The sequence below is a fragment of the Burkholderia sp. COPS genome, from assembly GCF_019425585.1.
GTDB classification, from domain to species: domain Bacteria; phylum Pseudomonadota; class Gammaproteobacteria; order Burkholderiales; family Burkholderiaceae; genus Burkholderia; species Burkholderia cepacia.
On sequence record NZ_WIXR01000031.1, the window covers coordinates 1 to 49,370 of the forward strand.

At 68.4% G+C, this 49,370-nt stretch carries 47 protein-coding genes and 1 other RNA gene; 19 read left to right on the plus strand and 29 right to left on the minus strand.

Translation table 11 applies throughout. The features are described 5' to 3' along the window. Positions 1-339: ATP-binding cassette domain-containing protein (locus FOZ70_RS24830; protein ID WP_219707049.1), on the plus strand; the 339-nt coding region annotated here is incomplete at its 5' end. A gap of 100 nt (positions 340-439) precedes the next feature. On the opposite strand, the gene FOZ70_RS24835 is transcribed toward FOZ70_RS24830, so the two are convergent. Both FOZ70_RS24835 and FOZ70_RS24840 read right to left on the minus strand, forming a co-directional pair. After that, a complete protein-coding gene (locus FOZ70_RS24835) occupies positions 440-5,707 on the minus strand; it encodes an autotransporter outer membrane beta-barrel domain-containing protein (RefSeq protein ID WP_219707051.1) in 5,268 nt (1,755 codons plus the stop codon). Positions 5,708-6,288: 581 nt separating this feature from the next. Further along, entirely contained in the window at positions 6,289-7,200 is a 912-nt protein-coding gene (locus tag FOZ70_RS24840) for a class II glutamine amidotransferase (RefSeq protein WP_219707053.1), read from the minus strand. 205 nt (positions 7,201-7,405) lie between these two features. Here FOZ70_RS24840 and pyrC point away from each other — a divergent pair, with 205 nt between their 5' ends. The 3 genes from pyrC to rnpB all read left to right on the plus strand — a co-directional run bounded on the left by pyrC (position 7,406) and on the right by rnpB (position 9,781). Next, positions 7,406-8,470, plus strand: a complete 1,065-nt coding sequence (pyrC, locus tag FOZ70_RS24845) for a dihydroorotase (protein ID WP_104767626.1) — start codon at positions 7,406-7,408, stop codon at positions 8,468-8,470. Then, complete coding sequence (locus tag FOZ70_RS24850) at positions 8,467-9,357, plus strand: DUF3025 domain-containing protein (protein ID WP_219707055.1); 891 nt, start codon at positions 8,467-8,469, stop codon at positions 9,355-9,357. The genes pyrC and FOZ70_RS24850 overlap by 4 nt, the downstream gene beginning before the upstream one ends. Positions 9,358-9,369: 12 nt before the next feature. Beyond that, positions 9,370-9,781, plus strand: an RNA gene (gene rnpB / locus FOZ70_RS24855) — RNase P RNA component class A. 70 nt (positions 9,782-9,851) lie between these two features. On the opposite strand, the gene FOZ70_RS24860 is transcribed toward rnpB, so the two are convergent. Beyond that, positions 9,852-10,316, minus strand: a complete 465-nt coding sequence (locus FOZ70_RS24860; RefSeq protein WP_027788367.1) for an OsmC family protein — start codon at positions 10,314-10,316, stop codon at positions 9,852-9,854. A 410-nt stretch (positions 10,317-10,726) separates the two neighbouring features. After that, positions 10,727-11,032 carry a DUF1090 family protein gene (locus tag FOZ70_RS24865; RefSeq protein WP_059620917.1) on the minus strand — a complete coding sequence of 102 codons (306 nt, stop codon included), beginning with the start codon at positions 11,030-11,032 and terminating at the stop codon, positions 10,727-10,729. Between the two features lie 311 nt (positions 11,033-11,343). On the opposite strand from FOZ70_RS24865, the gene rplM reads away from it, so the two are divergent. The 3 genes from rplM (at position 11,344) to erpA (ending at position 12,765) form a co-directional block, all read left to right on the plus strand. After that, positions 11,344-11,772 (plus strand): 50S ribosomal protein L13, encoded by a 429-nt coding sequence (gene rplM, locus FOZ70_RS24870; RefSeq protein WP_009687896.1) that lies wholly within the window; start codon positions 11,344-11,346, stop codon positions 11,770-11,772. 10 nt (positions 11,773-11,782) lie between these two features. Continuing rightward, positions 11,783-12,175, plus strand: coding sequence for a 30S ribosomal protein S9 (rpsI, locus tag FOZ70_RS24875; protein WP_006476904.1), 393 nt, complete (start codon positions 11,783-11,785; stop codon positions 12,173-12,175). Positions 12,176-12,393: 218 nt separating this feature from the next. Next, positions 12,394-12,765 carry an iron-sulfur cluster insertion protein ErpA gene (erpA, locus tag FOZ70_RS24880; RefSeq protein WP_006751888.1) on the plus strand — a complete coding sequence of 124 codons (372 nt, stop codon included), beginning with the start codon at positions 12,394-12,396 and terminating at the stop codon, positions 12,763-12,765. A gap of 106 nt (positions 12,766-12,871) precedes the next feature. On the opposite strand, the gene FOZ70_RS24885 is transcribed toward erpA, so the two are convergent. After that, complete coding sequence (locus FOZ70_RS24885) at positions 12,872-14,020, minus strand: anhydro-N-acetylmuramic acid kinase (RefSeq protein WP_059620918.1); 1,149 nt, start codon at positions 14,018-14,020, stop codon at positions 12,872-12,874. A 142-nt stretch (positions 14,021-14,162) separates the two neighbouring features. Between FOZ70_RS24885 and tyrS the strand changes: the two genes are divergently transcribed. The 3 genes from tyrS to FOZ70_RS24900 are packed head-to-tail and all read left to right on the plus strand — an operon-like array spanning position 14,163 to position 16,545. After that, the gene (gene tyrS, locus FOZ70_RS24890) at positions 14,163-15,404 is read left to right on the plus strand and encodes a tyrosine--tRNA ligase (protein WP_021163702.1); all 1,242 of its coding nucleotides are present in this window, start codon (positions 14,163-14,165) and stop codon (positions 15,402-15,404) included. Then, on the plus strand, positions 15,401-15,859 hold the full coding sequence (dtd, locus tag FOZ70_RS24895; protein WP_048024143.1) for a D-aminoacyl-tRNA deacylase: 459 nt from the start codon (positions 15,401-15,403) through the stop codon (positions 15,857-15,859). Before tyrS ends, dtd begins: the two co-directional genes overlap by 4 nt. Before the next feature lie 23 nt (positions 15,860-15,882). Further along, positions 15,883-16,545: a histidine phosphatase family protein gene (locus FOZ70_RS24900; protein ID WP_059487104.1), complete on the plus strand. Its 663-nt coding sequence runs from the start codon at positions 15,883-15,885 to the stop codon at positions 16,543-16,545. A 60-nt stretch (positions 16,546-16,605) separates the two neighbouring features. Here the strand turns inward: FOZ70_RS24900 and FOZ70_RS24905 are convergent, their stop codons facing one another. The 10 genes from FOZ70_RS24905 to FOZ70_RS24950 all read right to left on the minus strand — a co-directional run bounded on the left by FOZ70_RS24905 (position 16,606) and on the right by FOZ70_RS24950 (position 27,131). Next, positions 16,606-17,733, minus strand: a complete 1,128-nt coding sequence (locus tag FOZ70_RS24905; protein ID WP_219707057.1) for a ParB/Srx family N-terminal domain-containing protein — start codon at positions 17,731-17,733, stop codon at positions 16,606-16,608. A gap of 152 nt (positions 17,734-17,885) precedes the next feature. Then, a complete protein-coding gene (locus tag FOZ70_RS24910) occupies positions 17,886-18,839 on the minus strand; it encodes an oxygenase MpaB family protein (protein ID WP_219707060.1) in 954 nt (317 codons plus the stop codon). A 24-nt stretch (positions 18,840-18,863) separates the two neighbouring features. Continuing rightward, positions 18,864-19,934, minus strand: a complete 1,071-nt coding sequence (ruvB, locus tag FOZ70_RS24915; RefSeq protein ID WP_021162489.1) for a Holliday junction branch migration DNA helicase RuvB — start codon at positions 19,932-19,934, stop codon at positions 18,864-18,866. 108 nt (positions 19,935-20,042) lie between these two features. Continuing rightward, positions 20,043-20,624 carry a Holliday junction branch migration protein RuvA gene (gene ruvA, locus FOZ70_RS24920; RefSeq protein WP_031402135.1) on the minus strand — a complete coding sequence of 194 codons (582 nt, stop codon included), beginning with the start codon at positions 20,622-20,624 and terminating at the stop codon, positions 20,043-20,045. Between the two features lie 164 nt (positions 20,625-20,788). Next, positions 20,789-21,331, minus strand: a complete 543-nt coding sequence (gene ruvC / locus FOZ70_RS24925) for a crossover junction endodeoxyribonuclease RuvC (RefSeq protein WP_021162491.1) — start codon at positions 21,329-21,331, stop codon at positions 20,789-20,791. Between the two features lie 154 nt (positions 21,332-21,485). Beyond that, on the minus strand, positions 21,486-23,051 hold the full coding sequence (gene purH, locus FOZ70_RS24930; RefSeq protein WP_021162493.1) for a bifunctional phosphoribosylaminoimidazolecarboxamide formyltransferase/IMP cyclohydrolase: 1,566 nt from the start codon (positions 23,049-23,051) through the stop codon (positions 21,486-21,488). A 44-nt stretch (positions 23,052-23,095) separates the two neighbouring features. After that, on the minus strand, positions 23,096-23,329 hold the full coding sequence (locus FOZ70_RS24935) for a Fis family transcriptional regulator (protein ID WP_006476892.1): 234 nt from the start codon (positions 23,327-23,329) through the stop codon (positions 23,096-23,098). Continuing rightward, positions 23,326-24,393 carry a tRNA dihydrouridine synthase DusB gene (gene dusB, locus FOZ70_RS24940; RefSeq protein WP_042977079.1) on the minus strand — a complete coding sequence of 356 codons (1,068 nt, stop codon included), beginning with the start codon at positions 24,391-24,393 and terminating at the stop codon, positions 23,326-23,328. Before dusB ends, FOZ70_RS24935 begins: the two co-directional genes overlap by 4 nt. A 124-nt stretch (positions 24,394-24,517) precedes the next feature. Next, complete coding sequence (locus tag FOZ70_RS24945; RefSeq protein WP_059497177.1) at positions 24,518-25,705, minus strand: UbiH/UbiF/VisC/COQ6 family ubiquinone biosynthesis hydroxylase; 1,188 nt, start codon at positions 25,703-25,705, stop codon at positions 24,518-24,520. 40 nt (positions 25,706-25,745) lie between these two features. Further along, the gene (locus FOZ70_RS24950) at positions 25,746-27,131 is read right to left on the minus strand and encodes an aminopeptidase P N-terminal domain-containing protein (protein ID WP_059620919.1); all 1,386 of its coding nucleotides are present in this window, start codon (positions 27,129-27,131) and stop codon (positions 25,746-25,748) included. 187 nt (positions 27,132-27,318) lie between these two features. Here FOZ70_RS24950 and FOZ70_RS24955 point away from each other — a divergent pair, with 187 nt between their 5' ends. Next, positions 27,319-27,930, plus strand: coding sequence for a glutathione S-transferase N-terminal domain-containing protein (locus FOZ70_RS24955; RefSeq protein ID WP_021162497.1), 612 nt, complete (start codon positions 27,319-27,321; stop codon positions 27,928-27,930). A 119-nt stretch (positions 27,931-28,049) separates the two neighbouring features. Here FOZ70_RS24955 and FOZ70_RS24960 read toward each other — a convergent pair whose 3' ends face one another. Further along, positions 28,050-29,669, minus strand: a complete 1,620-nt coding sequence (locus tag FOZ70_RS24960) for an FMN-binding glutamate synthase family protein (protein ID WP_219707061.1) — start codon at positions 29,667-29,669, stop codon at positions 28,050-28,052. Positions 29,670-29,866: 197 nt separating this feature from the next. After that, entirely contained in the window at positions 29,867-30,631 is a 765-nt protein-coding gene (locus tag FOZ70_RS24965) for an NAD(P)H-dependent oxidoreductase (protein ID WP_219707064.1), read from the minus strand. A gap of 74 nt (positions 30,632-30,705) precedes the next feature. On the opposite strand from FOZ70_RS24965, the gene FOZ70_RS24970 reads away from it, so the two are divergent. Further along, positions 30,706-31,080 (plus strand): helix-turn-helix domain-containing protein, encoded by a 375-nt coding sequence (locus FOZ70_RS24970; protein ID WP_219707066.1) that lies wholly within the window; start codon positions 30,706-30,708, stop codon positions 31,078-31,080. Positions 31,081-31,145: 65 nt separating this feature from the next. Here FOZ70_RS24970 and mnmA read toward each other — a convergent pair whose 3' ends face one another. Together mnmA and FOZ70_RS24980 are read right to left on the minus strand one after the other, a co-directional pair. Further along, complete coding sequence (gene mnmA, locus FOZ70_RS24975) at positions 31,146-32,294, minus strand: tRNA 2-thiouridine(34) synthase MnmA (RefSeq protein ID WP_059487115.1); 1,149 nt, start codon at positions 32,292-32,294, stop codon at positions 31,146-31,148. After that, positions 32,291-32,800: an NUDIX hydrolase gene (locus FOZ70_RS24980; RefSeq protein ID WP_021164203.1), complete on the minus strand. Its 510-nt coding sequence runs from the start codon at positions 32,798-32,800 to the stop codon at positions 32,291-32,293. The genes mnmA and FOZ70_RS24980 overlap by 4 nt, the downstream gene beginning before the upstream one ends. Positions 32,801-32,878: 78 nt before the next feature. Here FOZ70_RS24980 and FOZ70_RS24985 point away from each other — a divergent pair, with 78 nt between their 5' ends. Further along, entirely contained in the window at positions 32,879-33,016 is a 138-nt protein-coding gene (locus FOZ70_RS24985; RefSeq protein ID WP_219707071.1) for a hypothetical protein, read from the plus strand. 88 nt (positions 33,017-33,104) lie between these two features. Here the strand turns inward: FOZ70_RS24985 and FOZ70_RS24990 are convergent, their stop codons facing one another. Beyond that, complete coding sequence (locus FOZ70_RS24990; protein WP_059497184.1) at positions 33,105-34,025, minus strand: LysR family transcriptional regulator; 921 nt, start codon at positions 34,023-34,025, stop codon at positions 33,105-33,107. An 80-nt stretch (positions 34,026-34,105) separates the two neighbouring features. Between FOZ70_RS24990 and FOZ70_RS24995 the strand changes: the two genes are divergently transcribed. Continuing rightward, positions 34,106-35,029 carry a carbon-nitrogen hydrolase family protein gene (locus FOZ70_RS24995; RefSeq protein WP_021164200.1) on the plus strand — a complete coding sequence of 308 codons (924 nt, stop codon included), beginning with the start codon at positions 34,106-34,108 and terminating at the stop codon, positions 35,027-35,029. An 81-nt stretch (positions 35,030-35,110) separates the two neighbouring features. On the opposite strand, the gene FOZ70_RS25000 is transcribed toward FOZ70_RS24995, so the two are convergent. Further along, on the minus strand, positions 35,111-35,797 hold the full coding sequence (locus FOZ70_RS25000; RefSeq protein WP_021164199.1) for a YafY family protein: 687 nt from the start codon (positions 35,795-35,797) through the stop codon (positions 35,111-35,113). Positions 35,798-35,870: 73 nt separating this feature from the next. Continuing rightward, positions 35,871-36,281 (minus strand): VOC family protein, encoded by a 411-nt coding sequence (locus tag FOZ70_RS25005; protein WP_021164198.1) that lies wholly within the window; start codon positions 36,279-36,281, stop codon positions 35,871-35,873. Between the two features lie 182 nt (positions 36,282-36,463). Here FOZ70_RS25005 and FOZ70_RS25010 point away from each other — a divergent pair, with 182 nt between their 5' ends. Continuing rightward, positions 36,464-36,658 (plus strand): toxin-antitoxin system, toxin component, encoded by a 195-nt coding sequence (locus FOZ70_RS25010; RefSeq protein ID WP_346656412.1) that lies wholly within the window; start codon positions 36,464-36,466, stop codon positions 36,656-36,658. A gap of 96 nt (positions 36,659-36,754) precedes the next feature. Here the strand turns inward: FOZ70_RS25010 and FOZ70_RS25015 are convergent, their stop codons facing one another. From FOZ70_RS25015 to FOZ70_RS25040, 6 genes are all read right to left on the minus strand, one after another. Further along, positions 36,755-38,056 carry a class I SAM-dependent RNA methyltransferase gene (locus FOZ70_RS25015; RefSeq protein WP_021164196.1) on the minus strand — a complete coding sequence of 434 codons (1,302 nt, stop codon included), beginning with the start codon at positions 38,054-38,056 and terminating at the stop codon, positions 36,755-36,757. A gap of 162 nt (positions 38,057-38,218) precedes the next feature. Next, complete coding sequence (locus FOZ70_RS25020; protein ID WP_048024165.1) at positions 38,219-40,333, minus strand: site-specific recombinase; 2,115 nt, start codon at positions 40,331-40,333, stop codon at positions 38,219-38,221. Positions 40,334-40,801: 468 nt separating this feature from the next. Next, positions 40,802-41,527, minus strand: a complete 726-nt coding sequence (locus FOZ70_RS25025) for a PqiC family protein (protein ID WP_059860553.1) — start codon at positions 41,525-41,527, stop codon at positions 40,802-40,804. Next, the gene (locus tag FOZ70_RS25030) at positions 41,524-43,143 is read right to left on the minus strand and encodes an MlaD family protein (protein ID WP_027788344.1); all 1,620 of its coding nucleotides are present in this window, start codon (positions 43,141-43,143) and stop codon (positions 41,524-41,526) included. Before FOZ70_RS25030 ends, FOZ70_RS25025 begins: the two co-directional genes overlap by 4 nt. Further along, the gene (locus tag FOZ70_RS25035; protein WP_021156371.1) at positions 43,136-43,765 is read right to left on the minus strand and encodes a paraquat-inducible protein A; all 630 of its coding nucleotides are present in this window, start codon (positions 43,763-43,765) and stop codon (positions 43,136-43,138) included. Before FOZ70_RS25035 ends, FOZ70_RS25030 begins: the two co-directional genes overlap by 8 nt. Next, positions 43,762-44,424, minus strand: a complete 663-nt coding sequence (locus FOZ70_RS25040) for a paraquat-inducible protein A (RefSeq protein WP_021156370.1) — start codon at positions 44,422-44,424, stop codon at positions 43,762-43,764. The genes FOZ70_RS25035 and FOZ70_RS25040 overlap by 4 nt, the downstream gene beginning before the upstream one ends. A gap of 258 nt (positions 44,425-44,682) precedes the next feature. Between FOZ70_RS25040 and FOZ70_RS25045 the strand changes: the two genes are divergently transcribed. The 4 genes from FOZ70_RS25045 (at position 44,683) to FOZ70_RS25060 (ending at position 47,929) form a co-directional block, all read left to right on the plus strand. Continuing rightward, a complete protein-coding gene (locus FOZ70_RS25045) occupies positions 44,683-45,243 on the plus strand; it encodes a cytochrome b (RefSeq protein ID WP_021156369.1) in 561 nt (186 codons plus the stop codon). 8 nt (positions 45,244-45,251) lie between these two features. After that, positions 45,252-45,812, plus strand: a complete 561-nt coding sequence (locus FOZ70_RS25050) for a YceI family protein (protein ID WP_042972699.1) — start codon at positions 45,252-45,254, stop codon at positions 45,810-45,812. A 64-nt stretch (positions 45,813-45,876) separates the two neighbouring features. Continuing rightward, positions 45,877-46,458: a YceI family protein gene (locus tag FOZ70_RS25055; RefSeq protein WP_021156367.1), complete on the plus strand. Its 582-nt coding sequence runs from the start codon at positions 45,877-45,879 to the stop codon at positions 46,456-46,458. A gap of 193 nt (positions 46,459-46,651) precedes the next feature. Then, complete coding sequence (locus FOZ70_RS25060; RefSeq protein WP_048024169.1) at positions 46,652-47,929, plus strand: MFS transporter; 1,278 nt, start codon at positions 46,652-46,654, stop codon at positions 47,927-47,929. Positions 47,930-47,948: 19 nt separating this feature from the next. Here FOZ70_RS25060 and FOZ70_RS25065 read toward each other — a convergent pair. After that, the coding region (locus FOZ70_RS25065) for a S41 family peptidase (protein WP_258025720.1) at positions 47,949-49,370 on the minus strand (1,422 nt) is incomplete at its 5' end.

Genomic DNA, 49,370 nt, shown 5'->3' on the forward strand with positions numbered 1-49,370 from the left:
GCGCACAAGTTCCCGGGCCAGCTGTCGGGCGGCCAGCAGCAGCGTGTCGCGATCGCGCGCGCGCTGTCGATGGATCCGATCGCGATGCTGTTCGACGAGCCGACGTCCGCGCTCGACCCCGAGATGATCAACGAAGTGCTCGACGTGATGGTCGAACTCGCGCAGGAAGGGATGACGATGATGGTCGTCACGCACGAGATGGGCTTCGCGAAGAAGGTCGCGCATCGCGTGATCTTCATGGACAAGGGCGCGATCGTCGAGGACGACCGCAAGGACGATTTCTTCTCGCATCCGAAATCGGAACGCGCGAAGGACTTCCTCGCGAAGATCCTGCACTGAGCGTTCACGCGGGTCACGCGCTTCACGCGCGTCGATGCGGACACCGCCCGGCCGAGCGCCGGGCGGTTTTTTTTCGTCCGCTGTCCGCCGCTCGCGGGCGTTACCAGCTGTAGCGGTAGCCGACCTGCCCGACGATGCCGCGCCGATAGTCGCCGCCGATGTTGCGCGCGATCTTCGCGTTCGCGTACAGCTCGCCCGACTTGCCGAAGCCCGCGGTCACGCCGACGCCGAGCTCGTACCACGTGCGGCCGAGATGCGTCGCGAACGGCGTGCCGCCGACGACGGTCTGGCCCGGCGACAGGAAGTCGTGCAGCACGTCGGCCGTGAAGTACGGCGTGGCAGCGCTGCCGCCCGAACCGGACTGCAGGTTCGGCCGGAAGATGCGCACCCCGACGCGGCCGCGCAGCGCGTTCGTCGTCGTACCCGATACCGCCGATACGTTGTCGTTGAACCCGTTCAGCTTCAGGTACTGGTACATCAGCTGCGCCTGCGGCTCGACCGCGACCGGCAGGCCGCCGATCGCGAAGGGTTTGCCGACTTCCTGCGACAGCGCGACGCCGAAGCCGTTTTGCGACGCCTCGTTGCCGTAGCTGTCGCGATAGCGGTTGCCATAGTGCGTGACCTGCCCGACGCTGTCGAAGTACGTGCCGTCGGACAGGTACTTCGTCCAGTAGCCGCCGACACTCTGCGCGTGCATCTCGACCGAGCCCGTCGACGTCGACAGGTTGGCCGTATCGGCGCGTGCCATGTCGCTGAAGCTCGCGTTCGACACGCCGATGCTGGCCGTCACGCCCGCATGCGTGCTGGCGCCGCCGTTCGGCGCCTGGTCGAGCGTCCAGTCCTTGCCGAACTGCGCGAAGAAGGTGCGCTCGTCGGCCGAGAAGCGGCCCGCGTTCGCGTCGAGGCTCTGGCCGCCGATGCGCCCCCACACGCCGTCGCGATTGCCGGGCTGCTGCTTGTCGAGGTTGGCGATGTCGCCGACGCGCTCGTGCAGCTTGCCGAGCGTCGAAAAGCCGTAGTCGGCGTTCAGCAGCGGCGTGAGCGCGTAGCCGGCGACACCGGGGCGATACGCGAGCGTGCCGCCGCTGCCGTTGCCGTTCCCGCCGCCATCGCCGCCACCGGACGGGTGGATCGGGTCGCCCGGGTCCGACGGATCGAGTTGCGAGCGCAGGTACCAGCCGTTCGCGTCGCCTTGCCCGCCGCGATAGAGCCGGTATTCGTACGCGCCCGCCTGCACGGGCCCGGCGAGCTGGAATGCCGATGCGGTGGTCGTGCCGCCGTTGGTCGTGACGACCACCGGAATCCCGTCGCCCTTCGTCTGCGCACCGGTGCCGGCCGTGTTGGCGATCTTCAGGCCCGTCGTGCCGCTCGCCGTGCCGCCGTTCACGATCACCCGGTCGGTCGGCGATGCGTCGGCGCCGAGGAACGTGTTGAGCGCGATCGTGCCGCCATTGCCGACGTAGCTGCCGGTCGTGAGCGTCTTGTAGCTGCCCGCGAGCGTCGGCGAACCGCTCGGCGCGGCGAATGCGACCAGGCCCGCGTTGTTCAGGCTGCTCAGCACGGAGCTCCCCGTCATGCGCCACGTGCTGGTGGGGTCGACGGTCAGTGCGACCGGGTCGATCTTGCCGGTCAGTGTCGTGCCGTTCGCGAGGAGCACGTTGCCGGTGCTCGAGGCGTCCGAGACGATGTCGCCGGCCAGGTTCACGGCCGAGGCGGTGAAGGTGGCGTTGCTGCCGTTCGACAGGTCGAGCAGCGTACCGTTGCCGGCCGTCACGACCGTGCCGTTGCGCACCGCGATGTCGGCCGTGCCGCCGCGCGCGGCGAAGGCCGGGCCGGTCGCGGACGTCACGCTGCCGCCGTCGACGAGCACCGAACTCGTCGCGCCGTTTGCGAGCGTATCGGACGTCAGCACGCCGGCCGTCGCGCCCTTGAGCGTCGTGCCGGTTAGTGCGAGCACACCGCCGCTGTCGGCGGTTGCGCCGTTGCCGGCGGCACTGGCGATCGTCGAGCCCGTATCGCCGATGCGGCCGCCGTTGCGTGCGACGATGCCGTCGGCCAGGCTGCCCGATGCGGCGATCTTCGCGGCCGACAGCAGGGCCGTCGCGCCGCCATCCATGACGATCGCGTGTGCGCCGGCACCCGTCGTCGCGACGGTGGTGCCGGTCGCCGCGAGCGTCGAATCCGCGCCCGTCACGTGGATGCCGAGCGCGTTGCTGCCGGCGGTGCGCACGACCGTCGCCGCATCGGCCGCGATGCGCGCGCCACCGCCCGTCGACACGATGCCGTTCGCGCCGCCGCCGGTCGTCGTGACCTGTGTGCCGGACAGCGCGATCGTCGTATTCGTGCCGAGGTTGTGAATCCCGCTGCCCGAACCGCCGGCCGCGATCGACGTCGCACCGGCCGCGATCCCGCCGCCCGATACGGTCGAGTCGATCCGCACGCCGTCGGCGCTGCCGTTCGCGATCACGGTGCCGGTGCCCGACAGCGCGACCGATGCGCCGGCACCCGTCAGACGCACGCCCGCGACGCCGTCGTCGGCTTCGATCGAACCCGCGTTGGCCAGCGTGGCCGACGCGCCCTGCACGAGCGCACCGGTGCCGTTCGAGACGCGGATCGTCGACGCGTTGTTCACCGTGCCGAGCGTGCCGACCACGACGCCCGTCGAGCCGGCGCCCGTCAGCAGCACCGTGTCGCGGTTCTCGAGCGTGCCGAGGTTCTGCGCGACGAAGCCCGTCACGCCCGCGGTCGACGACGTAACGGCCGCGTCGTTGGTCAGCGTCGTCGCGACCGGCGCGCCGGCATTGGCGCCGGCGAGGTCGTGCGCCTGGCCGTCGACGACGCCTGCGATCGCGCCTGCCGCATTCAGGTTGATCGTCGCGCCCGCGTCGATCGTGCCTTGCGCGCCGCCCTCGACTCCGATCGCGATCCCGTTCGCGCCGTTGACGTTGTAGATCGCGTTACCGGTCGACAGCACGGTGCCGGCGTCGGTCGCGAGCACGCCGTGCGCGCGCTGGCCGTTGACGTCGGTCGTCAGCGTTCCGGCTGCCGACGCGCCCGTGTAGGCAGCGCCGCCCGCGACTCGGAACAGCGTCGAATCGTCGGTGTCGACGCTCAGGTGCTGCGCGGCGACGTTGATCTTCGAGCCGGCGCCATACGCATAGAAGCCGATCTGGCTGGTGCCCGACATGAACGCCGGCACTGCGTTGGCACCGACGTCGATCGTCGCGCCCGAGCGCGCGTGCACGCCGATCGCGCCGGTGCCCGTCAGGTTGAGTGCGCCGTCGAGCGTGGCTTTCGCGTGCGGCCCCTCGGCCCACACGCCGTAGTTTCGTGTGCCCGATGCGGGATCGAGGCTGCCGGCCACGTTGATCGTGCCGGTCGAGGTCGCGGCCGTCGCATTCGTGCCGGTCCCGACGACCATGATGCCGATGCCGTTTACGCCGTTCAGCGTGATGGTGCCGGTGTTGGTCACGGTCGCCGCCGTGTTGGCCGCGAGCATGCCGACGTCGGCGAGCGGCGTGCCGGGCGCCGCACCGTTGACGACGATCGAGCCCGCGTTGGTCAGCGTGCCCGACGACGAGTTGATGCTCGCCATGGCGGCGCCGTTCTGCGTCAGCGAACCGATCACGATCGTGCCGAGGTTGTTCGCGGTGCCCGACGGGCCGAGCAGGATGCCGTATGCGTGCGCGGACAGCGCGACGTCGTTCGCGGCCTCCGGCGTGCCGGCATCGTACTGGGCCGCGCGGCCGAGATAGATCGTCCCGCCGGCTTCGTTCGTGAAGCTGCCGCCGGCGACGAGGCCGCCGATCACCTGGCTGTCGAGCGTCGTCGCGTTGACGCCGACGTTGATCGTGCCGGCGTTCGATGCGCTCGCACCGTCGGTCGCGGCGATCGCGTAGTTCTGCAGGTCGAGCCGGTTGTGGTCGAGATTCCACGCACCGACGTTCATCACGCCGTTGTTGACGAACGTGGTGCCCATGCCGTTGGCATACACGCCGCTGCCTTCGACGTACGTATTGAGGCCGAAATTGTCGGGCGATGCAGTGCCGCCCGTGCCGACATTGTCGCCCGCCGTGTAACCGGACGAAATCACGCCGTTGTTGACGCCGCTCGCGCCGCTCAACAGGCGCACCAGGTTGAAGTCGCCCGACAGGCGCCCGTCGTTGACGAAGTGCGCGCCGTTTTCCGCGACGACGGCCGCGCTCGCGTCGATCGTATTGGCGCCGCGGAAGTCGATCTGGCCGTCCTTGCCGATGTGCAGCGTCGCGTTCGCGCCCGTGCCGTGCATCACCGACGGATAGTTTCTGGGGAGCGCGTTCTTGTCGTCGGGCGACACGTTGTTCGCATACTCGAAGGTTTGCGTGGCGAACGTCACGGCCTGGCCGAACGCATTGTCGTAGGCTGCCTGCGAGCCGAGTGCGCCGCTCTGGACCGAACGCACGAGAAAGTTGTTGTACGCGGCGAGCGACGCGGCGTCGGTGACGGTCCACTTGCTGCCGTCGAACGCGGTGAAGGTGCCCGCGTAGGTCGGCACGTCGAGCTCGACGCGGCCGACGGGGCCGCCGCTTGCCAGATAGTCGCCGGTGATGAACCAGACCTGGTTCCGCGAATTCCAGTTGATGACGCTCGGTGTCGAGCCGGTGCCGTCCGCGTAGGTCAGGTCGGTCTGCTTGGCCGCGATCGTGATTGCGTTGCCGGTCGCCGCGGGCGCGTTCGCGGGATTGCCGATCGATACGTCGAGCGTGCCGCCCGAATTCGTGACCGTACCGATGCGCGTGTTCACGTACTGGTCGCCGTTCACGTCGTGATAGACCTGCACGACGGTCGAGCCCGCGGTCGACGCGACGAACGCGGCCGAGTCGTAAGTGGCGACGGACGTATGGCCGCCCGTGATCGAGTCGGGGGTGCCGACGCTCTGCGTCTTGCCGCCGAGCGACACCAGCGGCTGATCCGGATTGCCGGAAATGATGGGCGTGTTGGCGAACGGCATCGGCGTGTAGCCCATGTCGCCGGTTGCGCCGGTCCATGCGCCCGTCAGGCCGACGCGGTCGCCGCCCGACACGGTCGTGGCGCCGGCGAGGTCGTCATTGACGGTCGGGCTGAAGCTGCCGAGCGCGCAGGTACCGCCGCTCGCGACGGCCGCGCCGCTGCCGCACGTCGATGCGTACGCGGAGCTTGCCGACAGCATGGCCAGCACGGCACCGAGTGCCGCGGCGCGAAGCGGCGTCCGGCGCGCCGCCGTGTGGGCGGCGCGCAGGCCTGCGCCGGATGGGCTGCCCGACCGCTTGCCGCGCGCCCGCGCCGTTTCCGCAACCGCGACCCAGCAGCCGGTGGTCTCGCTCCATATCGATCGAAATGAGTGATTCACGACAAGCCCCTCTCTCTTCTTTTGATGTGGTTTTCACCGCGGTGCGGTGAAATCGCAATCCGCGGTGAGGAATGGCGTGAATGGATGCGCGGCGGCCGTGGCCGTATCTCCGCCATTCGCGATTCGTTACACCGAGGATGAGCGGACTCTACTGATCGGGAAGGAGGTGAATTGTCGGGAAGCTAACAAATGCGGCAATAGTGCTGTTTTTATTCTGTATTTCTTGATTGTGTGACGAATCGAACTGAAAGTCTTGTGGGGTAAGGATTCTGCCGATTATTTACGTGCGGGTTCGTGATCGCCGGATCAGTGGGGTGGCGCACGGTTTGCATCAGGTTGGTGCGTTAAAATGCGGTTTCCGGATTGTCTGCATTCCGATTGGGTGATTTATTATTTTCTCGCCTGGGTCGTTTTATATTGAAACGAATCGAATCGGGCGAACGTTGTGTTGTTTCGCTTCGATATACGGGAATTTGGCCCGGATGAACCGGAAACGGCAGCCGGCGAGTGATATACCCCGGCGACGAGCCGTCGACTCGCCGGACAGTGGCTGACAGGGGAGGGGCGCCAGCGCGCCGGGCTCAGAAGTCGATCGCGTCGTCGGAATCGACGTCGGCGGCGGTGGCGAGCGCCTCGCGCGTGTCACGCGGCGCCGACGCCGATGCGTCGAGCGCCGGATTGCGCAGCTTCTCGAGCACGCGTTCGGGCACCGGGATCCGCATCCGCGCGGCGACGTCGCCGCACTGGAACATGATCAGTTCGCCCGGCTCGAACGCGGTCCAGACTTCGTTGTCGGTGAGCGGCTGCGTCGCGATCACCGCGACGCGATCCTCGGGCGTCGTGTATTTCGCGAAGTCGATCGACAGGTCTTCGTCGACGAGATGCGCGGTCGAGAACGGCCAGCGCCGCACGAGGTAGTGCAGCCGCGTCGAGCAGTGCGCGAACAGCGCCTGGCCGTTCGACATCAGGAAATTGAACACGCCGTGATTGGTGATGCCGCGTGTCAGCTCGCCGACGCGCTCGAACAGTTCGGGCAGCGGCGGCTGCGCGCCGGGAAACGTTTCGCGCAGCCCCTGCATCAGCACGCAGAACGCCTGTTCGCTGTCGGTCGTGCCGACCGGATGATAGACGCTGCCGTCCATGTCCGGTGCGTAGTCCTGGAGGTCGCCGTTATGCGCGAAGATCCAGTGCCGGCCCCACAGCTCGCGCATGAACGGATGGCTGTTCTCGAGCAGGATGTGGCCCTGCGTCGCCTTGCGGATGTGCGCGATGGTGTTCTTGGACTTGATCGGGTAGCGCTTCACCATTTCGGCGATCGGCGACGTGGCCGATGCCTGGTGATCGATGAACAGGCGGCAGGCCTTGTCCTCGAAGAACGCGATGCCCCAGCCGTCGGCATGGTGATCGGTGAGCCCGCCCCGGGCCGCGAAACCTGTGAAGGAGAATGTGACGTCCGTCGGCGCGGCGCAGTTCATTCCTAAGAGTTGGCACATTTTACTTGGGGCAGCAGGCTGAGGCGGGGGGTAACGAACCGGGCGAACCCCGGTACAATGCGGCTTCTAGCATATCACCGAGCCCTGAGCGGTAAAAAGCGGATTCCGCTGGCCAAAGGCCCCGTGTTGCGGTTTGCCGTCAGTCGGCCCGCGCACGCGCGTTCCGGCCCCGCCGATGGCCCGGCCGTTCCTCACGACGCCTCCTATGACTGCCTCGAACGCTTCCTCCCCGGCGACGCTCTCGCTCGCCCGTCCCGACGACTGGCACCTGCACCTGCGAGACGGCGACATGCTGGCCGCCGTGCTGCCGCACACCGCGCGCCAGTTCGGCCGCGCGATCGTCATGCCGAACCTGAAGCCGCCGGTGACGACCACCGCGCAGGCACGGGCCTATCGCGAGCGCATCCTCGCCGCGCTGCCGGCCGGGATGACGTTCGAACCGCTGATGACGCTGTACCTGACCGACAACACGCCGCCCGACGAGATCCGCCGCGCGCGCGAAAGCGGCTTCGTGCACGGCGTGAAGTTGTATCCGGCCGGTGCGACGACGAACTCCGACCACGGTGTCACCGATCTCGCGAAATGCGCGAAGACGCTCGAGGCGATGCAGGAAACCGGCATGCCGCTGCTCGTGCACGGCGAGGTGACCGATGCATCGATCGACCTGTTCGACCGCGAGAAGGTCTTCATCGACCGCGTGATGACGCCGCTGCGCCGCGATTTTCCGGGCCTGAAGGTCGTGTTCGAGCACATCACGACGAAGGACGCGGCCGACTACGTGCGCGACGCCGATGCGGCGCCCGGCCTGCTCGGCGCGACGATCACCGCGCATCACCTGCTGTACAACCGCAATGCGCTGTTCGTCGGCGGGATTCGCCCGCATTACTACTGCCTGCCGGTGCTGAAGCGCGAGACGCATCGCGTCGCGCTGGTCGAGGCCGCGACGTCGGGCAACCCGCGCTTCTTCCTCGGTACCGACAGCGCGCCGCATGCGCGCGACGCGAAGGAAACCGCGTGCGGCTGCGCGGGCTGCTATACGGCGCTGCATGCGCTCGAACTGTATGCGGAAGCGTTCGACCACGCCGGTGCGCTCGACAAGCTGGAAGGCTTCGCGAGCTTCTTCGGCGCCGATTTCTACGGGCTGCCGCGCAGCGCCGAGACGGTCACGCTGCGTCGCGAGGCATGGGAGTTGCCGCGCGAGATCTTCGCGGGCGATACGCCCGTCGTGCCGCTGCGCGGCGGCGAGACGATCGGCTGGAAACTGGCGTGACCTTCGCGCCGCCGCGCGAACCTGGCCAGGCGGCCGGTAGCGGGGCGGCGGATTTTGCGCGGATCGACTGGTCCGTGCCGTGGCTCGCGCCTTACGCGGGCCCCGGCCGCGTCGTACAGGCGGCCGCAAGGGCGGGCGAGGCCGCGTTGCTCGACGCGCTGAATGGCGCCCCGAGCGATGCCGCGCCAGACGGCCCGCGCATCAGCGGCCGTGGCCGGCCGCTGCGGTTTGTGCCGCAGGCCGCATTGCCGCCCGGCGTCGCGTACGAGACCCATATCGCGGAGACGGGCGGTGTCCCGACCCGCCGCAATCTGCACGACTTCTTCAACGCGCTCGTCTGGTTCGCGTATCCGCGCATCAAGGCCGTACTGAACGCGCGCCAGGCCGCGGCGATCGACGCGGCGGGCGGGGTCGGCCCCGTGCGCGGCACGTTGCGCGACGCGCTCACGCTGTTCGACGAGAACGCCGCGTTGTTCGTGACGGCCGACCGTGCGCTCGCCGACGCGCTGCGCGGGTTCGACTGGCCGCGGCTGCTGGTCGCCGCGCGCGAGGCGTGGGGCACGCGCTGCGAGGCGCGGCTGGTCGGCCATGCGCTGCTCGAGAAACTCGTCGCGCCTTACAAATCCTGCACCGCGCACACGTGGATCGTCGAAGTGGGCGCCGACTATTTTTCGTGGCCCGACGCGCAACGCATCGCGCATGTCGACGCCCGTGTCGCCGCGGAACTCGCGACGCGCGCGCTGACGAGCCGCGATTTCGCGCCGCTCCCGGTGCTCGGCGTGCCGGGCTGGTGCGATGCGAATGCCGAGCCCGCGTTCTACGACGATCCGGCCGTGTTTCGCAGCGGCCGCCGCTCGCGCGCTGCCGACGGCGGCGCGCAGTGCTAGAATGCGCGTCGCAAAGCAGGCCAGGCAGTCGCGGCCTCGCCGCCTTCGGGCGCGCGGGGGCGAGGAAAGTCCGGACTCCACAGGGCAGGGTGATGGCTAACGGCCATCCGTGGCGACACGCGGAACAGGGCAACAGAAAGCAAACCGCCGATGGCCCGGCGCAAGCCGGGATCAGGTAAGGGTGAAACGGTGCGGTAAGAGCGCACCGCGGCGACGGCGACGTTCGCCGGCACGGTAACCTCCACCCGGAGCAATTCCAAGTAGGCAGGCGCGCATCTTCGGATGCAGGACGGGGCCCCCGTCTCGTCTGCGGGTAGGAAGCTTGAGCGCGTCAGCAATGGCGCGCCTAGAGGAATGGCTGCCACGCGTTGCGTGCTTCGGCGCGCAGCGTGCACAGAATCCGGCTTATCGGCCTGCTTTGCCGTTCGAATGTGAAAGGGCCGGCGTCTCCCAACGGAGCGCCGGCCCTTTTTTCATGTGCGCTCGCCGTGCGTTCAGCCGGCGACGATGTCGAACGAATGCGTGAGTTCGGCCGTCTTCGCGATCATGATCGACGCGGAGCAATACTTGTCGTGCGACAGGTTGATCGCGCGTTCGACCGTGGCCGGGTTCAGGTTGCGGCCGGTGACCGTGAAGTGGAAGTGCACTTTCGTGAACACCTTCGGGTCTTCGCTCGCGCGTTCGGCCTTCAGCGTGACCGAGCAGCCGCTGACTTCCTGGCGGCTCTTCTTCAGGATCAGCACGACGTCATAGGCCGTGCAGCCGCCGGTGCCGAGCAGCACCATCTCCATCGGGCGCGGCGCCAGGTTGTGACCGCCGCCTTCGGGCGCGCCGTCCATCGCGACGAGGTGGCCGCTGCCGGTCTCGGCGGAAAACGCCATGCCGTCCTGGCCCATCCAGCTTACTTTGCATTCCATGCTTGCACTCCAGCGTTGCCTGATTCGGATTCGATCCGGCATTGTAGCCCGCGGCGCAACGGTCGGCTGATGCGGTGCACGACGCGCAACGCGGGCGCCGCCGGAGCGGCGCCCCGGACATTCAATTCCCCACCGGACTTAGGGGTTTTGCTCTAGACGAGGGCGGCTCCTGATCGTGCCTTCCGGAATCAGGTCATTGATTTAAAAGAGAAAAGCGGTGATTCAAACGCGCCGCATTAAATTTCATATTGTGGCGCTTGATTTCGCAATGCAAATTTTCTTGTGGAGTCGACGACGCGTTCGTATAATGAGTGTCATTGGTTGTCGCGCTGCGGCAACCTCCGAATGTCTCCTCCACCCTCCTCCTATGGTGGATTAAGCCCGAACCAGCCGTTCGGGCTTTTTTTCGTCCCATGCAAACATCGGCGCGCGGTTTGCGCGCTCCGGCAAGGTTACGCGGGCTGCCTGGCGGCAGGCTGCGAGGTCGCGTCGGGCGGCGTGCCGCGCGGGCGCGCATCGGGCGCCGGCGCGTGGACGGCCGACGCATGGCCGTGAGCGCGTGCGCAGAAGTGGCGGACGCGTTCGCGCACCGCGCGCAGGCGGGCGACGCGATCCTCGGCATGCGCGGCACGGGCTTCGGCAAGGCGTGTATCGAGGGCTTCGAGCTTGGCTTCGCAGTCGGCGCGGGCGGCGACGGCAGGTGCCGCGGCGGCCAGCATCACGACCGCGAGGAAGGGTGTAAGTCGTTGATTCATCATGCTTGTTTGTTGTTTTCCGTGTTCGGCCGGTCTGGCGCGGCAAGGTCATGTGCTGCGCTTCGATGGGTGCCTCCCCGGGCGCTCGGTTCGCCTGGCTTGTCGGGGCACGACCGGATTTTGGCCCATTTCGGCCGCCGTGGACACGGGGAGCGGATTCCCTTTGACCGCGTTGCGGTATTTCCTTTATAATTCGGGGCTTTTCCGCATTCATGCCCACGGAAAAAGAACAGGGAGAGCCTGCACCGCGCCTCGAAGCGCACACAGACAAGCAGGAAGAACACATCGGGCAAAGCAATTTTTTTGGATCGATCATGAAGACGTTTTCCGCAAAAGCCCATGAGGTGACGCGCGAATGGTACGTGATTGACGCGACGGATAAGGTTCTCGGCCGTGTTGCCAGCGAAGTGGCACGCCGTCTGCGCGGCAAGCACAAGCCTGAGTTCACCCCGCACGTCGACACTGGTGATTTCATCATCATCATCAACGCGAGCAAGTTGAAGGTCACGGGCAACAAGACTCTGGACAAGAAGTACTACCGTCACTCGGGCTACCCAGGCGGTATCTATGAAACGACGTTCGGCAAGATGCAGGAACGCTTCCCGGGCCGCGCGCTCGAGAAGGCGGTCAAGGGCATGCTGCCGAAGGGCCCGCTCGGTTACGCGATGATCAAGAAGCTGAAGGTCTACGCAGAAGCGACGCATCCGCACTCGGCTCAACAGCCGAAGGCGCTCGAGATCTAAGGGGACCCACATGATCGGTAACTGGAACTACGGTACGGGCCGCCGCAAGAGCGCAGTCGCACGTGTCTTCATCAAGGCTGGCAAGGGCGACATCATCGTCAACGGCAAGCCCATCGCTGACTACTTCTCGCGCGAAACGTCGCTGATGATCGTGCGTCAACCGCTGGAACTCACGAACCACGGCCAGACGTTCGACATCAAGGTGAACGTGAACGGCGGCGGCGAAACGGGTCAGGCAGGTGCAGTGCGCCACGGCATCACCCGTGCACTGATCGACTACGATGCGACGCTGAAGCCGTCGCTGTCGAGCGCAGGCTTCGTCACGCGCGATGCACGTGAAGTCGAGCGTAAGAAGGTCGGTCTGCGCAAGGCACGCCGCGCCAAGCAGTTCTCGAAGCGTTAATTCCGCTTCATGGCCGCGCCGCTCCCGGGCGGCGTCCGCCGGAAAAACCGCCAGCTTTCGCGCTGGCGGTTTTTTTATGTCCGCTTCCAGGCGCGTGCTGCCGCGGCCTGCGCATGCGTGTTTGATGAAATCGACAAGAACCTATTGATTTCATGGACATCAGCACGATCTTCTGATCGGCCCTACAATAGCGGCTAAAGCTTTTTGGAGAGTTCGCAATGAACGCTGTTACCGAATCCGCAGCAACGACGGCCGAAATGCCGGTTCCGTTCGTCTTCACCGACGCCGCAGCCGACAAGGTCAAGCAACTGATCGACGAAGAGGGCAATCCCGACCTGAAGCTGCGCGTGTTCGTGCAGGGCGGCGGCTGCTCCGGCTTCCAGTATGGCTTCACGTTCGACGAGGAAGTCAACGAGGACGACACCGTGATGAACAAGAACGGCGTCCAGCTCCTGATCGACTCGATGAGCTACCAGTACCTGGTCGGCGCCGAGATCGACTACAAGGACGACCTCAACGGCGCCCAGTTCGTGATCAAGAACCCGAACGCGACCACCACCTGCGGGTGCGGCTCGTCGTTCTCGGTCTGAGCGCACGACAGGTCCACGCCGGTTCGCCGGAATGAAAACGGGGCATCATGCCCCGTTTTTTTGTGCCCGTTTTCCATGCGGCGCTCGCCGCGCGGGCGGCCTCGCGTCAGCGCGGATAGAGCGCGCCGAGCACGCGGTTGCCGGCCGCGCCGGTAACCGTCGCGAGATTGCCGGGCTGGCGCGCGGTGAAACGGTACGCGAGCCACGCGAACGCGAGTGCCTCGACCTGCTGAGGCGGCACGCCGAGTGCCGCTGTCGTATCGACCGTGGCCGGCACGCCGGCCTCGCGCAGCGCGTGCCGGAGCGCATCGAGCAGCACCGGATTGCGTGCGCCGCCGCCGCATACGAACACGGCCTTGCAGCCCGCTGCATGCTGTGCGATCTCGCGCGCGACCGAAACGGCCGTGAGCGCGGTGAGGGTGGCCTGCACGTCCTGTGGCGCGACGTGTGAGAACGCGGCGAGCTTCGCGTCGAGCCACGCGGGATTGAACAGGTCGCGCCCGGTGCTTTTCGGCGGCGGCGCGGCGAAATAGGGTTCGTCGAGCAGCGCGTCGAGCAGCGCTGCATGGACGGTGCCGCGCGCCGCGAACTTGCCGCCGTCATCGTACGGTTTGCCCAGATGGCGGGTCGCCCATTCGTCGAGCAGCGCATTCGCGGGGCCGCAGTCGAAACCGCGCACGTCGCCGCCTTCGCCGGGCAGGATCGTGATGTTGCTGATTCCGCCGAGATTGCAGACGACGCGCGTCTCGCCCGCTGCGCCGAACACCGTTGCATGGAAGCCCGGCGCGAGCGGCGCCCCGTGGCCGCCTGCCGCGACGTCGCGGCTGCGGAAATCGGCGATCACGTCGACCTGGGTCAGCTCGGCGAGCAGTGCCGGGTTGTTGATCTGCCGCGTATAACCGCGCTCGGGGCGATGGCGCACGGTCTGGCCGTGCACGCCGATCGCGCGGATCTCGTCGCGCGACAGCCCGGCCGTGCGCTGCAATTCGTGGCAGCACACCGCATAGCGCGCGACCAGCGCGTTCGCGGCGAGCGATTCGCGGTCGATCTCGTCGTCGCCGGGCTGCTGCAGCGCGAACAGCGCGTCGCGCAGCGATTGCGCGAAGCCGACGAACGCTTCCGCGAGCACGACCGGCGCCTTGCCGGCCTCGAAACGCACGGCGACGCCATCGACGCCGTCCATGCTGGTTCCCGACATCAGCCCGAAGTAGATGCCGTCGGCCGGATGAGCGTTTTGCGGCTGTCGTTGCGGCACGTTGGGTTCTCCTGGATCGTGCGGCGCGGGCCGGTGCCGCGCGCCTTGCGCCCGATTATCCGCGCAACGCGGCGCGCCGTTAAGCGATGGGCGCGCAAGTTATGGGAAAATCCCTGTTTTTGCGACATTCTTCCTGGCACCGATGAGCACCGAACCCAGTTCCAAGCCTGTTTTCCCGATCACCGACGAAGTCCGGCATGCGCTCGCCGTCACGAAGCGCGGCGTCGACGAGCTGCTGATCGAGGAAGAGTTCGCGCAGAAGCTCGCGCGCAGCGCGGCCACGGGCACGCCGCTTCGCATCAAGCTCGGCCTCGACCCGACCGCACCCGACATCCACATCGGCCACACCGTCGTGCTGAACAAGATGCGTCAGCTGCAGGACCTCGGCCACACGGTGATCTTCCTGATCGGCGATTTCACGTCGCTGATCGGCGATCCGTCAGGCCGCAACGCGACGCGTCCGCCGCTCACGCGCGAGCAGATCGAGTCGAACGCGAAGACCTATTTCGAGCAGGCCGCGCTCGTGCTCGATCGCGCGAAGACCGAGATCCGCTACAACAGCGAATGGTCGATGCCGCTCGGCGCGGACGGGATGATCAAGCTCGCGTCGCGCTACACGGTTGCGCGGATCCTCGAACGCGAGGATTTCACGAAGCGCTTCCAGGGCGGCGTGCCGATCTCGATCCACGAATTCCTGTATCCGCTGATGCAGGGCTACGATTCGGTCGCGCTGAACGCCGATCTCGAGCTGGGCGGCACCGACCAGAAGTTCAACCTGCTGGTCGGCCGCGAGCTGCAGAAGCAGTACGGCCAGGAACAGCAGTGCATTCTCACGATGCCGCTGCTCGAAGGCCTCGACGGCGTCGAGAAGATGTCGAAGTCGAAGGGCAACTACGTCGGCATCAGCGAGAAGCCGACCGACATGTTCGGCAAGCTGATGAGCATCTCGGACACGCTGATGTGGCGTTACTTCGAACTGCTGTCGTTCCGCGGCCTCGACGAGATCGCCGGCTTCAAGCGCGAGGCCGAAGGCGGCCGCAACCCGCGCGACTTCAAGGTGCTGCTTGCGCAGGAAATCGTCGCGCGGTTTCACTCGCAAGCCGACGCCGAACGTGCGCTCGAGGACTTCAACCACCGCGCGAAGGGCGGCGTGCCGGACGACATCCCGTCGGTCACGCTCGCGGGCGCACCGCTCGCGATCGGCCAGCTGCTGAAGCAGGCCGGCCTCGTGCCGTCGACGAGCGAAGCGCTGCGCAATATCGAGCAGGGCGGCGTGAAGATCGATGGCGCGACCGTGTCGGACAAGGGCCTGAAGGTCGAAGCCGGCGAGTTCGTCGTCCAGGTCGGCAAGCGCCGCTTCGCGCGCGTCACGTTGACCGCATGATCGCGCTGATCCAGCGCGTGAAGCGCGCCGACGTGCGCGTCGGCGACCGCACGACGGGCGAGATCGGCGCGGGCCTGCTCGCGCTCGTCTGCGCGGAGCGCGGCGATACCGAGGCGGCGGCCGACAAGCTGCTCGCGAAGCTGCTCGGTTACCGCGTGTTCAGCGACGCAGCCGGCAAGATGAACCTGCCGGTATCGAACATCGACGGCGAAGGCCGTGCCGGCGGCCTGCTGCTCGTGTCGCAGTTCACGCTCGCGGCCGATACCAACAGCGGGCTGCGTCCGAGCTTCACGCCGGCCGCGCCGCCCGACGAAGGCGCGCGGCTGTTCGACTATTTCGTCGCGGCCGCCCGGGCGCGCCATCCTGTCGTCGAGACGGGCGAGTTCGGCGCCGACATGCAGGTGTCGCTCGTCAACGACGGCCCCGTGACGTTCTGGCTGCAAGTGCGGCCCTGATTCTTCCCCGGAGGCGCGCCGCGATGGCCACCACGCAGATTCTTTTCATCCGCCATGGCGAGACGGCCTGGAATCGCATCAAGCGCATCCAGGGCCATATCGACATCCCGCTGGCCGACACGGGGCTCGCGCAGGCCCAAAAGCTGGCCGCGCGGCTCGCACGCGACGCGCGCGACGGTGCACGGATCGACGCGGTCTATTCGAGCGACCTGATGCGCGCGCAACAGACCGCGCAGCCCTTCGCCGATGCGCTCGGGTTGCCGCTGCTGCTGCGGGAAGGGCTGCGGGAACGCTCGTACGGCGCATTCCAGGGGCACGACAGCACCGAGATCGAGGCGTTGTTTCCGGACGCATACGCGGCGTGGCAGACGCGCGATCCGGGTTTCGCGCCGGAAGGCGGCGAGTCGCAGCGTGAGTTCTATCACCGCGTGCTGCACGCGCTCGAGCCGATCGTGGCCGCGCACCCGGGCGGCCGGATCGCGTGTGTCGCGCACGGCGGCGTGCTCGACAGCGTGTACCGGTTTGCGAACGGCATCGAACTGTCGGCGCCGCGCAGTTATCAGCTGCTCAACACGAGCATCAACGTCGTCGATTACGTGGACGGCCGTGCGCAGGTCGTGCAGTGGGCCGACGTGTCGCACCTCGACGCCGCAAGCGACGACGACGGGTACCGCAAGGTGCTCTGAACCGGCAGGCCCCGTCCGTCATGGCCGGCCGGGGCTTCCTTCCCGCGTGGCGCTCGCCGCTTACTGCGGCAGTGCGTGGCGGGTCTTGTAGTCGAGCGCGTACGCGACCTTGCCGGGCTTGTCCGCCGCGATCGGCTGGCGCAGCTTGTCGAATTCCCCCTTGTTGTATTTCTTCCCGCCGTTGATCGCGTCCGCGCGCCCGAGGTCGGCGCCCGTCTTGCCGTCGATCACGGGATCCGTGGCCGCGACCATGCGCGCCGACGCATTCCAGACCGCGTTCAGGTACCCCGTGTCGGCCTTTGCCGGATCGGGGTCGGTTGCGCCGGCGCGCGTCAGGTCGTAGCCGGAGAGCGAGAACGTGCCCGGTTGCGCGCGCAGCCAGTCGGCCCAGTAGAACTCGAGGTAGTCGGTGGCTTGTGCGGGCTTGCTGTAGGCGATGTCGCGCGTGAAATAGACGAGCGAGCGGTAGCGGTCGTTCGTCATCCCGAGTTTCAGGCCGAGCCCGGTCGGCAGTTGGGCGGTCGTGATCGGCTTGCCTTCCCCGTTCTTGAGGCGCAGATAACCGCGGCTCTGCATCTGCTGCCAGAACGCGTCGCCCGAGTAGTCGCTGAGGTTGTCCTTGACGACGACGTGCACGTGCAGCGCCGGGCCGCCGTCGGGCGTCTCGTAGTAGGTGGACAGGCCGTGGTGGCCGTCGGTCAGGTACAGCGCATCGCCGTTCGGGCCGATCACGACCGGGTTCAGCACCGACCGGTCGCGGGCGTTCGCGTCGGTCGTCGTGCATGCGTAGCTGGCGGGATCGCGCAGCACCGACCTGGCCGTGTAGCCCGCCGAAGCGACACCGCCGAGGCCTTCGTCCGCACAGAAGTCGTCGAATTTCTTGTCGGGCTGCAGTTCGTAGCGGCCGAGCTTGTAGTAGATCTGGTCGTAACCGATTGCACCCTGCGTCGGATGGAGGTCGCCGAGCGTCACGTCGATCAGGTCGCCCGCACGGGCGGCCTTCCACTTGCCCGGTTGCGGTGTGACGGTGGCGGGCGGCGCCGGGGCAGGCGCGGTCGGGGTGCCGCCGGACGGCGTTTGCGCGTCCGAACGCGCGACGGCGGCGACATCGTCGCCTCCACAGGCGCCGAGGGCGAGGACGGCGGACAGGCTGGCGGCGAGGGCGAAACGGATCGGCAGGTGTGGCATCGCGGGCATCGGGGGACGGTCGGATTGGCGGAGCACCGCGCGGGTCACGGACAGGCGGGACGGACGGCGCGTGCGACCGTGCGCGGGTGCAAGCCCGTCAGCTTGTCACAGGTATTTGACAGCAAATTGAAATGAAAGGAAGTGGCGGATCGTCAGGCGGGCGGGGTGCCGTCGGGCGGTGCTGCCGTCGCGCGGCGGCGCGCACGCTTTGACGCGCCGTTCACGAGCGCCCAGCGCAGCACGGGCGCGACGACCCGTATGCCGGGCCGGACCACCGCGCGCCGCAGCGGCGCGAACGTCGACACGCCGAGCATGCGCTGCGCCCACGGCGGCAGCAGGTCGATTCCGGCATGCATCACCAGTGATGCGGCCGGCCGCAGCGCAGGCTTCGCGACCGGCACGTTCAGCAGGATGGACATCACGTCGAACGTACGCGGCCCGGCCTCGAGTTCGGGCTGCATGCGCGCGAGATACGCGGCCACCTCGGTACGCGAACGGGGAACCTCGTGTGCGCCGAGCAGTTCGGCGACCCGTGCCGTCTCGGCGTAGTAGCGATCCTGCAATTCGCCCGGCAGGGCCGGATTCACGTAGCGCAGATGCGCGGCGAGGAAACTCGATACTTCCGCGACGTGCACCCAGGTCAGCAATGCCGGATCGTCGGCGCGATACGGCCGGCCGTCCGGCGCGGTGCCCGATATGTGCGTGTGGATCGATTTCACGCGCTCGATCAGTGCGAGTGCGTCCGCGCGACTGCCGAAGGTCGTACCGGTGATGAACGTGGCGGTGCGCCGCAAGCGACCCAGGATGTCGGTGCGAAACGACGAGTGATCCCAGACGCCCGCGAGGGCGAGCGGATGGAGCGCCTGCAGCAGCAGTGCAGCGATGCCGCCCGTCATCATCGACGTGAAGTCGGCATGCACGCGCCAGCAGACGGCGTCGGGGCCGAACAGCCCCGGATCTCCGGGCGGGGAGGAGAGGTCGAGCGACGGGCCGCCGCCGCCCGCCGTCAGGTGCGTGACGCCGGCCACGAGCCGCTTGCGGATCGGCTCGGCCCAGCGCGGGCCCGGTGCGGGTGCGGCGGGGTGGCGGCTGGGCGGCGTCGTCATGGCGGGTGCGGCTCGGGCGACGGGTTACTTCCCGTCGGGGGTATCCCACTCGCCGCGTTCGGTGCGGCCGGCGTCCGGCACGGAAAGCCCGAAGTGGCGATACGTGAGCAGCGTCGCGACGCGCCCGCGCGGCGTGCGTTGCAGGAAGCCCTGCTGGATCAGGTAGGGCTCGAGTACGTCCTCGATCGTGTCGCGCTCTTCGCCGATCGCCGCCGCGAGGTTGTCGATACCGACCGGGCCGCCGTCGAACTTGTACAGGATTGCCTCGAGCAGCTTGCGGTCCATCAGGTCGAAGCCGACCGGATCGACGTCGAGCATCGCGAGCGCGGCATCGGCGACGGCCGCGGTGATCTGGCCGTCGGCCTTCACTTCCGCGAAGTCGCGCACGCGGCGCAGCAGCCGGTTCGCAATCCGCGGCGTGCCGCGCGAGCGCTTCGCGATTTCCAGCGCACCGTTCGGATCGATCTGCGCGTTCAGCAGCGATGCGGAGCGCCGCACGATGCGCGACAGTTGATCGGCGTCGTAGAACTCGAGGCGCGCGACGATCCCGAAACGGTCGCGCAGCGGGTTGGTCAGCATCCCGGCGCGAGTGGTGGCGCCGACCAGCGTGAACGGCTGCAGGTCGAGCTTCACGCTGCGCGCGGCCGGGCCTTCGCCGATCATGATGTCGATCTGGTAATCCTCGAGTGCCGGATACAGGATTTCCTCGACGACCGGCGACAGCCGGTGGATTTCGTCGATGAACAGCACGTCGTTCGCCTCGAGGTTCGTCAGCAGCGCGGCGAGATCGCCCGCGCGCTCGAGCACGGGGCCCGACGTCTGGCGCAGGTTCACGCCCATCTCCCGCGCGATGATGTGCGCGAGCGTCGTCTTGCCGAGGCCCGGCGGCCCGAACAGCAGCACGTGGTCGAGCGGCTCGGAGCGGCGCTTGGCGGCTTCGATGAAGATCTCGAGCTGGCCGCGCACCTTTTCCTGGCCGACGTAGTCGTCGAGCTGGCGCGGCCGCAGCGCACGTTCGAACACCTCCTCGTGCGACGAGGCGGGCGTGGCGGCGATGATCCGCTGCTCGGTGGCGAGTTTGTCGGTTTCAATCATGCGGCCATTGTACCGCGCGCCGCACTCGGGCCAACCTGGCCGAACGGCCGACTGGCGCGCAATGCCGCGCCGCGCGACACTGGTTTCGACGGCCGGATTGAGCGCGCGTTACGCCTTCGACAGCGCCTTCAGTGCGAGCTTGATGCCTTCGGATACACCGGTGCCGGCCGGCACGTTCTTGATCGCGGCCAGGCCTTCCTTTTCGGAATAGCCGAGCGCAAGCAGCGCGTTGAGGATGTCGGTTGCGTGGTCGGACGGCGACGCGGCGCCGGCGAGCGCGCCGAGATCGGCGCCGAGCTTGCCCTTCAGTTCGAGCAGCAGGCGTTCGGCCGTCTTCTTGCCGATGCCGGGCAGGCGCGTGAGGCGTGCGGCGTCCTGCATCGTCACGGCCTGCGCGAGTTCCTGCACGCTCATGCCGGACAGCACGGCGAGCGCCATGCGCGCGCCGATGCCGGTGATCTTCAGCAGTTCGCGGAAGGTCGTGCGCTCTTGGGGCGTGAGGAAGCCGTACAGCAGGTGCGCGTCTTCGCGGACGATCTGCTGCGTGAGCAGCACAATGCGCTCACCCGTTTGCGGCAGGTTGTAGAAGGTGCTCATCGGCACGTCGATTTCGTAGCCGACGCCGTTGCAGTCGACGAGCAGGTGAGGCGGGTTCTTTTCGAGCAGGATGCCGGCGATGCGACCGATCATGGAGGGCGGGATGCGAGGGATAAAGCGCGAGTGTAGCGCACGTGCGGCGCAATGCCGACGGGATCGGCCGTCAGGCCGGGGCAACGGGTGTCGTGGGTGTGCCGCGTGCGGTCGAAACGGTTGAAACGGTCGATCCGGCAGGCCGCACGCTGGCAAGCGCGATGTCAGCCGACCAGCCGCCCGCGCCGTACGCGCAGCCCTTTTTTCGCGAGCGCCGGCGCGAGGCCGCCGAGCGTGCTGAGCGTGTCGCCGCCGTGCGCGTGGCAGATCGCCATGCCGAGCGCGTCGGCCGCGTCGGAGCCCGGCTGTCCGGAGAGATTGAGCAGCCGCGTGACCATCTCCTGCATCTGCGTCTTGGTCGCGCGGCCGTAGCCGACCACGGCCTGCTTGAGCTGCAGCGCCGTGTATTCGGCGACGGGCAGGCCGCCCGCGACGAGGCCGCAGATCGCGGCGCCGCGCGCCTGGCCGAGCAGCAGCGTCGACTGCGGGTTCACGTTGACGAACACCTTTTCGATCGCGGCCTGGTCGGGTGCGTGCTCGCGCACGATGGTCGAGACGCCCTGGAAGATCGTGCCGAGCCGGGTCGCCAGGTCGGCGGTCGGCGTGCGGATCACGCCGCTCGCGACATAGGCGAGCCGGTGGCCGCTGACGTCGATGATGCCGAAACCGGTGACGCGCAGGCCGGGGTCGATGCCGAGAATTCGCATGAGTGAGGAGAAAAACCTGATGCAGCGATACTACAACGAATGGTGCGCGGCGCCGGCCGCACGGTTGCGTGCGCCGGCGCAACGCAATAAAAAACCCGGCGGGTGCAATGCCGCCGGGTTGTCGTGCAGCGGCCGCGCGGGCCGCATGCCGCGATCAGTGACGGAAGTGACGCACGCCCGTCAGGATCATCGCGATGCCGTGCTCGTCGGCTGCCGCGATCACTTCGTCGTCGCGCATCGAGCCGCCCGGCTGGATCACGCAGGTCGCGCCGGCCGCCACGACGACGTCGAGGCCGTCGCGGAACGGGAAGAACGCATCCGACGCGACGGCCGAACCGGCCAGCGTCAGGCCCGCGTTCTGCGCCTTGATGCTCGCGATGCGCGCGGAATCGACGCGGCTCATCTGGCCGGCGCCGACGCCGAGCGTCATGCCGTTGCCGCAGAACACGATCGCGTTCGACTTCACGTACTTCGCGACGCGCCATGCGAACAGCAGGTCGTCCATTTCCTTCGCGGTCGGCTGACGCTTCGTGACGACGCGCAACTCGCTCGGCTGCACGTTCTTCGAATCGAGCGACTGCACGAGCAGGCCGCCGCCCACGCGCTTCAGGTCGAATGCGTTGTGGCCGTCGCCCAGCGCGATCTCGAGCAGGCGCACGTTCTGCTTCGCGGCGAACACCTGCTTCGCGGCGTCGGAGAACGACGGGGCGATCAGCACTTCGACGAACTGCTTCGCGACGGCCTGGGCGGCCGCTTCGTCGACTTCGCGGTTGAACGCGATGATGCCGCCGAATGCGGAAGTCGGATCCGTCTGGAACGCCTTCGCGTACGCGTCGGCCGAATCGTTGCCCACTGCCACGCCGCACGGGTTCGCGTGCTTGATGATCACGCAGGCCGGTGCGTCGAACGTCTTCACGCATTCCCAAGCCGCGTCCGAATCCGCGATGTTGTTGTACGACAGTTCCTTGCCTTGCAGCTGGCGGTAGTTCGCCAGCGCGCCGGCCGGCGTCGCGAGGTCGCGGTAGAACGCCGCGCTCTGGTGCGGGTTCTCGCCGTAGCGCAGGTCCTGCACCTTGTCGAACGCCAGGTTCAGCGTGGCCGGGTACGTGCTGCGCGACGCGTGCTTCAGCTCGTCGGTCAGGCTCGTCAGGTAGTTCGTGATCGCGCCGTCGTATTGCGCGGTGTGCGCGAACACCTTCGTCGCGAGGCGGAAGTTGGTCGCGTAGCCCACCGCGTTGCCGTTCGCCTTCATTTCATCGAGCACGACCGCGTAGTCGGCCGGATCGACGACGACCGTCACGTCGCGGTGGTTCTTCGCGGCCGAGCGCAGCATCGTCGGGCCGCCGATGTCGATGTTCTCGATCGCGTCGGCGAGCGTGCAGTCGTCCTTCGCGATCGTCGCGACGAACGGATACAGGTTCACGACGAGCAGGTCGATCGTCGGGATGCCGTGCTGTTCCAGCGCCTGCATGTGCTCGGGCAGGTCGCGGCGGGCCAGGATGCCGCCGTGCACCTTCGGGTGGAGCGTCTTCACGCGCCCATCGAGCATCTCCGGGAAGCCCGTGTAATCAGCCACTTCGGTCACGGGCAGGCCGGCGTCGGCGAGGAGTTTCGCGGTGCCGCCCGTCGACAGCAGCTTGACGCCGAGGTCGGACAGCGACTTCGCGAAGTCGACAATGCCGGTCTTGTCGGAAACGGAAATGAGCGCTTGCTTGATCATGATGGAACCACCAATAGCCAGGGAAACGGGGACGGGACGGCCGCCTACAGCAGGCCGTGCTGCTGCAGCTTCTTGCGCAGCGTATTGCGATTGATGCCGAGGTACTCCGCGGCGAGCGACTGGTTGCCGCCTGCCTGTACGAGCACGACCTCGAGCATCGGCTTTTCGACGCAGGACATCACCATTTCATAGACGTCGTGCGGATTGGAGCCGTCTAGATCCCGGAAATACACGTCCAGGCTCTCGCGGACACATTGTTCGATGTTGTGCTTGCTCATGCTGCTAACTGGTTATGGTCGTCCGACTCGCCCTGGCCGTTTTCCTCTTCGTCGTCGACGTAGACGAGGTGGTCCGACAGCGCCTTTTGCGCCTCGAAGAATGCATTGACGGCGGCGAGCTGCTCGCGGGTGGAATCGAGCGTGTTCATCCTGTGCCGGAACCCGTTGGCACCGGAAAGGCCGCGAGTGTACCAGCCGATGTGCTTGCGCGCAGTACGGACTCCCGTGAATTCACCATAGAACGCGTAGTGGTCTTCCAGGTGTTCGTTCATCACGTGCTGGATCTCGTCGATCCGCGGCGGGGGCAGCAGCTCGCCGGTTTGCAGGAAATGATCGATTTCGCGGAACAACCATGGCCGACCTTGCGCGGCGCGACCGATCATCAGGGCATCGGCGCCGGTCGCGTCGAGCACGGCCTTCGCCTTCGCGGGCGACGTGATGTCGCCGTTCGCGACCACCGGAATCCGCACCGCCGCCTTCACGGCCGCGATGGTGTCGTATTCGGCGTCGCCGCGGTACAGGTCGGCGCGCGTGCGGCCGTGCACGGTGAGCATCGAAATGCCGGCGGCTTCGGCCAGGCGCGCGACGGTGATCGCGTTCTTGTGCTCGCGATCCCAGCCGGTGCGGATCTTCAGCGTGACGGGCACCGCATCGGGCCCCGTGCCGACCGCCGCGACGACCGCCTCGACGATGCGCTGCACGAGCGGCTCGTTCTGCAGCAGCGCGGAGCCGGCCGCGACGTTGCAGACCTTTTTCGCCGGGCAGCCCATGTTGATGTCGATGATCTGCGCGCCGTTGTCGACGTTGTAGCGGGCCGCTTCGGCCATCATCGCCGGATCGGCGCCCGCGATCTGGACCGCGATCGGCTCCACCTCGCCTTCGTGGTTCGCGCGCCGCATCGTCTTCGCGCTTTTCCACAGCTGCGCGTTGGACGCGACCATCTCGGACACGGCGTAACCGGCCCCCATCCGCTTGCAGAGCTGGCGGAACGGACGATCCGTCACGCCGGCCATCGGGGCGACGAACAGGTTGTTACGCAATACGTGAGAGCCGATAACGGGCATCGCAATGGCACCGCCCGCGGCGGGCGCGGGCATGAAAAGGGCAGACGGAAACGCGCATTTTACCGTATTCCCATGCCCCGCCGATTTGACCCGGTTTGAGTGGCGCGACTGTGCGCGCCGGGTGTCAGTTGCGCTGGCCGAACATCATCTGGCGCGCGATCACCTTCTTGAGCGGCGGCACGAACTCGAGCGCGGTCAGCGCGGCACCGCGCAGCAGCGGGAGCGGGCCCGAGTCGATCGTGAACAGGCGTGCCAGCGTGTCGGTCGCGCCGATCGTGAAACGCCGGTCGAGTGCGCGGCGCGCGTTGAAGGTGGCGAGTGCGGTCGATTCGAAGCCTTGCGTGGACAGCGTGTCGACGAGCGTATGCGCATCGCGCAGCCCGAGGTTGAGCCCCTGGCCCGCGACGGGGTGCAGGGTTTGCGCGGCATTGCCGACGATCGCGACGCGGCCGTTGACGAGCGTCTGCGCGGCGTTCAGGCCGAGCGGGAAAGACGCGCGGCCCGCGATCGCGACGAAGTCGCCCATGCGCGCGCCGAACGCGCTGCCGAGCTCGCGCAGGAATGCGTCGTCGGGCAGCGCGGCACGGCGCGCCGCTTCGTCGGGCGTGCAGCACCACACGAGCGAATATTCGGCCTGGCGCGGGCCGCCGAGCGGCAGCAGCGCGAGCGGGCCTTCGTGCGTGAAGCGTTCCCATGCGACGTTCGGGCGCGGCGCCGATACCGTGACCGTGCCGACGATCGCGGTCTGGCCGTAGTCGCGGCGGTGCTTGCCGGTATCGGCCCGCTGTTCGTGGAACAGCCCGCCTTCGGCGTTGATGACGATGCGTGCACGCAGCGTGCGCTCGCCTTGCGGGCCATCGAGCGTCAGCGTGACGCCGTCGGCATCCTGCTGCGGCGCGCGCGCGGTGGTCGACGTGAGCCAGTCGACGCGGGTGCCGCGCACGGCGCCCGCGAGCGCCTGCACGAGCGAGCCGAAGCGCACGACATAACCGAGCGCGGCGACGTCGTGTTCGTCGCGGTCGATCAGCGTGCGGCCGAAATGGCCGCGCTGCGATACGTGGATGTGTTCGATCGGCGTCGCGTCGGCGGGCCACGCGAGCGTGTCGAGCAGCACGCGGCTGCCGTGCGACACGGCGATCGCGCGCGGATCGTTTGCGCTCGCGGCCGGTTCACGCGCATCGATCAGCGCGATCGATGCGTGCTGCGTGGCGCTGCGGCGCGCGAGCCAGCCGGCGAGCGCGAGCCCGACAGGGCCCGCGCCGACGATGGCGAGGTCGTAGTCCGGCGTGGCCGGGGAGGAGGCGGTCGTCATCTTGATTCGTGAAACGGAGGTAACGGTCGGCGGCAGCCGGTCATGCGAGTGCGCGCATCAGCGCTTCGATCTCGTCCGCCGCGACGGGCACGCCGCGCGTGATCAGCTCGCAGCCCTGCTCGCGCACGATCGCGTCGTCCTCGATGCGGATGCCGATGTTCCAGTACTCGGGCGGCACGTCGTCGGCGGCGCGCACATACAGGCCGGGTTCGACCGTCAGCGTCATGCCGGCCTTCAGCGTGCGCCATGGCAGCGCGCCGTTGCCGTCGCGCTCGGCGAGCCGCTCGCGGTAGTCGCCGCAATCGTGCACGTCCATGCCGATCCAGTGGCCGGTGCGGTGCATGTAGAAGCGCGTGTACGCACGCTCGGCGATCACGTCGTCGACGTTCGAGAAGCGCGTTTTCGGGATGATGCCGGTGTCGAGCAGCCCCTGCGCGAGCACGCGCACGGCGGCGTCGTGCGGTGCTTCGAACGGCACGCCGGCGCGCGTCGCGTCGATCGCGGCCTGCTGGGCGGCGAGCACGATGTCGTACAGCGTGCGTTGCGCGGGCGAGAAGCGCCCGTTGGCCGGGAACGTGCGCGTGATGTCCGACGCGTAGCCGTCGAGTTCGCACGCGGCGTCGATCAGGATCAGGTCGCCGTCCTTCGCGGTTGCGTTGCCGGCCGGGTAGTGCAGCACGCACGCGTTCGCGCCGGCCGCGACGATCGAGCCGTACGCGGGCGACTGCGCGCCGTGCTTGCGGAACACATACAGCAGCTCCGCTTCGAGTTCGTATTCGCGGATGCCGGGGCGGCATGCCTGCATCGCGCGGCGGTGCGCGAGCGCGGAGATATGTGCGGCGCGCATCATGATCGCGAGTTCGTGCTCGTCCTTCACGAGCCGCATGTCGTCGAGGAGTGGCGTGAGGTCGAGCATCGCGTCCGGTGCGGCGACGCCCGTGCGCGCCAGCGCGCGTACCGCGTCGATCCAGCCCGCGAGCCGGCGGTCGAAGTCGGCCGATGCGCCGAACCGGTAGTGCACGGTGCCGGAGTCGGCGAGCAGGCGCGGCATCTCCGTATCGATCACGTCGATCGCGAACGCCGCGTCGAAGCCGAACGCATCGCGCGCGGCTTCGGGCCCGTAATGGAAGCCTTCCCAGATCTCGCGGTCGGCATTCTTGCCGCGGCAGAACAGGATCGACTCCGGCGCGCCGTGCGGCGCGGCCGCGTTCAGCACGAGCACGGCATCCGGCTCGGTGAAGCCCGTCAGGTAATGGAAGTAGCTGTCGTACCGGTACGGGTAGGCCGTATCGCGGTTGCGCAGCAGTTCCGGCGCGGTGGGGACGATGGCGACGCCGCCGCCGGCGGCACGCAGTGCGGCAAGCACGCGTTCACGGCGCTGGCGGTAGACGTCGACGGCGATGGCGGTATCGAGGGGCGCGTTCATTCGTGCGATTGTAGCGCCGCGTGACGCCGCGCGTGAGAGAGGGGGCGGGAAGCCGCGCCGGGCGGCCCGCGTGACGGTTGTTGCAAACCATCCACAGGCCGGTCGGGCGATTTTCTGTCGCGCGACGCCGGCCGGTTATGATCGGCGACAACGTATACTCTCGGCGGTTCCCTTAAAAAGGCAGATGATGAAATTAATCGGTTCGCTCAGCAGCCCGTACGTCCGCAAGGCGCGGATCGTGCTGGCTGAAAAGAAGATCGACTACAAGCTGGAGCTCGAGAACGTGTGGGCGCCGGAGACGGATATTCATGCTTCGAATCCGCTCGGCAAGGTCCCGTGCCTCGTGATGGAGGATGGTGCCGCGGTGTTCGATTCCCGCGTGATCTGCGAATACGTCGACACGCTGTCGCCGGTCGGCAAGCTGATTCCGCCGTCGGGGCGCGAGCGCGTCGAAGTGCGTTGCTGGGAAGCGCTGGGCGACGGCGTGCTCGACGCGGCCGTGGCGATTCGTCTCGAATACACGCTGCGGGACGAAGCGCAGCGCAGCGCGAGCTGGATCGCGCGCCAGCAGCGCAAGATCGACGACGCGCTCGTCGCGATGTCGCAAGGGCTCGGCGGCAAGACGTGGTGCGTCGGTAATCATTACACGCTCGCCGACATCGCACTCGGCTGCGCGCTCGGCTATCTCGACTTCCGGATGCCCGAGCTCAACTGGCGCGACCGCCACCCGAACCTCGACAAGCACTTCGTGAAGCTGCTGCAGCGCCAGTCGTTCGCCGATACGCTGCCGCAGAACTGAGCCGCGCGCGACGCGTACACGCTTCGCGCATTCACCCATTCGGCAGACGAAAGAAAAGCGCCCCGCGGGGCGCTTTTCTTTTTGCCGGGCCGCCCCCGCGGCGGAGGCGCTCGCCTGCGTCATTCGATCGACGCGTAGACGGCCTCGCCGAGCGTGAACGAATCGCTGCGCGAAATCGGCCACCACTTGTCGTACAGCGTAAAGCCGCAGGTGTTGCCGTCGAGCAGCGCGCCGGGCTTCAGGTACTTCAGCAGCTGCGACATCAGCCGGACCTCGTGCGGCGCGATGCGCTGCACGATGTGATGCGCGCGCAGCTCCGACGGATGCGCGAGGCCGGCCGCCTGCACGAGCTCCTGCAGCGCGTGCAGCGTGTTGCGGTGGAAGTTGTACACGCGGTCGGCCTTGTCGGGCACGACGAGCGCGCGCTGGCGCACCGGGTCCTGCGTCGCGACGCCGGTCGGGCAGCGGCCCGTGTGGCAGGTCTGCGCCTGGATGCAGCCGACCGCGAACATGAAGCCGCGCGCCGAGTTCACCCAGTCCGCGCCGATCGCGAGCGTGCGGGCGACGTCGAACGCGGTGATGATCTTGCCGCTCGCGCCGATCTTCACGCGGTCGCGCACGCCGATCCCGACGAGCGTGTTGTGCACGAGCAGCAGCCCTTCCTGCAGCGGCACGCCGACGTGGTCGGTGAATTCGAGCGGCGCCGCGCCCGTGCCGCCTTCCGCGCCGTCGACGACGATGAAGTCCGGCACGATGCCGGTCTCGAGCATCGCCTTCGCGATCCCGAAGAATTCCCACGGATGGCCGACGCACAGCTTGAAGCCGGTCGGCTTGCCGCCCGACAGCGTGCGCAGCCGTTCGACGAATTCGAGCAGCCCGCGCGGGGTCGAGAATTCCGAGTGCGTCGCGGGCGAGATGCAGTCCTTGCCCATCGGCACGCCGCGCGTCTCGGCGATCTCCGGCGTGATCTTCGCGGCCGGCAGCACGCCGCCGTGGCCCGGCTTCGCACCCTGCGACAGCTTGACCTCGATCATCCTGACCTGCGGATCGGCAGCCTGCTTCGCGAACTTGTCGGGGTTGAACGTGCCGTCGTCGTTGCGGCAGCCGAAGTAGCCGGACGCGATTTCCCAGATGATGTCGCCGCCGTTCTCGCGGTGGTACTTCGACAGCGAGCCTTCGCCCGTGTCGTGCGCGAAACCGCCTTTCTTCGCGCCGAGGTTCAGCGAGCGGATCGCGTTCGCGGACAGCGAGCCGAAGCTCATCGCCGAGATGTTGAAGATCGAAATGTCGTACGGTTGCGCGCGATTCGCGCCGACGCGGACGCGGAAATCATGGTTCGGCAGCTTCGTCGGCGCGAGCGAGTGGCTGATCCATTCGTGCGCGACGGCCTTCACGTTCAGCTCGGTGCCGTACGGCCGGTTGTCGGCGACGTTCTTCGCGCGCTGGTAGACGAGGCTGCGCTGCGCGCGCGAGAACGGTTTCTCGTCGGTGTCGTCCTCGACGAAATACTGGCGGATTTCAGGTCGGATGAATTCGAACAGGAAGCGGAAGTGGCCCCAGAGCGGGTAGTTGCGCAGGATCGCGTGGCGGTCCTGCTTCAGGTCGTACAGGCCGAGCGCGACGAGGGCGGCGGGAATCAGGATCCACAGCCACGCGATCGCGTGCCGCGCGGCGAGTGCCGCGACGGCCACGAACAGCAGGACCGCGCACCACATCGCGAGATAGCGTCGGGAAAACATGGGGACTCCGTCGTAATTATCTGGATGGCCATCGCTCGCGAGCGGTCGCGCGGCGGCCGGCAGGTCGGCGCCCTCGGCGTCGCGCCGGGCCGGCGGGCAGGGTGCCCGAGCCGTGCCTGGCCGCCGCCGGCGCCCACGATGGTCGAGAGTCTACTACGGGTCCCGTGAAGCTCGCGTTGCCGAGCCGGCCCGCCGCGTCAGGGGCCCGCGTGACGGATGAACGGGCCGTATGCGGGCGCGTCGGGCTTCAGCGTGACGCCGGCTTCGAAGTCCGTGTCGCGGTTGAACGGCACTCGCGGCCACGTGTGCCAGGCGCGCAGTCGCGCGCGGTAGTCCGCGAGCGCTTGCGCGAGGCGCGCGTCGTCGAGCCGCGCGTTGTCGCCGGCCGGATCGCTGCGAACCGCGTGGATCAGGTGCGGTTCGAGCACGTCGAAGCCGACGTAGCGCAGCGCATGCATGAGCGGCCACAGCAGCAGGCGCGTGTCGCCCTCGCGGCCGTCGGGCGCGCAGGCGGCGGCCGACGATCCGGTCGTCACGCTCAGCAGCGCGCGGCGCCCGTGCAACACGCCGCTGTCATGACGCCGGCTGCTGCTGTAGAGGCCGCCGTAGACGAACACGCGATCCATCCAGCCCTTCAGGATCGCCGGTGCGCCGAACCACCACAGCGGGAACTGCAGGATCAGCGCGTCGGCCTGTTGCAGCAGCCCGACGTGATGCCCGACCTCCGGCGCGAGCGTGCCGCGCTCCCAGTGGTGGCGCTGCTCGCGTTGTGCGTCGAAGCGTGCCGTGTCGAGCCGATCGGCGTAATGGCGCGGCGCCTCGCACGGGTCGAACCCGCCGGCGTACAGGTCCGCGACGGTCGCGGTATGGCCGGCGGCGCGCCACGCATCGGCCGCCGCATGGGAGAGGGCCGCGTTGAACGACTGCGGTTCGGGATGGGCGACGACGATCAGCGCATGCATGGCGGGCTCCGTGAGTGTGCGACGATGATGGCCGGCGGCAGCGGGGCCGCGCAATCACGCACCCGGAGGTAACCATGGCATTTCCCGGCGACGTCTATGCGGCGGACTGTTCGGCGCGCGATGCGCTCGCGCTGATCGCCGGCAAATGGACGCTGCTGATCCTGCCGGCGCTGGCCGAGCGGCCGCTGCGCAACGGCGAGCTGCTGCGGCGCATCGGCGGCATCTCGCAGAAGGTGCTCACGCAGACGCTGCGCGAGCTGGAGCGCAACGGGCTGATCGAACGGGTCGCGATCGCCGCGCGGCGATCGCATGTCGAATACCGGCTGACGCCGGTGGCGGAATCGCTGGTGGACACGCTCGTGGCGCTCGATCGCTGGGCCGAGCGCCATTTCCCGGTGCTCGACGCGGCGCGCGAGCGCTACGACGCGGCCGTGCGGCACATGCGTTGAACAGGCGGGCGGCCGCGGGCGCGACCGCTTTCGGCCGGCACCGCCCGCGCGGCGCCGGCGGCGCGTCAGCGCGCGGCCGCGAGCGCCGGCGCGTCGAGCGCCTGCCGGTCGCTGGTTGCCGCGCTTTCGATGATGCCGCCGCCGAGACAGATCTCGCCGTCGTACAGCACGGCCGACTGGCCGGGCGTGACGGCCCACTGCGCATCGTCGAACGCGAGCGAGAAGCGTGCTTCGCCTGCCGGGCCGGGCACGGCGGCGCCGAAGGCGCATGCCGCGTCGGCCTGCCGGTAGCGCGTCTTCGCGCCGCACGCGAAGCCCTCGGCCGGCGGCTCGCCGGCGACCCAGCTCACGTTGCCGGCGACGAGCTCGCGCGACAGCAGCCACGGATGATCGTGGCCCTGCACGACGTACAGCGTGTTCGACGCGATGTCCTTCGCGGCGACGAACCACGGTTCGCCGCTGCCGCTCTTGCTGCCGCCCAGGCCGATGCCCTTGCGCTGGCCGAACGTGTAGAACGCGAGGCCGATGTGCTCGCCGACGACCTTGCCGTCCGGCGTCTTCATCGGGCCGGGTTTGGTCGGCAGATAGCGGTTCAGGAAATCGCGGAACGGCCGTTCGCCGATGAAGCAGATGCCGGTCGAATCCTTCTTCTTCGCGTTCGGCAGCCCGATCTGCGCGGCGATCTCGCGCACCTTCGTCTTCGGGATCTCGCCGAGCGGGAACATCGTCTTCGACAGTTGCGCCTGGTTCAGCCGGTGCAGGAAGTACGACTGGTCTTTCGTATGGTCGAAGGCCTTCAGCAGCTCGAAACGCCCATCGCGCTCGCGCACGCGCGCATAGTGGCCCGTCGCGATCATTTCCGCGTCGAGCGACATCGCGTGATCGAGGAACGCCTTGAACTTGATTTCGGCGTTGCACAGCACGTCGGGGTTCGGCGTGCGGCCGGCCGAGTATTCGCGCAGGAACTCGGCGAACACGCGATCCTTGTATTCCGCCGCGAAGTTGACGGCTTCCACGTCGATGCCGATCAGGTCGGCCACCGACACGACGTCGATCCAGTCCTGGCGCGTCGAGCAGTATTCGCCGTCGTCGTCGTCTTCCCAGTTCTTCATGAACAGGCCGACCACGTCGTAACCCTGTTCCTTCAGCAGCCACGCGGTCACCGACGAATCGACGCCGCCCGACATGCCCACCACTACACGGCGCTTGCTCATTTGTTGACCGCCTGACGTTCGAATGCTTCGGGGCGCGGCGCGACCGAATGCGTATGCACGAAATCGAGCGGAATGCGCCGCCCGGCGAGGTAATCGTCAACGCAGCGCATCACCGCGGGCGAGCGATGGCGCTCGCTGCACGCGCGCAGTTCGTCGGCGGTCATCCACAGCGTGCGGACGATGCCGTCGTCGAGCGCGTGGCCCGCGACCGGCTCGCCGGCCGTGCCGCAGAACGTGAAGCGCAGGTAGGTCGCGCCGGCGGTGCCGGGCCGGTCGTAGTGCGCCAGATAGACGCCGACGAGCGCGTCGGGCGTGAACGGGTGCGCGGTTTCCTCGAGCGTCTCTCGGATCACGGCGTCGGCCAGCGTTTCGCCGGCTTCGAGATGGCCTGCCGGCTGGTTGATGCGCAGGCCCGACGAGGTTTCTTCCTCGATCACGAGAAAGCGGCCGGCATGCTCGACGAGCGCCGCGACCGTCACATGCGGGGTCCAGATTTCGGGTTTCATGGTTCGGCATTTTACCGGTTGCGCCCGAACGCTGCCCGGCGTTCGGTCAGACGAATCCGACCCTCGTAATCGTCCGTCGTGCCGAGGCGCGGCCGCGCCGGCCAGGCTCACGCGTCGATCCCGCGCGATCGTGCGCAAAGCTACATGGACAAGACGATGATGGTGTTCGGCGATGCGAAGAAGGTCGTCGAGGACATGGTGAAGGCGGTCGACTGACGCATGCGCCGGCAACGCAGGCTGCCTGCCTCGATGCACGGGCAGCCTCAAGGGACCGGCCCGACCGGCGCAAGCCGGCCGGGCCGCTTCATGGTGCGACGAGGTTCGCGATGCACGCGGCGATCGTGTCGCGTACGCGCACGATCGCCGGGTCGCGCTGCGTGCTCGTGCGCCAGCCGATTTCGACCGGGTAGTGCGGCAAGTCGACCGGGCAGGCGAGCGCGCGCAGCGGCGTGGATCGCGCGATCGCGCGCGCCGCGTGCGAGGGAATCGTCGCCACCGCGTCGGAGCCGGCGAGCAGGTACGGCAACGCGGCGAAATGCGTGGTCGACGCCGCGACGCGCCGCTTGTGGCCGAGCGTCGCCAGCGCCTCGTCGACGATCCCGATCACGCCGCCCGACGACACGAGCAGGTGGTCGCGCTGCAGGAAATCGGCGAGCGTGAGCGTGCGCGGCGGCCGGGGGCGGGCGGCCGGGTCGATCAGGCACGCGTAGCCGCCCGTCGCGACCGCGCGCCGGCTGAGCCCGTTCGCCGAGAAGCCGCCCGATGCGATCGCGAGGTCGACGCCGTGGCGCAGCAGCGCGTCGCCGGCGATGCCGCTGTGCGTCTGCCGGAAGATCAGCCGGATGCCGGCGGCTTCCCGTGCAACGGCGTCGATCAGCGCGCGGCCGAGCGCGATCTCGAAGTCGTCCGACAGCCCGATCGAGATCGTGCGGCCGATGCGGTCGCCGCCGTCGGCCGCGATCGCGAGGCTTTCGCGGCAACGGTCGAGCGCGTCGGACAGGATCGGTTTCAGTTCGTCCGCGCGCGGTGTCGGCGCGAGCCCGCGGCCGGTGCGCACGAACAGCGGATCGGCATAGATCACGCGCAGCCGCGCGAGCGCCGCGCTCACCGCCGACTGCGTGAGGCCGAGCCGCAGCGCCGCCCGGCTCGCGCCGCCTTCCTCGTACAGCGCCTCGAACACTTTCAGCAGGTTCAGGTCGAGGCTGGCGATATCATCCACATTCATGTCACTTATCGTTCTATCGATTTGATCGATGACATCATATCGATAAAGATGGCGTTACCCCATTCACCGGAGACGCCTTCATGTCCACGTCAGTCATCGCCGCGCTGCAGATCGGCGCATCGCCCGCCGGCACGCGCGCCACGCTCGACACGATCCTCGGCTACGAAACCGCGATCCGCGACAGCGGCGCGTCGCTCGTCGTGCTGCCCGAGGCCGTGCTCGGCGGCTATCCGAAAGGCGAGATCTTCGGCACGCGGCTCGGCTACCGGCTGCCCGAGGGCCGCGACGCGTATGCGCGCTACGCCGCGCAGGCGATCGACGTGCCGGGGCCGGAAACCGACGAGCTGGCCGCGCTGTCGCAGCGCACGGGCGCGAGCCTCGTGGTCGGCGTGATCGAGCGCGGCGGCAGCACGCTGTACTGCACGGCGCTGTTCTTCGATCCGCGCGACGGGCTCGTCGCGAAGCACCGCAAGCTGATGCCGACCGGCACCGAGCGGCTGATCTGGGGGCAGGGCGACGGCTCGACGCTGCCCGTCGTCGACACGGCCGCGGGCCGCGCGGGCGCCGCGGTCTGCTGGGAGAACCACATGCCGCTGCTGCGCTGCGCGATGTACGCGAAAGGCGTGCAGATCTGGTGCGCGCCGACCGTCGACGAGCGCGACGTGTGGCAGAGCTCGATGCGGCATATCGCGCACGAGGGGCGCTGCTTCGTCGTCAGCGCGTGCCAGGTGCAGCCGTCGCCGCGCGCGCTCGGGATCGACGTGCCGGGCTGGGATCCGGAGCGGCCGCTGATCCGCGGCGGCAGCGTGATCGTCGGGCCGCTCGGCGACCTGCTGACGGAGCCGCTGATCGGCACGGCCGGGCTCGTGACCGCGCGTATCGATACCGACGAACTCGTGCGGGCGCGTTACGACTTCGACGTGGTCGGGCATTACGCGCGGCCCGATGTGTTCTCGCTGCACGTCGACGAGCGGCCGAAGCGCACGGTGGTGTTCGGCGCGTAGGGAAAGGCGGGCCGGGCGCCGGCACGGCGGCCCGGAACGTGAACGGCGGCGGTGCGCCCGCCGCCGTGCCGTATCGGCGCGTCAGCGCATCGGCGCTTCCGCGATCCGCATGTAATCGGCGATCCGCCGTCCTTCCATGTCCGGAAACTGCTCGTGCACGACGATGTCGCCCATCCGCGCGATGTCGAAGGTGCGGAAATCGCCGCGCAGCTCGCACCACGCGCCGATCGTCCAGCGCCCGCCCCAGTAGACGAGCCCGAGCGGCCACACGCGGCGTTGCGAATGCGCGCCGAGCCGGTCGCGGTAGTCGAAGCTGACGACGTGGCGCGTATCGATGGCCTGGTGGATCGCATCGACCTTCGCGCAAAACGTCTCGTCGATATGGAACGACGGCGCGAACACGGGCAGGCGGTCGAGCGCCGTGCGCTTGTCGGCCGGCATCGCCGACGCGATCTTCGCGAGCGCCGAGCGTGCGCCGCTCGCGAAGCGCGCACCGCCCCAGGTTTCGAGCATGCGTGCGCCGGTGGCGAGCGCCGCGAGCTCCTCGGCCGTGAACGTGAGCGGCGGCAGGCTCGCGTTGCGGTTCAGCCGGTAGCCGATGCCGGCTTCACCTTCGATCGGTACCCCTGACAGTTGCAGGTCGCGCACGTCGCGATAGACCGTGCGCGGCGACACCGACAGCCAGTCGGCCAGCTGCTGCGCGGTCGTGAGACGACGCCCGCGCAGCAGCTCGGCGATCTGGAACAGGCGGTCGGCACGGCGCGTCATGACGGCACCTCGGCTCCAACGGCAATGGGGACTTCGCGATGATAGCGCCGCGCGCGCCCGATGGCCGCTGCGCTCAGTGGCATTTCGGCGCGTGCAGGCCGACGCGGTTGCCTTCGGTGTCGATCAGGTAGCCGACGTAGCCGTAGTTGTTCGGCAGCTCGACGACGGAGCCCTGCACGACGCCGCCCGCGCGCTTCGCGCGTTCGAGCGCCGCGACGACCGATTCGCCGGCGTTCAGGTAGACGAGCACGCCGTTCGCGCTCGGCTTGATCTGCTGCGGATCGAACACGATGCTGCCGCCCGTGCTCGATGCGTCGCGGTCGAACGTGGCCATCGGCACGCCGCCGATGACTTCGCGCTGCAGCGTCGTTTGCAGCACGGTTTCGTAGAAGCGGATCGCCCGGTCGAAATCGAGGGACGGAATGTCGAACCACGCGATCGCGCGCTCGGGGGTGGCAGTGGCGGTGGCAGTTGCGGACGTCATGACGCGCTCCTTGTTGCGTTGTTGTTCGGGTTCGGTGCGGAAACCAGCGTTGCATTGCGCCGGGATTGCAGTGTGATCGCAGCCTGCTGACACCGTATTGTCAGTAGAGGTCGGGAACGATCCGCCAGCGCCGCCTGATCGTCACGTGGCGCACGCCGTCGAGGGAGAGTGGGGAAGCGCGCGTGACCAGCGTCGTCGAGCCGCACGAGGGCGTCGTGAAGCCGGCCGTCACGCACGACGGGCTGGTGCCGGGCTCGGAGATGGATCGCGGGATTCGCGGCGGGTGGCCGCTCGTGCTGTCGAGCGGCAAGACGCTGCTCAAGATGGGGCAGGCGCTGCCGTTCACGACGGGGCGCCGGGAGAAGTCGAAGCATTGAAACGAAACGCCGCCGTTGCCGCGGATGCGGTAACGGCGGCGTTCCGGTTGCCGCGCAGGGGCCGTATCGGCGGCCCCGTCGCGACCATGATGCGGATTACGCGTCGCCTTCCGGCGTGGCCGGGCGCGCCTTCACGCTGCCGGCGATCAGGTCGAAGCGGAACAGCCGGCATTCGAGCGCGCCGTTGAACAGCGGCGTCTTGGCCGATTCGCGCAACCGCAACTGGCCGGGCAGCGAACGGTCGGACGTCAGCAGGAACGCCTGCCAGCCGGTGAAGCGCTGCTTCAGCGCATCGCCGAGCGCGTTGAAGAACTCGCTGTCCGGCGCGTCGGTGTGGGTGCGGCGGAACGCGTCGTCGTTGCCGCGGTTGCGGCCCGTCTCGCGCACCTCGCCGCGCGCGCTGCGGCCGCGCACCTCGATCCGCTCGCCATACGGCGGGTTCGCGAGGATGATGCCCGGGCCGTCGCACGGCGGCGTCATCCCGCGCGCGTCGACCTGCTTGAGCCACACCGACGGCACGCCCGCGCGCTCGAGGTTCGCGCGTGCCTTCTCGAGCATGTCGCCGGAGATGTCGCTGCCGTACACGCCGAGCGCTTCGCCGCGTTTGCCGCGCGCCGCGCGCTTCGCGTCCAGCGCCGGGACCTTCAGCCCCTGCCATGCGGTGATGTCGTATTGCTTGAGTTTCTCGAAGCCGAACCGGCGCTCGACGCCGGGTGCGACGCCAAGCGCGATCTGCGCGGCTTCCGCGAGGAACGTGCCGCTGCCGCACATCGGGTCGTACAGCGCCGTGCCGGGCGTCCAGCCCGTCAGGCGCAGGATGCCGGCCGCGAGGTTCTCGCGCAGCGGCGCCGCGCCCTTGTCGAGACGCCAGCCGCGCTTGAACAGCGGCTCGCCCGACGTGTCGAGGTAAAGCGTGCACTCGTTGGCCGTCAGGAACGCGAACACGCGCACGTCGGGCGCACCGGTGTCGATGCTCGGGCGCGCGCCGGTCTTCTCGCGCATCCGGTCGCAGATCGCGTCCTTCACGCGCAACGTCGCGAATTCGAGGCTCTTCAGCGGCGACTTGATCGCGGTGATGTCGACGCGCAGCGTCTGCGTCGCCGCGAACCAGCGCTCCCACGGCTGCTCGAGCGCGAGCGCGTAGACGTCCTGCTCGTTGCGGTAGGCGCGGTGCGCGATCTTCAGCAGGACCCGGCTCGCGATCCGCGAATGGAGGTTCGCGGCCATGCCGGCGGCCCAGCCGCCGCTGAAGTGGACGCCGCCCGGCACCTGCGCGCCCGCGGTGAACGGCGCGCCGTTCAGGTGGCGGCCGGCGATTTCGGCCAGCTCGGCGGCAAGCGCCGCTTCGAGGCCGCGCGGGCAGGGGGCGAAGAATTCGTACAGGGTGGGCGAGGACATAAGGCGGGTGAGGACGTGCAAAAGTCCACTATTGTACGCGGCGCGGGCGGCCGGGGCCGGCGTTGCGTCGCGTTTCGGTGCCGCGGCGCGGGCCCGGGCGCCGCGCATGCATGCCGGGGGCGGCCTGGCGGCGCCCGGGCGGGCACCGCCAGGCCCGCGGGCTCAGTGCGAGCCCGGCTGGCCGGCGCGGGCGGCCGGGCTGCTGCCCGGCCAAAACAGCGCGAGCGGATTCGACAGCACCGTGCGGACGATCGCGGCGACGAGCGCGCGCACCTTGGTCGGGCGCAGGCTGCGCGAGCGCACGGCCATCGTGAACGCGAGCGCGAAGCTCACGAGCACGTTGAGGATCGCCATGCTGAGCACGCCGGCGCCGGCCCACCACAGCTCGGGGGTGCCCAGCGCGTCCTTGCCCAGCACGCCGAGCGCGATCCCGATCGAGCCGGCCGACAGCGTCACGTGCCGCACCTCGAACGGGAACATGAACACGGTGACGATCGCCGGGATGAGGCCGAGCATCAGGCCGAGGCCCACGTTCGCGACCACGCCGGCCACGTTCGACCGGCAGAAATGCGCGAGCTTCGCGGCGCCGGCCGCGCCGAGCGTGAGGCGCAGCCGGCGGTTGTACGTGAGCGCGTCGCCGACCCGGTGCAGCACGAACCAGTTGTCGGCCCAGCCCGCAAGCAGGCTCGACGCCCACAGCAGCACGCCGGTCAGCGCCGCGTAGAGCGGCGTCGGGCCGAGCAGCGAGAACGAGTGCAGCGTCGCGTGCGCCTTCTCCGGCGAGATCAGGTTCGCATGCAGCAGGTTGCCGGCGAACAGCTGCACCAGCAGGCACACGGGCAGCACGACGAGCACGTTGCCCGAAATCGCGGCGGCCTGCGTGCGGATCAGCGCGATCACCGATGCCACGAACGCCTTCACGCCTTCGTCGTGGCCCGTGTCGTCCAGCTCGCGCGCGAGCGTCGGCGCGGTCATCGCAGGCTGCTTGGTTGCGAGCGTGAAGTGCAGGAAGTGCATCAGCATGAAGCTGGCCGCGTAGTTGATGCCCGCGAGCAGCCCTTCGAGCATCGACTGCAGGTGCGCGCCCGTGATCGCGAACTTCACGCATACCGTCACGACGGTGACGAGGCCGCCGCCCGCGGCCATCCGCAGCATCTTCAGGTACTCGGCGCGGCCGCGCGAGATGTAGTGCTCGCCGGTGTCCGCGTTGGTTTCGACGAGCTTGCGCGCGAACAGCGAGAAGTTGCTGCGCACGAGGTGCGACACGCTCTGGCTGTTGTGGTTCGCGTCGACGAGCTCGGCCGTCAGGTGCGCCATCCCGTGCAGGTCGTCGCGCGCCATCCACGCGTTGAGCAGCATCTCGGCGCGCAGGATGCGCATGCGCATCCGCTCGACCTGGAACACGATGTCGACCGACACGCCGTTGCGGTACAGGTGCGAGAACACCTCGTCGACGGCGATCCGGCATTCGTCGAGCAGCACGCGCAGGTAGTTGACCTCGTGCAGCAGCTTGCTCGGGTCGCCGCCGTCCTCGACGGCCGCGTGCGCGGTCTCGACCGCGAGCATCGCGCGCGTGAGGCGGTAGAACGGCTGCGTTTCGAGCGGCTTGCGCGCGTCGTCGTCGGAGAGCCGGCTGCGCACCGTCTGCGACAGGCCGGTCGAGCTGATCTGGCAGGTCAGGTTGTGCAGCGCGGCCAGCAGGTCGCGCGAGAACGAGCCCGGCTCGTGGCGCTCTTCGTCGGTGACGTCGAACGAGAACAGGTCGGCGAGGCGCGTGAGGAGATCGTCGGGCAGCGCGTCGATCCATTGCGCGTCTTCCGGCGTCGGGAACATCAGCGTGAAGAGCGCCGACAGCTCGCGGCGGTTCGGCGCCGGCGGGATCAGCGACGAGTCGATCCGCTCGAACAGCGCGCCGAAGAAGCCCGAGTGCACGGGCATGCCGGCGTCGCACAGGAGCGAGATGCCGTCGCACTCGCGCAGGATGCCGCGCAGGATGCGCGCGGCGTGTGCCTTCCATGCGGGGTTGCGATCGAGCACGTGGAACAGGTAGCGCAACCGCGCATGGGCCGGATACGCACGCGCATCGGCGTCGCGATCGGCCGGCGCGTCCTGCATCGTGCCGGTGCGGCGCAGCCAGTGCGCGAGCTCGATCAGCCATTCGCTGCGCTCGGCGTACGACGCGTCGGCGTCGGCGTGCGCGAGCAGCGCATCGAGCTGGTGACCGGCATTGCGCGACGCGCGCCACTTCTTGATCAGGGTCGTCAGGGAACGAAACATAAACGGAATAACGAAAGCCCTCGGCGGGCGGGTTCGGGATGCCGGCCGGGAAACGGCGCGGCGCCGGGGAGAACGGGTGAGACGGGGCAGGTTGCCGGACGATGCGAGGCGACCCGCGATGCGGCTGCCCTGCTCGGTGCACGGTGCGGGCGCCGGGCGGCACGGCGGTCGGGCCGAACGCGGCCCGGCGCCGCTGGCTGGCGCGCACGACGAGCGGCGCGGGCCTGAAAGTGCGTAGGATCGTCAATCGGGCCGGAAAACGCAAGCCGACCGCGTTACACGAAGCCGGTTCCGGCCGACTTTGACAAACAATGTCATGGCCGTCCGGCCGGGGAGCGCGATGCGGGGCCGGGGCCGGCCGCGGCAGCGCATCGCCGGTGGCGGCCGGCGGTCGCTATCGGACGCGCCGCGCTGGACGAAGCCGCGCAGGTGTGTACGCCGTCGAGCGTTCGCCCGCGCGCCGCCCGCTTATGCGCCGGACTTGCCCGTCGCACCGGCGTCGCCGCCCGGCGCCGGATTGGCCGGGCACGGCACGACCGGCGCGGCGGCCGTCTTGCCGCCGGCCGCGGGTGCCGTGGCAGCCGAAGCGCCACGGCGCGCGGCCATGGCACGCACGCCGGCCGCGGCTTGCGTGGCGATCACGTCGAGCGCGCGCCGGTGGCCGGCGACGAGTGCGTCGTAGCCGTCGGCGACCGGTTCGGCGACGCTCGTGCGGCAGGTCATCACGGCCTGCGTGGCGAGCGAGCGCACGCTCCACACGGCATCGACCGCCGCGCGTTTGCCCGGCCACGACTCGAAGCGCTGCACGTTCACGCTGATGCGATACACGGGCACGCCGGGCGGCGTCGCGGAATTCGCGACGTCGATCGTGCCGAGCTGCGCGGCGAGATCGTCCGACAGCGCGCGGCGGATCTCGTCGGCGGGCGGCGATGCCCAGCGTTCCTGCTCGAGCACGTCGACCTGCGCGGCGTTCTTCTGCACGACCAGCTGGTTTTTCGCGACCTGCTCGGGCACGCCGACGGACGGCACCTCGATCAGGAACGCCGGGTTGGCCGGCGCGGTGCGCACGGGCGCAGCGGCATCGGCCGGGCTGAGCGTGTAGAACCGCGCGGGCGGCGAGCTGCACGCGGCGAGCGCGAGGGCGGCGGCAACCGCCGCAGCACCGCTCGCGAAACCGTTCACGCGTGTCGTCATGGTTGATCTCCTGGCTTGCCCTTGAGCAGCGATTCGGGGTGGCGCTCCAGATAGTCGGCGAGCGCGTTCAGCGATTGCAGCGTGCGCGTGAGTTCCTTCAGCGCGCCGCGTACGTCGGACTGCAGCGGCGAATCCTGCTGCAGCGTCGCTTCGGCGGTCGAGAAGGTCTGCTTCGCCGCCGACAGCGTGTCGCGCGCTTCCGGCGCGACCTGCGTGTCGAGCTGCTTGAACAGCTTGTCGGCGTTCGCGAGCGCGCTGTTCAGGTTCGCGCCGATCTGGTCGAACGGCACCTTGTCGAGCTTCTTCGCGATGTCGGCGACCTGCAGCTGCAGCTCGTCGAGCGTGTTCGGCACGGTCGGCAGCTCGAGCGGCTGGCGTGCCGTGTCGATCTTCACGGCCGGTGCCTTCGGGAAGAAGTCGAGCGCGACGTACAGCTGGCTCGTCAGCAGGTTGCCGGTGCGCAACTGGCCGCGCAGCCCGTGCTGGACGAGCCGCTCGACGATCTCGCGGCGGGCCGGTTCGCCCTTGCTCTCGATCGTTTCGCGGAAGCGCCGGCCGAGGCGTTCCGGATAGATGTTCATCGTCACCGGCATCAGGAAGTTCTTCGTCTTCGGATCGAAGTCGATGCCGATGTTCGTCACTTCGCCGAGCACGATGCCGCGGAAGTCGACCGTCGCGCCGACGGCGAGCCCGCGCAGCGACTGGTTGAAGTTCATCACGACCTGCAGCGGCTGGCCGTCCGGGTCGCGCATCGCGTCGCCCTCGTCGGACGCGAGGCGGAACGTCGTGTTGTTCGGCGCGGTCGTGCCGGAGCCCTGGTTCGGCGGCGTCTGGAACGCGATGCCGCCGAGGATCACCGTCGCGAGCGACTGCGTGTTCAGCTTCAGGCCGCTCGAATCGAGCCGCAGGTCGACGCCGCTCGCCTGCCACCAGCGCGAGTTGATGCCGACGTACTGGTCGTACGGCGCGTTGACGAACACGTTGAACGTGACGCCCGTGCCGTCCTTGTCGAGCGAGAAGCCGACCACCTGGCCGACCTGCACGCGGCGGTAGTAGACCGGCGAGCCGATGTCGACCGAGCCGAGCGAATCGCCGCGCAGCACGTACTGCGTGCCTTTCTGGTCGCCCGTGACGGCCGGCGGCGTCTCGAGGCCCGTGAAATCGGTCAGCGTGTCCTGGCCGCGGCCGGCGTCGACGCCGATGTACGCGCCCGACAGCAGCGTGCCGAGCCCCGACACGCCGGTCGCGCCGACGCGCGGCCGCACGATCCAGAAGCGCGAGCCCTTGACCGCGAAGTCCTCGGCTTCCTTCTTGAGCTGCACCTGGACGAGCACGCGCGACAGGTCTTTCGACAGCTTGATCGTCTTGACCATGCCGATCTCGACGTCCTTGTACTTGACCTGGGTCTTGCCGGGCTCGAGCCCTTCGGCGCTGTGGAAGCTGATCGTGATTTCCGGGCCGCGTTCGCGCACGGACTTGATCACGAGGCCGATGCCGATCAGCGCGGCGATCAGCGGCACGAGCCAGACGAGCGACGGCAGCCAGCCGCTTTTCGTCGAGATCGTCGGATCGGGCGGCCGGGGCGCGTCGTGCTGCGGGCCTTGTGGACTATTCATGGTGATTCCCTGAGGTTTCGACTGGATCCCAGATCAGGCGGGGATCGAACTGCATCGACGCGAGCATCGTCAAGATCACGACCGAACCGAACGCGAGCGCGCCGGGGCCGGCCGTGATGACGGCGAGCGAACGGAAATGGACGAGCGCGACGGTCAGCGTCACGACGAAGATGTCGAGCATCGACCAGCGGCCGATGCGCTCGACGATCCGGAACAGCCGCGTGCGCTGCTGCGGCCGCCACGCGGTGCGGCGCTGCGCGCTGATCACGAGGATCAGCAGCACGCCGAGCTTGAGCATCGGCACGAGGATGCTCGCGACGAACACGACGACGGCGAGCGGCCAGTCGCCCGACACCCAGAAATAGATGACGCCGCTCATGATCGTGTCTTCCTGCGAGCCGACGATCGACGCGGTGCGCATGATCGGCAGCAGGTTCGCCGGAATGTACAGGATCGCGGCCGCGAGCAGCAGCGCCCACGTGCGCATCAGGCTGTTCGGCGTGCGGAAATGGAGCGCGCTGCCGCAGCGCGCGCAATGCGCGTGCGGATGGTCGAGCGTCTGCACGAGCCCGCACGTGTGGCAGCTGACGTAGCCCTCGCGGGCGGCGGTCGGGATCGTCATCGGCGGGCGGCTTCCGGCAGCGGGGCGGCGTCGGGCTGCCCGGGCGAGCGCCCGGCGCGCAGGTCGTCGGCGATGTCCCACAGCGTGCGCGGATCGAACATCAGCACCACGGCGATCATCAGCGTGAGCGCGGCGAACGCGAACAGCGCGGCGTCGGGCACGACGCGCGCGAGGCTCACCATCTTGACGATCGTGACGAGGATCCCGAGCATGAACACCTCGATCATCCCCCACGGCCGCACCAGCTCGATCGCGCGCAGCACGAGGTTGAAACCGGGCGGCACGACGCCGCGGCGGATCGGCAGCAGCAGGTACAGCAGCGCGGACATCTCGACGAGCGGGAACAGCACGGTCGAGCAGAACACCATCACACCGACGATCGCCATGTCCTGGCGCCACAGCGAGTCGATCGCGCCGATCAGCGTGGTCTGCACGCGGTTGCCGTTCACGTCCATTTCGAGGATCGGGAACGCCTGGGCAATCGTGAACGTGATCAGTGCCGCGAGCGCGAGGGCGCAGATCCGCTCGATCTGCGCCGCGCTGTTGCGATAAAGCAGCGCGTCGCAGCGCGGGCAACGCGCGATTTCGCGGCCGCTCAGGCGCGGTTTGTGCAACAGTGCGTCGCACTCGTGACAGGCAATCAGATCGTATCGTTGCATGGAAAAGGCAGTTGTGCGACGGCCGGGGACACGCGTCGACGGGGCCGGAACCCGCGCCAATCTTACCAAAAGGGCCTTTTCGGCGTGTCAAGGATCGTGCGGTTTGTGACCGGCCGGTAACATGACGGGAAGCTGTCGGCCGGCTGACATGCCTGTCCTCAGAGTCCGCGCGCGTCAAAAGGTTGCGGTAGCATGGCGCCCTTGACAAGCGTCGGACGAATGGCCGGCGCGGCTGTTCGCTGAACTGAGGAATCCAGGATGGTATCGAAATCGCCGCCGGCCGTGCCGGCACGTTATGCGCATACCGCGATCGCGCTGCACTGGCTGATCGCGCTGCTGATCATCTGCGGCTTCGCGCTCGGCTGGGTGATGACCGACATCCCCGGCTTCACGCCGACCAAGCTGAAGTACTTCTCGTGGCACAAGTGGATCGGCGTGACGGTGTTCGCGCTGGCGGTCATCCGCGTGCTGTGGCGGGCGACGCACGTGCCGCCGCCGCTGCCGGCCGACACGCCGGCGTGGCAGCGCGCGGTATCGCACGGCGTGCACATGCTGCTGTACGTGCTGATGATCGTGATCCCCGTGACGGGCTACCTGTACAGCTCGGCCTCGAACATCCCGGTCGTCTACCTCGGCATCGTGCCGCTGCCGCGCCTGATCGACCCCGATCCGGTGCTGAAGGAAACCTTCAAGACGCTCCACGTGTCGTTGAATTACATTCTGCTTGCGCTCGTCGCGATGCACGTGCTCGCGGCGCTCAAGCACCAGTTGTTGGACCGCGACGGCCTGCTGTCGCGGATGCTTCCCTCCGCCAAATGAAGGATCCCATGAAAGTGTCTTTCTCCCGCTCCATGCTGACCGCGTTCGCCGCGGTGTCACTTGTCGCGTCGGGCGCGGCGCACGCCGATGTCGATCTCGCGAAGAGCAAGGTGTCCGCCGTGTCGAAGCAGATGAACGTGCCGACCGAAGGCGCGTTCAAGAAGTTTTCCGCGCAGGTGAAGTTCGATCCGGCGAAGGCCGCGCAGGGCAGCGCCCAGATGACGATCGACGTCGCGAGTTATGACCTCGGCGACAAGATGTACAACGACCAGGTCGCCGGCAAGGACTGGTTCGACGCGAAGGCTTTCCCGCAGGCGACGTTCGTGTCGTCGGCGATCGCACCGGCCGGCGGCAACAAGTACAACGTGACCGGCAAGCTGACGATCAAGGGCAAGGCCGAAACCGTCACGGTGCCCGTCACGGTCACGCAGAACGGCGCGACGCAGACGTTCGACGGCGTGCTGCCGATCAAGCGTTCGGCCTTCAACGTCGGCACCGGCGAATGGAAGGACACGTCGGTCGTCGCGGACGAAGTGCAGATCAAGTTCCATCTCGTCGCCACGAAGTAAGCGGCGAACCATCGCATCACCCGAATGCCGCGCGAGGGCGCGGCGCCGTTCCAAGGAGAAAGAGTTGAAAAAGCATCTGATGATCGCCGCGGGCGCACTGGCTGCCACGCTGTCGTTCTCGGCATTCGCCGACAGCGCAACCTACCAGTTCGATCCGTCCCACACGTACCCGAGCTTCGAGGCCGACCACTTCGGCGGCCTGTCGGTCTGGCGCGGCAAGTTCGACAAGTCGAGCGGCACCGTGACGCTCGATCGCGCGGCGAAGACGGGTACGGTCGACGTGACGACCGACATCGCGTCGATCCACACCGGCAGCGCGAAGCTCGACGAGCATCTGCAGACGAACGAATTCTTCGACGTCGCGAAGTTCCCGCAGGCGAACTACAAGGGCACGATCAAGTTCGACGGCGACAAGCCGGTGTCGGTGGTCGGCAACCTGACGCTGCATGGCGTCACGAAGCCGGTGACGCTGAAGATCGACTCGTTCAAGTGCATGCCGCATCCGATGCTCAAGCGTGAAGTGTGCGGCGTCGACGCGGTCGGCGAATTCAGCCGCGACGATTTCGGCCTCGACTACGGCAAGCAGTACGGCTTCAAGATGAAGACGAAGCTGCTGATCACGGCCGAAGCCGTCAAGCAGCAGTAACCCCGCCAGCCGGGCCGGCCGCCGCGCCGGCCCGGTGCGCGCCAACCGCCGCGTTCCCGTTCCACGGGCGCGGCGGTTTTTTTTGCGCGCCTATAATCGCCCGAGCGCCGCTTGCGGCGCCCGGGCGGCGCCGACGGCGCGCGCGTGGCCGCGGCCGCCTCGAACAGAACGTACAACGACAAGGAGATCGCCGATGCATGCCGTCACGCAGTCCCGTCCCATTGCCTCGTCGCCGCGCGTGTGGCGCGCGGTGGTCGCCGCGTCGATCGGCAATGCGCTCGAGTGGTTCGATCTCGTCGTCTACGGTTTTTTCGCGGTGACGATCTCGAAGCTGTTCTTCCCGGCCGGCAACGACACCGTGTCGCTGCTGCTCACGCTCGGCACGTTCGGCGTGTCGTTCTTCATGCGCCCGCTCGGCGCGATCGTGCTCGGCGCGTACGCCGACCGCGCGGGCCGCAAGGCCGCGCTCACACTGTCGATCCTGCTGATGATGGCCGGCACGCTGATCATCGCGGTGCTGCCGACCTACGGGGCGATCGGCGTCGCGGCGCCGGTGATCCTCGTCGCCGCGCGGCTGATGCAGGGCTTCTCGGCCGGCGGCGAATTCGGCAGCGCGACCGCGTTCCTCGCCGAACACGTGCCGGGCCGGCGCGGCTTCTTCGCGAGCTGGCAGGTCGCGAGCCAGGGGCTCACGACGCTGCTCGCCGCCGGCTTCGGCACCGTGCTGAACGCGCAGCTCTCGGCCGCGCAGATGGCGTCGTGGGGCTGGCGCGTGCCGTTCTTCTTCGGCCTGCTGCTCGGGCCGGTCGCTTACTACATCCGCACGAAGGTCGACGAGACGCCCGAATTCCTCGCGGCGGAAGGCACCGCGAACCCGCTGCGCGACACGTTCGCGTCGCACAAGGCGCGTCTCGTCGCCGCGATGGGCGTCGTCGTGCTCGGCACCGTCGCGACCTATCTCGTGCTGTTCATGCCGACCTACGGCGTGAAGCAGCTCGGCCTCGCGCCGTCGGCCGCGTTCGCGGCGATCCTCGTCGTCGGCGTGATCCAGATGGTGTTCGCACCGCTCGTCGGCCACTGGTCGGATACTTACGGCCGCGTGCGCGTGATGATCGCGCCGGCGGTCGGCATCCTCGTGCTGATCTATCCGGCATTCGCGTACCTGGTCGCCCATCCGGGCTTCGGCACGCTGATCGCGCTGCAGGTGCTGCTCGCATTCCTGATGACGGGTTACTTCGCGGCGCTGCCGGGTTTGTTGTCCGAAGTGTTCCCGGTGCAGACGCGCACGACCGGGATGTCGCTCGCCTATAACGTCGCGGTGACGATCTTCGGCGGCTTCGGGCCGTTCATCATCGCATGGCTGATCAAGGCGACCGGGATGAAGACGGCGCCGAGCTTCTACCTGATGTTCGCGGCCGTGCTGAGCCTCGCGGCGCTGGTCGTGTTGCGCCGGCGGTTCGGCTTCCGGTAACAGGGGCAGGCGGCGCGCGTCAGTTGCCGGCGCGCTCGCACACGGGTTGCGCGGGCATCAGTTGCGGCCTGGCGTCGACCGTTCGCACGGGGCGCCCCGCGAGCGCGGCAAGGGCTTGCCCGAGCTGCCAGTCGGACGCCGTGCCGAACTCGCGCTGCGGCAGCGCCGCGCTCTTCGCCGAGTCGATCTTTGCAAGCGCACGCTGCTCGCGCAGCTTCTGCCGTTCCTTGCGCACCTTCGCGAACGGGTCGGGCGCCAGCCGGTCCGCATACGGCGCGCGCGGGAGATCGGCTTCGCGGTACCACAGCAGCACGCCGTCGACGTCCGAGTCGCGGCGCGGCGGCACCAGCCAGTCGGGCACCACGCCGTAGCCGTCCATCGGGCAGCCGTTCGGCCGCAGGTTGCGCGCAAACGTGAAATTCAGGCGCGTACCGTCGATCAGGTCGACGCCCGTTTGAGCGAGCCCCTTTCCGTAGGTCGGCATGCCGAGCAGCTTCGCGCGGCCGAGATCCTTCAGCGCCGCCGCGGTCGCTTCGGCGGCCGACGCGCTCTGTCCGTCGACGAGCACGACGAGCGGCACGGTGCGCCACCAGTCGTCGGCCTGCAACGGCGCGAGCGGATCCTGTCCGTGCATGACCGGCAACGCGTAGTCGGGCCAGTTGGTCGTGTAGCGGCGACGGTTGGCGTCGCCGCGCTCGACCGTCACCATCGCGGTGCGATCGCGGCCCGCGTACAGCGCGGTGATGCCGATCGCCGCGTTGAGCGCGCCGCCGCCGTTGATGCGCAGGTCGAGAATCACGCCTTTCACGGGCGGCCCCGCGCGGCGTGCGGCCTGCACCGCGTCGATGTAGGCGCCGACCGCGGGCTCCGGAAAGCTCGACAGCCGCGTGTACAGGACGTCGCCGGCGAGCCGTTTCGCGGTCGCAGGGTGCGGCTTGAGGATCGTCCGCACGGGCGCGAAGCTCAGCATCGAGTGCGACGGGCCGCGCTGTACCGTGAGCTTCAGCGGCACACCCGCGTCGCCCTTGGCGAGCTTGGTCAGGTCGGCGGCGTCGATGCCGACGACGCTCGTATCGTTCATCGCGACGACGAGATCGTCGGGGCGCACGCCGGCCTGTTCCGCGGGCGCGTCGGGAATCACGTCGACGATGTGCAGCCCGTCGGGCCGCGTCTCGAAGACGATGCCGATGCCGGGCGTGCCGTCGCGCGCGCGCCGTTCGTCTTCGCTTCGCTCCTGCTCCTCCTTCGCATCGAAGAACCGCGCGTACGGCAGCGTCCTGATTCCCGCGTGGGTCGTGGCGTCGAGCAGCGCGCCGATGTCGACGTCGGTCAGGTGCTGCCGCTTCAGCACTTCCACCGCCGCCTTGAGCTCGCAGATTTGCGGCTCCCAGTCGGGCGGGCAGGGTGAAGGCGGCCGGGCGGTGGCGGGTAAGGCGGGTGA

Coding starts and splice junctions, on each gene's coding strand:
- FOZ70_RS24840 (WP_219707053.1), bottom strand. CDS start 7,200: ATGTGCCAACTCTTAGGAATGAACTGCGCCGCGCCGACGGACGTCACA.
- pyrC (WP_104767626.1), top strand. CDS start 7,406: ATGACTGCCTCGAACGCTTCCTCCCCGGCGACGCTCTCGCTCGCCCGT.
- FOZ70_RS24860 (WP_027788367.1), bottom strand. CDS start 10,316: ATGCCGGATCGAATCCGAATCAGGCAACGCTGGAGTGCAAGCATGGAA.
- FOZ70_RS24865 (WP_059620917.1), bottom strand. CDS start 11,032: ATGATGAATCAACGACTTACACCCTTCCTCGCGGTCGTGATGCTGGCC.
- rplM (WP_009687896.1), top strand. CDS start 11,344: ATGAAGACGTTTTCCGCAAAAGCCCATGAGGTGACGCGCGAATGGTAC.
- rpsI (WP_006476904.1), top strand. CDS start 11,783: ATGATCGGTAACTGGAACTACGGTACGGGCCGCCGCAAGAGCGCAGTC.
- erpA (WP_006751888.1), top strand. CDS start 12,394: ATGAACGCTGTTACCGAATCCGCAGCAACGACGGCCGAAATGCCGGTT.
- tyrS (WP_021163702.1), top strand. CDS start 14,163: ATGAGCACCGAACCCAGTTCCAAGCCTGTTTTCCCGATCACCGACGAA.
- dtd (WP_048024143.1), top strand. CDS start 15,401: ATGATCGCGCTGATCCAGCGCGTGAAGCGCGCCGACGTGCGCGTCGGC.
- FOZ70_RS24900 (WP_059487104.1), top strand. CDS start 15,883: ATGGCCACCACGCAGATTCTTTTCATCCGCCATGGCGAGACGGCCTGG.
- FOZ70_RS24905 (WP_219707057.1), bottom strand. CDS start 17,733: ATGCCACACCTGCCGATCCGTTTCGCCCTCGCCGCCAGCCTGTCCGCC.
- FOZ70_RS24910 (WP_219707060.1), bottom strand. CDS start 18,839: ATGACGACGCCGCCCAGCCGCCACCCCGCCGCACCCGCACCGGGCCCG.
- ruvB (WP_021162489.1), bottom strand. CDS start 19,934: ATGATTGAAACCGACAAACTCGCCACCGAGCAGCGGATCATCGCCGCC.
- ruvA (WP_031402135.1), bottom strand. CDS start 20,624: ATGATCGGTCGCATCGCCGGCATCCTGCTCGAAAAGAACCCGCCTCAC.
- ruvC (WP_021162491.1), bottom strand. CDS start 21,331: ATGCGAATTCTCGGCATCGACCCCGGCCTGCGCGTCACCGGTTTCGGC.
- purH (WP_021162493.1), bottom strand. CDS start 23,051: ATGATCAAGCAAGCGCTCATTTCCGTTTCCGACAAGACCGGCATTGTC.
- FOZ70_RS24935 (WP_006476892.1), bottom strand. CDS start 23,329: ATGAGCAAGCACAACATCGAACAATGTGTCCGCGAGAGCCTGGACGTG.
- dusB (WP_042977079.1), bottom strand. CDS start 24,393: ATGCCCGTTATCGGCTCTCACGTATTGCGTAACAACCTGTTCGTCGCC.
- FOZ70_RS24945 (WP_059497177.1), bottom strand. CDS start 25,705: ATGACGACCGCCTCCTCCCCGGCCACGCCGGACTACGACCTCGCCATC.
- FOZ70_RS24950 (WP_059620919.1), bottom strand. CDS start 27,131: ATGAACGCGCCCCTCGATACCGCCATCGCCGTCGACGTCTACCGCCAG.
- FOZ70_RS24955 (WP_021162497.1), top strand. CDS start 27,319: ATGAAATTAATCGGTTCGCTCAGCAGCCCGTACGTCCGCAAGGCGCGG.
- FOZ70_RS24960 (WP_219707061.1), bottom strand. CDS start 29,669: ATGTTTTCCCGACGCTATCTCGCGATGTGGTGCGCGGTCCTGCTGTTC.
- FOZ70_RS24965 (WP_219707064.1), bottom strand. CDS start 30,631: ATGCATGCGCTGATCGTCGTCGCCCATCCCGAACCGCAGTCGTTCAAC.
- FOZ70_RS24970 (WP_219707066.1), top strand. CDS start 30,706: ATGGCATTTCCCGGCGACGTCTATGCGGCGGACTGTTCGGCGCGCGAT.
- mnmA (WP_059487115.1), bottom strand. CDS start 32,294: ATGAGCAAGCGCCGTGTAGTGGTGGGCATGTCGGGCGGCGTCGATTCG.
- FOZ70_RS24980 (WP_021164203.1), bottom strand. CDS start 32,800: ATGAAACCCGAAATCTGGACCCCGCATGTGACGGTCGCGGCGCTCGTC.
- FOZ70_RS24990 (WP_059497184.1), bottom strand. CDS start 34,025: ATGAATGTGGATGATATCGCCAGCCTCGACCTGAACCTGCTGAAAGTG.
- FOZ70_RS24995 (WP_021164200.1), top strand. CDS start 34,106: ATGTCCACGTCAGTCATCGCCGCGCTGCAGATCGGCGCATCGCCCGCC.
- FOZ70_RS25000 (WP_021164199.1), bottom strand. CDS start 35,797: ATGACGCGCCGTGCCGACCGCCTGTTCCAGATCGCCGAGCTGCTGCGC.
- FOZ70_RS25005 (WP_021164198.1), bottom strand. CDS start 36,281: ATGACGTCCGCAACTGCCACCGCCACTGCCACCCCCGAGCGCGCGATC.
- FOZ70_RS25015 (WP_021164196.1), bottom strand. CDS start 38,056: ATGTCCTCGCCCACCCTGTACGAATTCTTCGCCCCCTGCCCGCGCGGC.
- FOZ70_RS25020 (WP_048024165.1), bottom strand. CDS start 40,333: ATGTTTCGTTCCCTGACGACCCTGATCAAGAAGTGGCGCGCGTCGCGC.
- FOZ70_RS25025 (WP_059860553.1), bottom strand. CDS start 41,527: ATGACGACACGCGTGAACGGTTTCGCGAGCGGTGCTGCGGCGGTTGCC.
- FOZ70_RS25030 (WP_027788344.1), bottom strand. CDS start 43,143: ATGAATAGTCCACAAGGCCCGCAGCACGACGCGCCCCGGCCGCCCGAT.
- FOZ70_RS25035 (WP_021156371.1), bottom strand. CDS start 43,765: ATGACGATCCCGACCGCCGCCCGCGAGGGCTACGTCAGCTGCCACACG.
- FOZ70_RS25040 (WP_021156370.1), bottom strand. CDS start 44,424: ATGCAACGATACGATCTGATTGCCTGTCACGAGTGCGACGCACTGTTG.
- FOZ70_RS25045 (WP_021156369.1), top strand. CDS start 44,683: ATGGTATCGAAATCGCCGCCGGCCGTGCCGGCACGTTATGCGCATACC.
- FOZ70_RS25050 (WP_042972699.1), top strand. CDS start 45,252: ATGAAAGTGTCTTTCTCCCGCTCCATGCTGACCGCGTTCGCCGCGGTG.
- FOZ70_RS25060 (WP_048024169.1), top strand. CDS start 46,652: ATGCATGCCGTCACGCAGTCCCGTCCCATTGCCTCGTCGCCGCGCGTG.